This is a genomic window from Terasakiella sediminum, assembly GCF_033100395.1.
Classification (GTDB): domain Bacteria; phylum Pseudomonadota; class Alphaproteobacteria; order Rhodospirillales; family Terasakiellaceae; genus Terasakiella.
Genome location: NZ_JAWLVJ010000021.1, coordinates 1 through 52,918 on the forward strand (window position 1 = coordinate 1; position 52,918 = coordinate 52,918).

The following is a 52,918-nucleotide window of genomic DNA, read 5'->3' on the forward strand; positions in this document are numbered from 1 at the left end:
AACATTGACGCGGGGTGGAGCAGCCCGGTAGCTCGTCAGGCTCATAACCTGAAGGTCGTCAGTTCAAATCTGGCCCCCGCAACCATAAAAACAGGGTCCCCACCGGGGGCCCTTTTTTTATGTTTACGGAGGTACCAGATTCTGAACTGTGCGGAATGCCCGAATAGGGCGGATTGCCAGTTCGAGACATATAGCGCGGCGGCGATTTCTGGACTTTTTTGAACTACTTTCTGGACAGAAAAAGCGTTAAAAAACGCTTTCCCCGACATATCTTCTAACGCCTTAATTGGAAATAATCAGCTCCTTTGCCTTGTGGCTTTGGTTTCGGCTGATCGAATAATTGAGGCTCACTTCTTCGATATCGAACTGGTCAAAGATGGACCGGACTTCTGGCGTGTCATTGATGGACAGGATGAACCGACCTTTGATATTGGCCAACTGATCAGCAATCTTTTGGAAATCATCTCGGTAGAAGACATTCTTCCCATAGTCTGTTTCACAGCCCCAGTACGGGGGATCGAGATAGAACAGGGTACCTGGGCGATCTATGCGGGTGATGAAGTCCTGATAAGGCAGGCACTCAACACTAACATTTGTCATGCGATGATGAAGCCGTTTCAACATGGGCTGTAAGGTGGTCAGGTTGAAGCGCGCAGAACGCCCCGGAGAGACACCAAAGCTGTTGTGCTTCGGCTGGCCACCAAAGCAAGTCCGTTGCAAATAGAGAAAGCGCGCTGCGCGCTGTAGCTCGGTCAATACATCTGCGGGACATTTTGCCAAGCGCTCGAATTCGCGGCGGGACGAAATGAAGTATTTCATATAATCCACGAAATAGCTTTCGTGTTGCTGGACCTGACGGAAAAGATTGTAAATGTCATCGTTAATATCGTTGATATATTCAGCTTTCACCGGATTGGGACGGCGTAAAAACACGCCACCCATGCCCACAAAGGGTTCTGCATAGGTTATATGTTTGATTTGGTCGATACGCTCGATCAGGCGGTTTGCAAGGTTGCGCTTGCCCCCAAGGTAAGGGGCAAGGGGTAAGACAGGATTATTTGTGTTCTTTGTCATGTGTCACACTCTGTTGTGGATGCTCTTGGGCATTCAGGGTGTGAGGCTCAAGGGCCTTCTTGTGGTTAAGGGTACCGCATCGGGAACATTTGATTTGCACTTCGGCTGTTTCCCCGACTTTTCCTAAAAGTTTTTGGCATTTGCCACAGCGGAAATTCTCCATTTGTTAATAAATCTATCCGATATTAGCCCCGCTCGATCGGGCAGGCGGGGCGGCTTTAGTCGTGAGAGGTCCTTTCTCTCGGTTCAGGATGTTGGCGCATCCTGACCCCCGTCAATTATTCAGGCGGGGGAATTAAAATCCACGCAGTTTCTTCTTCATCCCATTTATGACCATTCCCATCATCGGGGTACGGTACAGGGGATTCCCACTGCGCTGTTTCTTCGTTTAAGACCCAGCTCTGATATGGCTTGGGAGGAATGAATGCATCCAGAATAAGATCGTAAGTGAAACCTTTTCCGGCAAAATTTTTGCGGATTGTCCCGTTAAATGACGTTTGCAACCACGTTCCACCACCAAAGAAATCTTCACACCACTGTGCGCCTTGTGCTTCATGTTCGTCGCTAACTTTAACAACACGAACGACCGTATAATCTTCATCAATTTCTGCAAAATGAGCCATCTATTTGAACCTGTATCGTAGAATAACAATGCCACTGCCGCCTTGGGCGGGTCCGTAAGAGGATAGGCAACCGCCACCACCGCCACCGCCAGTGTTGGTTTCGCCGGGGGTTGCGGCAGGACCACCATAAGCATATGCACCTGCCCCGGTACCGCCACCGCCTTGACCGCCTTGGGCTGGGTTATTGGGGTTTGTATAGTAGTGAGCACCACCGCCGCCGCCGCCTGCCCGATATACAGCGGCACCAGTGATTGTCGATTCAAGGCCATCACCGCCATCACCCGCCACGCCACGGCTGCTGGTCGAGCTTCCGCCAACTTGGCCAGCACCACCACCGCCGCCACCTTGACCATCGTCTCCCGCCGTGTCGTATCCATAGCCACCGTCCATACCTTGACCAGGAGTAGCCGAACCATGGTTACTTGGATACTGATAATGGGGTTGGCCACCACCGCCTGATCCACCGTCCCCGGTTGATGGATTAGCAGCATCAGGTACACCGGGTCCACCACCTGTTGAGACAATACCATTAAACGAACTATCAGAACCTTGTGACCCCGCAGCGCCCCCCGCACCAACAACAACTGGATAAGTCACTTTGTTAAGAGACATAACGCTCTCAGGGGCATTATTCCCCCCTGAAAGGTCACCAATACGGTTGGTCCGATACCCGCCAGCACCGCCAGCACCGCCGTAGCTGTTAGTGCCGCCACCACCGCCTGCAATGACCAAGTATTCGACGGTATCGTCCGTGCCCACATGCAGGACTTCAAAGGTGTCTGAAGCCAAGAAGGTATGGACTTTATAATCGCCATCTTCTGTGACGGTTCCGCCGATTGCTTCGGTGAATGTAATTCTGGGAACTGCACGAATTCCAAGGTTTAAGATCGCAAGGCTCATGATGTTAAATCCCCAACGACAGACCAGGTGTTTGCAGCAACTTTGGTAATTGACCAAATAGCATACTGCCCACCGCTGATTAAGCCTGCCCGGCTGTAAAAGGTAATTCCAGCACCGCCCATTGTCACCAACCCGGCACCAACTTGCTGAAAGGCGATGGTGGTCCCAATGGGAAAATCGGTTGTTGCGTCGACCGCAATGGACAAAGCCACCGGATCAGAGTTATCCAGAAGAACCAATGCTTCTGCATCAGCCAAAACAGGCGTATATGCCGTGCCGTTTTGAAGGTTGATTGTCGTAACCTTACCTGCCGCGATGAGTGTTTGGATGGCTTGAGCAAGCTGTGTGGTGTTGCCGTATTCAGCATCAATGCCTGCGGCGGTTTGCACATTGATAATTTCTTTCATGGGGTGAACCCATGCATCAGATAACACAGGCGTACCTTCTGTATTGGTATCAGCGTCGCCGTCGATGTAAATATCGTCAGTCCGACCCTTGCCTTTTACAAAATCCATTTTTTATGTTCCTTCATAGCTCATAGTGACTTTTTGGTCTGAATGGCAGGCTTTTTTAAGCACGCATTCCAAATCATCGGCTCTTCGAATTGTTAGTAGTTTTTCGCCCCCTGTAGATTGGCCTGACCGAAAATATGTGACACGAGGTCCTTTGACTTTAACCTTGCGCCAAAGGCGCATTTCATGTCCGCCGCCCACACGGTCACCTCCGCAGGAAATCCCACCAACAAAAGGCTTATGATTTACAATTTCAACGTCATAGCCCAGTTCAATGCACATCTGTTTCACTGCATGAATGTTCCAGCTGCCAACGCGATCTAGCTTTTCATTCAAAATTTTGAGACGTTCCTGTTTCGTCAAATTTCCTTGATGCGCACATTCAGGTAATCCGGCTTCTTTCTCCCACTCCGGCAACATCAGGTTTGCTTTTTTAGGGTTGGCTTCGGCCTTTAATGTATCAATCAGAATGTCTTCAGATGAGAGTTCCTTAGACATTGCTTCAATCATACCGTCACGATTAGGTGCGCCTTCAGGGGTAAATGCAGCCCCTTGAGGTAGTGAACCCTTGATCGCGTTTTTATAGTCATCAGGGGTACGTGACATCAGACTTGCTCCACCACAGTAACATTGCGAACAACCGCAATTTCATTGACGGCACATTGGATATTTGAGCTATCACCGATAAGTTTATGCTTATCCTCGCCAACAGTGTTGGAAACTGAAGAAGTGATCCAGCTCCAATCAATCAGTCCAGCAGGAACGGCACGTTTACGAAGTTCTTTTGCAACAGATTTTTTGACTGCCGCTAAAGTGTCAATATCATTTGGTTCCAGATATTCAAATTCTAAATCAATGTATTTAGCTGACATCAAAACAACAGGCACATCCGGGATCGGCGCGCCAGACCATTGCCCTGTGATCGGATTGATATGACCTTCCACATGAGATTTCACTTGATCGCGCAGCTCATCAGTTGGAAAAGGACCGTCCGGTTCATCATAGGCCATAATGCGTAAAGTACATGTACCAAGCCCCATGGCACGAGGATAAACCCACACATCTGAAACACCCGGAATCATCTTGGCCCAGACAACATAATCGGCATCGTTTCCGCCCATTGATGGGTTAGCTCGACGATAAAGCAAACGTGAGCGATGCGCTTCCTTATCTTCTGCTGGGCGACCACCTGTGATCTTCTTTGAAACAACAATCTCTGAAGAAACACCGACAGTGGTTTGGGCAAATGACAGCTTTTCATCCACAGCGAGATTGCTGTCAAAACCACCCTGAACAGCGGTAATCGCAACAATACCCACACCTCCATCGATGGTGACAGCGGCATCGGTTGTATAAATCATGCCGAGTTGATGTTGAAGCACTGTGCCTGCTTCAATCGTAATACCATCAGTGCCGGAAAAAGTGACTTCTCCCTGTCCTTTGGTTTCTGGGTGGCGAGGCAAACCCATCTCAATACCTTTTTCAATCAGATGGTCATCATCCATTGTAGCGATATTGATTTGGTCTTTTTCGTAATCCAGACGGCTATGCAGATCATCTATTTCGGCGGCTACTTCAGCCGAAACCGCGCCTACATTACTTAAACGCCCAGGAACACTTTTGAGTTTTAAGCCGGTTGCCATATTGGTGCGCAACCGAGCTTCTCTTTCTTTGAGAGATGTCTTAGGCCAAGGCATTAATCTAACTCCTTAATGAAGTATTTGTTGTTTTGAAGATCGAACAGAATTGAGAAGCGGCGCTGTTCGTCACTTTCTTTCAAATACAAGATGAGTTCAGCATCCAGTCTTCCCCGACGAGAAGCTTTTTCACAGGCAGCGCGCACCTTGGAAACCGAAGCGGCTACACCATCCTCATCGTTCACCATCCACGCACAACAATTTTCCAGCATTTCAGAAACTTCATAGGGAAGTTGTGCCGTGATCTTGCGTTGTCTCAGTGTCCAAATCAGAGAACCGTCGGCTGGTTTTTCTTCGTCGGTCAGCGCCGATGACCAGTGGCCTTTACGATCTTCGCCTGTCGGCAAAAGACCTTCTGGGGCAAGGCCATCGCGTCCAATGGAGTTGATAACTGCTTCCAAGAGACCTTCACTGATAACAAGATCGGTGCCATCTGTTTCAAAATCAAAAGCACCGCTGGAGGTATTGATCATGGCAAAGTCCATTCTTCATCCCTCCCTAAATATGTTGTCGGAAGAATGTTATATGTGGTGCCTGAGATTTGACCGATGGTCCAGCTGTCCACATAGTTTGTGTGCCAAGTTTGACCATGGCCATTCACATCCCATGCAAAGCTGGTCTTGGCATAGACCTCTACCTCATCACCTTCCAAGCGCAGTTTTTTATTTGCCTTAACTATGATGTCATCTGACAAAATATTGATGTATTTAGGCGCTGTGATATCCATCCCTCCGTCTTTTTTTAGATGGATGCGCTGACCATAAGGCGACCACAGGATAACTTCCCCGGCCTCACAATCAGGTTGCTTACGTGGATCGCATACCAAAGCAAAAAGGTGGCTTCTTTGACCCAGCAGAGAGACAAGAAAACTCTTGGCGCTACTCAGAGGGTAACTGGTTAGACCGAACTGTTCAAAGAGTTCAATTTTGTCGGAGCCATCACCATACAAACCGGAAACTTGGATGCGCCGGATTTGGTCAGCATCTTTTTTATAGACGTGAGTGACCTCCCCTCTGGAAATCAGGGCGCGAATACGGTTTTTGATGTCATCAAGGGGTTCTCTGATCCATTCAGGAAGCATTCCATCCTCCCTCATCTTTTTCAGGTTCAGCGCGCAGCGTGAAAGCTTTCGGGTCTGTGACCGTTAGTAATGTTTCTGCTGCCTGTTTTTCACTAACGCTGAATACACATTTCTTGATCAAGCGAATTTGGTTGGTACCCTCCAGATCATCTTGAACAGGCACTTCCATATTGATATCCCAAAGTGGAGCTTCTTTACCTTGTGACCAGTCGGCGACGGGGTAATCAATAGTTTGACCGCGTCCTGCATTAACAGCTGCCATGGTTATAGCCAATTCAGTTAAGCCGTCTTCATCTTCAGGTTCGTCTGCGATGATGACTTTTGGGCTATAGAGTTTTACACCATGATCTTTTGCTCTACCTGTGACTTTTGTGTGTCCTTCAGAAGCCCAATCCTGTCCGTTGTTCTGGCTCATCACAATATATTCGCTGTTGCGATTATCTAATGAGTCGTCCAGATCACATCCCAAAACATTGCCACCCTTTCCATGGAGTAATCGGGCAGATGAACGACTTGCTGATAAGGCAGTTGCCAAAACCAGATTGCCCAGGCGGTTGGCAAAGTACAAAAGCCCACGATGACGGCATACTCGTTCAATCGCGCGGTTGGCTGTTTCACCCGGCGTGAGGGTGAATTTTTTGAAAGGCTTGTTAATTTCAGGTGCGAGATTGATGACGGAAATACCAAATGGTCTGCAAATATCCGAGATGATTTGCTCGGGCGTTTGATTAACCCATTCAGCCGGATCGCGAAGCACACCGCTCTTGAACAATAAAGCTGTGCGATCCTTTCCTGAGACGTTTAAGGTAAAGCCATCTTCATCGGTTCTCAAACGACGGCGACTGATAAAGCCGGTTACAACCGTCTCATTATTGAGTTTCAGGACACATTCATCATTCTTGCGTACTTTCGGCAAGCCCACACCGTATACTTGATCTGGCCAGTCCTGAGTGAGTTGCAACGTGAACTCGGAGAAACACGCATCCATGGACAAAGTGGCTTTCGCATCTTGCCAGCCTCTGTACTTCATGCCGTTCACATGCAAAGTGATATCGCTCATCTGGATACTCCTTTCTGATAAAGGAGTGGTGTTTCAGAGGGAACAAAGGATGGATGTTTTACACCGTTGCGCTTACCGATCTTGGCGGTATGATCAAGGGTCCCGTTAAGACGATAGGCCAGAACTCGCGCTGTTTCACTGGCGCGGGTGGTGTAGACTTCTAGTGTTGGCAGTTGAGTGCGACGTTCATTGATGTCTCTAAAAACAGCAGTTCGAAGGTTGCGTAATGCAGATTGGCGCGCAGATTGTTTTTGTGGATCGGAGCTGGCGTTGAAATAGACCGATTCAGCAACCGCACCAGAGATTGCATCACGAAATGCCATAGCTTGGTTCAGGTTTTCAAAATCGACTTCAGCAATAATTTTGGCTGTCTCGATCGTTGTCGCATCAAAGAAAATCTGAGCGAATGTTTCATCCAGTTCTTTTGTTGAATTGGTAACTGTGCCGCCATGAAACTGGCCTGAGACGGGATCTCGTCTAGGCAACAAAATCAGGCTGGAAAATGACTGTTCATCATCCTTGAAAGATGACCACAGACTTTGAGTGTTCGGCACCAAATAAGCAGTAAGAGCCCGCAAAATACTTTGTGGATTTTGAGTGTAACTGGTAATCCGTCGAACTGTTGTAAATGCTGTCTGAACAAACTCGGTGGCACTTCCTACCATTTGGTCGGCAGAACGAATGACCGATACGTCAACAGAAGATAGGGATTGAGTGAAATCACCACGCAAAAGGCCGCTGCCTTGTTGGAAGGTTTTGCTGATCCGGTTAAAGCTTTCGACAAGCTCATCCTGCGGGACGGTTTCTCCATCTTCCAAAGGAAGTTCATAAGCTTCCAGAACGGCTTCTTCAGCAGCGAGACTGGCAGTAATAACCGCAGCTTGTGTATCCACACTGGCAGTTAGACCTCGTTGAGGTCCAGCCAAAACAAAGGTTACAACAAAGTCAGCAACATTCAGTTCAGTGAAATCTTCGTCATCACGGACAGAGAGAATTTGAACAGTTAATTGACCGCGTGTCGGATGGGTCAGACGGCGAGGGCCGATCCGGTCAAACACTTCTTCCAGTTCACGACGGCGTTTTAATGCATCCTCACCCAGAACAAAGATTTTCATTTCAAACTGGGGGTTCTTCAGTCCCATGTCAGTGACTTGGCTTTCACTACCAAAAGGAAAGGCCTTCTCATCTACACGGTGATCGCTTCGGCGCTGCGAGGATGCGGTGTGAAACGGTACGCCATCAATATCACCTTGACGGTATTGTCCCATATCGATCATGGCGCACCACCTTCCAATCCACCATATTCGCTATGCGAAACCGCAAAACGACGGCTGGATTTTTGAGCAAGGGCGCGTGTATTCTCGTTCAGAGCTTTAGTATGGTCTGACATAGCGCTCTTGAGTTCGGCGTTGTCTGTGGTGGATTTATCGCCCTTGTCTCCGAAGAAAGACGAATAGAGTGATTCAATTGCTTCACCGCCAAAATAAGACCCGGCAATTCCACCAACGGCACTTCCCACTGCCGCACCAATGGGGCCTGCGAGCATACCCGCCATTGCCCCCAGTTTGGCTCCAGCCAGTCCACCTGCAATCATACCGCCTGATGAAACCAGACCTTTGGTGTCGCCATCCAAAGCCGCACTTCCTAGCTGATAGGCACCGAGAGCTACAGTGGCTCCCGGAATAATTCGACCTGCGCGACCTGCTAGGCGGCCCAAGGAGGCGAAACGGCCACCGCGTGAATTCAGTTTGCGTTTTGAGTTGCGCGCGCCTTCAGAGGTCATTGATCCTCCGAAACCAGCAGGCCAGTTTGTGACCAAAACGGGTTGGGCGGCTGCCGCATTCAAGGCCTTAGATGCGCTGCCGATCGACGTAGACTTACCGCGCAAGCTCGAAAGCATCCTAACACCTGCTGCCGTCGTGCGAACGGCTTTGTTCACCGCCCAAATGCCCGCAGCGGCAGTGACGCCAGTAGCGGCTGCATTGAACAGTATATTGAGCTGATCGGCATCCAGATCGTTGATTGCATCCGATAGAGATTGAATCGGCCCAGCCATCTTACTATTGGCCAAACGTGTTCCGGCAGCGGTTAGTGTATCAATGCTGCCAGAGAGGGTTTGTGTTTTAGACGCTGCGTCTTCAACAATCTTGGTGCCGGTTACCTGTACATCCATGAATTGCTTCAGGAGATCAAGCTGACCGTTATCCTGATAATCGGCACCGAGGGTTTTTAACGCCTTTTTGGCTTCGTCACCGAACAGCGTTCCCCATCTGGTCATACGACCTTCAGACCGTTCCATGATGGACTGAATGATTGTGTCCAAGCTCAGGAAGACTTCACGGCCTTCAGCAGCGGCCCTGGGATCAAAGACGGTGATACCTTTTTTCTCAAGAGATTTCCCCTTAGCGGCGATCTCATTGATTAGTGCCTGAATAGCCGTGGAGCTTTCAGCGGCGCTATCGGTTGCCATTTGAGTTGTCTGAGCCATCGCCCCCAGAACTCTGACAGCTCCCATCCCTTTTTGACCCATGGCAGCAAGAGAGGCCATGAGTGGACCTGATTCTGCGGCAAGGTTTTGAAATGTGAAAGCACCGTCTTTACCCTGTTCAATCAGCAGCTCCAGAGCCTTGCGTACTTCATCAGGTTCGGTGACGTTCAGCTTTTTAAGACCAGCAATTACTGCACCGATATGACGGCCTTCTGCTCGAACGGCGCGAATGGCAAGACCCATGTTTTGGATATTGCCTTGGGCAAGTTTCAGATCGCCTGTTTTTTCTATAATAGCATCCACACCAGCCATCAACTGGGCAGGATCAATGCGGATGTTGCTATCTTGAGACGTGTCGAAAATGGTCTTGCGAAGCACGTTAACCTGATCTTTGGTCAGGCCAGCTTGAACTTCAATGTCTTTAAGCTGATCTTCAAAGGTCATGACACCGCGCGCAGCCCATGTGGTGGCTGCGGCAGTTACCAGACCCGTATATCGGTTGCCGAGGTTATCAATACCATTCGACAAGCCAATAGATGCCCGTTTAAGGGATGCAAAGCTTCTGGCACCTTGGGAGGTGAAATCCTTGATGGCACGACCAAATCGTTTGGATTGTCCAACGACATTTCCAAATAAATCTAACTGTACCTGTGTGTCAAAATCACCCATTGTTCTTTAGCTTTGCAAGTTTATTGGCGTATCGAACCAGCTTGTGAATTGGCAGTTCTCTGAGATCGGTTAAAGACGTATTAGTTGCTCCAGCAATAGCCAAAATCATTGTTTCGGTTTCAAGTATGTCCCGGCGGTAGACCCAACCAGCTACCCAACCGGGACACAACCGTTCAAGAAGAATTAGGGCGCGCACCGTCTTCGGCGGTAGCGCCTTCTTCTCGCCCCCCGGCTTCTTTCTCCCGGCTGGCATAAAGACCATCAATGATGGTGGCCTGATCTACAATTTTTCGATAATCGCCTTCCGAACAGCTACGAAGATTATTGTAGGGGACAGGGCCTTGGAACTCTTGTCCGTCATCTGCAATCAGTTTTTTGATCTGACGGCGAACGCGGTGTGCCGTAATGCGTTGTTCAGACGTAATGACAATCGGTTCGTTCTTTTCCGTTAGCCGGATTTCTTCAGCTTCGTCCACCGCGTCCATACACTGGCCTGCATTGATGACATCCATGACCAAGGTTTTATAGACGGTTTCACCAATTTTAATTCCGTCAAGAAGTGTCACTTCATGCATCACGCTTTCTCCGCTTTGCTGCCGACAAACTTAACGCCTGAATACAAGGCTTCATCGCCATCGGTGAGTTCACCTTCATCTTCCATGGTTGCTTTTGAGATGACCCAGCCTTGACCGGAATCTTGATCTTCAAAAACAATGCTTACGATTTTTCCGTCTGCAAAGGCTTCCAAATCGGTACCGTTGGTTGGAACGATGTCGAGTGTAACTTCGCTCATATTGACGACAGCGCTTGAACCAACAAAACCTCGCCAGCTTTTGCGCGCTTTACCAGTCTTAAGGCCACGTTTGAGTTTTGCTGATCCGGGAACGGATTCAAACTCTTCACCTTCAGCAGTGATGGTTGCGGTGCCAAAAATATCGGACATGTTTCTTCCTTTCTTAAATCAGGCGGAAGGCAGAGCGAACTGCCAACTGGTGAAGCTGATCCATTGGGCGCGGTTGATCGAATACATCCAAACGACCGCGTTTCTGAGTGTTCTTGTTGGAAAGGATGTCAGCCTTGTAGCCTTCAAAATCATCCATAATTCCGGCATCGTCATACATAAGGTCATAATGGATGAGGAAATGCCGGATCGCAGCTTCAGGTGACATGATGCGCGCTGCTCGACTGCGGCGCTTACCACCTTCTTTCTGAAGTTTGTGTCCAGGGAATTTAGTTTGAAAATAATTGATGACCGAGCGACGGTAGTAGCTCATTTGCATGACAGTGTTGAGGCTTTTGTAAGCTTCATCTTCTGCACCGGAAGCCGTCATGCCATAGGAGGTTACGGCACGCTGAATACGGACTTTTTTATCGCCGCCAACTTTCAGTGTGGAGACACCGTTCCCCAGTAGGCTTTCATTTTCGTCACCACTTGTGCGTAAACCCAAAGGCGCACCATAGATGCCAATCAGTTCCATATCATCAAAAGGAACAGCAGGGTCTGTGGCACCAGAATACATGATGTCAGCCGCAAAACTTGCTGCAATCGCCCAAGTGGGAGAACGTGAATGCAAGCCAGCGTTGATCGGAACAATGTTTTGGGAGTTTCGAGTCAAGGCCCATGTGTTAAGGGCAGCGACACCAGATTTCAAGGCACAGAAAGCACGTCCATCATTTGCAGACAGAACCCCCCAGCGTTCATCCAGCTCTGCGCGAAGCACTGTCATGTTTGCTTCGTCAGTATATGGGTTCACGAATCCTTGATACTGAGTGAGGTCATCCAGTGTATCAATGGCATCTGTCAGATCGGGGTTTCCAGTACCGCCATTAAAACCAACAATAGTTGTTGTGATGCCGGGAACGTCCTGATCGTCGCTGTGATAGCGAGTGAAAACATTCAGATCATTGCCTGTTTCTCCCTTCCATTTGCAAGTCAACGTCAGGACCTCGCCAACAACGGATGCAGTCACTTGTGAGGAAGGATCGTTATTGATGATAGTCGCCAGACGCCCTGCAATACTGCTTGCGGTTTCGGCTGCTGTGACACCCAACTGATAGCGTTTTTCACCAATATAAAGCAGGAAGGTGTTTCCACGACTTGCAGCACCCGCCAATGTAACAGTCGCACTGGCTTGGTTACCGGCTACATTTTCAGCCAACGGAATGATCAACAGTTCCTGATGTTTGTTTTTCTTGCGAAAAGCCTTGACCATATCGGTCAGCATTGCATCCGCTCCAAAGAGCGTTTTCGCCTCATTGCCGATAACATGATAAATCTGATTGACTGAAGCTTCAGCCCCAGTGCCCAATTGCCCCCACATGACGGTACGCTGTTTGAATACCGGCAGGCCGTTCAATGCCAGAGAGGGGTCGATCTCCATATAGATACCCGGCGTCCAGATATCGATCGGCATTTCTGTAAAGCTAATTGCCTCACTCATGGTCTATTCCTCTTCCTTGGCTGATAGTTTGTCGGTTGCTTCAGCTTCGGCCTTTACCTTTTCCCAAGCGTCATCACGCTCAGTGCCGGAAAGCTTCAGACCGAGATCATTTTCAATGTCTTTCAGGGTCGGTGCCTTTGCTGAATTTTCTGCAAAGGCATTGCGCAGGTAAGACTGCAGTTGATCTTCTGCCGACTCTTCCGAAATTTCTTCAACTTTCGGAGGGTCGGTTTCTTTGGCCTCACCATTGCGAATGAAACGACGATAGAAACGGTTGTTGGGAACCCATGCCCCTTCCTTGCCGATCGGTTGCTTTGTATCGGGGTGGTCAATCGTCATGCCCTCTTCAGGCATGATGTACATCATTCCATCCATTTAAACGGACTCCTCTTGTTCTTTATCTTGAACAATTTCGCTGTTCAGTGATTGGGTATCGGTATTGTCAGCATCACCGAGTTTCGGTTTGGTTGAGTGATAGAGCGTCAGGAAGTCATCCAGATCACCATCAACGGCACGATCCCAGATGAACCGACAAGTGAAAGCGACGCTGTAGATCGCCAGATGTTCGTCATTGGCTTTGGCGTTAAACAGGTTTGCTACCCGACCCGGCGCTAACGCTCTGGACACACCTTCTGGCTCCAACCCTTCAAGGGCAGAGATTGAAAACATGATCAATTCGTATGCGCCAAGAACCTTGCCTCCACGCGCTCCTTTGCGGGCGGCTTCCTGATGCATGCTTTTAGCACAAGAGATCACGACAAAACTGGCTTCATAATCAATTGAACCATGACGCATTTTTTTCTTGGGCGTCATCCCGGCAAAAACAATCCAGATCGCAGGAGCTTTCTGAGCAGCATCCTTCAGGAATTCATCTGTTAACTCGCCGCCATAACTTTCTGCCTTAACTTTGAAGGCGTTGGTTTTAGCCAGTTCGTTCAGCTTATCTGTCATGGCTGTTTCAATAGGACCGATCATGCGAACGCTCCCGTTCTGGCTGCGCGTACAAAATCAGCGATTTCGCCACGGATCATTTTGGTGGTTCCGTCATCAATGCCGAGGATTGGGCGTGCCGGAATAGTGACCTTGCGTGCAAAGACCATTTTGCCGTCGATTTCAAAGGCAAGAACCTTGGCATTCTTCGGTTTGATGACAGCGCCAAACTGATGCGTTTTTACATGCTGCTGGTTGGAACCATGTTTGACAGTGCTGCCTTCAACTTGAGAGTTAAAGCTGTCGCGTGTGATGCCGCTATCAACAAGAATTTGACCACCACGGTTTGTCTTTTCCCATGGAACGCCTTCTGGGCCTTTACCTTCACGAAAGCGGGTGTTGGTTTCGGTCGTAAAACCCATGCCGATCGCCTCCAGCAAAAGGTCGGTCTCAGATACGTTTGACAGAAACCTTTGTACCTGTGCGCCCATGCGCCCCAGTTTGGAGAAATCGACTTCAATGCTGGCACTCATTTAAACAGCTCCCCGGAATTGAACTTTAAGGGGGCTGCCTGAAAGACAGGACCACTGGCAGATTGCAATCTCTTAGCCGAAAGCATGATTTCATCCTTGGCGATCTTTTCCAGAAGTTTGACAGCGTTGTTGTAGCGGTCTTTCACTTCTTCAGTCGCTTTACCCGCGTGAAGCTTGAAACGGGCAATATCACAGCAAACTGGAATAAGTGCGGGTTGCGCAACCGTCAAAGGAAGTACGTAAATGCTACCAACATGCAGATCAATCTCTGTGGAGGCATCATCAAGGGCAGTTTGTAAAACAGCATCATTGATAACTTCAGCATGCGGATCGTCGGCATTGGTCAGTTCAACCAAGTCCAAATCCTTGAAGCGTTGTTCCATTGCTGATTTATCGGCATATGCCATTTTACAAATTGTCCTTTAATAAGCGCAGTGCGCCCCTCACATTTATTCTCGGTAAATGGAGGGGCGACTTCCTTGTGGTCTCATGTCTGGCAGAGCCGGATGACAGACACTCAAAGACCGGTTTCAGGGTGGTTTATTCAGTTGAGGCCTCTGCCTTTACTTTTTCCCAAGCAGCATCACGTTCAGAACCGGACAGTTCCAGACCAAGGTCTGCTTTGATGTCTTTCAAGTTCGGCGAGTTGTTCGGCGTTTTGGCATAGGCATCACGCAGATAGGCCATCAGGCGTTCTTCATCGCTTTCCTGACCTTCCATTTCGGAAAGGACACCGAGCTTGATCAGCTCGGCGGCGTCATCAGGTGTCATTTCAACGATGTTGTCATCACCCGGCTTTTTACCTTTGGCGGCAGGTTTGTATTTTTTGCCGTCATGTTTCAGGTTACCCAGAACTTCATATTTCTTCAGTTCAGACATTTATTCACCCCTTAAGTTTGTGATGCTTGAGCATTTTGCAGAAGGAAACCAGCAGCGGAGGCGACACCAATTTCATTAACATATTCGCCAGCGCGAACCAGCACGCCACCTTCAACGCCCATATCGACATTGACAGTGCCTGCGATCCGTTGTCCATGGCGGGCAGTGAAGCCAAATGTGACACCGCCAATTTGAGGCGTTGCCGTGCGATCAATGAAGTGACCAGCAACAATATTGTCCCAGACGAAATGATAAGTCGCATTCTGACCAGGGCGATTGATATTGATCCGGCCTTCACCGACAATCACCTTTTTGACTTTGAAGAGTTTAGCCAAATCTTCTTCTGTCAGGACACCGTCGGCGTTGATTGAGCGCCCGACTTTTTTCAACAACTGCGGATGCACCGTTAGGGTGTCAAAAATATTGGACCCGAACACCAACTGATTAGGGCGCATCAAGCAAGATCGCATCATGTCCTTGATTGCTTCGTAAGGTTTCGATGCGGGATCGCTGAACATATCCGACCCGGAAAGTGCCTCGACCAAATTTGGGCTATAGTTTGCCGGATCGCTCACAAAGGCATGGCAACGAACTTCACGATCCAATTTGATGATGTTGGTTGAAACACCGACAGCTTGAGCTTTGGGGTCCCAGCCACGTTTTTCAGCAGCCTTGATGGTGCGGTTGTCCAAGGGCACGTCAATTGCGTAATCAAAGGTCCGACCCGTTTCTTCCTTGCCTTCCAGTTCTACGCGGTTAGGTGCAGAACGACGTCCGACACGGGTATCAGGAACGGAAAAGTTTTGGGCTTCCGGGTAAGTCATATAAGTGAACTTTTCATCATCCACTTGTTGCTCAGGCAACACTTCATCGGCAACGAGCGTGTATTCTTCGTTTTTATATTCACGCGAGATTGCGGTTAGTTCGACATTTTCAGTAAATTGTTCGGGCATTTTTCAATTCCTTAACCTTGCATGATGAACGGGACAATGTGGGCGTCACCAATGTCGCCGACAACACCGGATACTTCAGCAAAGCCGATACAACGGACATTTGTACCTGCTACAGGCGCAGCCTTGATGGCCCGACCTGTGGCGTCTGATGTGAGTGGGTCGCCAGCGGCAACGGTACCGCCATATTCAAGTGGACGAATGCCGTCTTTGTAGATGTCGATGCGATCACCTTGAGCATCGGCACCACGAATACCGCTAACGCCGTCAAATGAGTCCGTAGCGGTTGTTGCTAAGGCTACATTGCCATCTGCACTGCCATGTTTGACAATACGATTTTGCGGAATTGCACCGTCGGCGGTGCGACCTTTGATTAGTCCAAAATCAGACATTTATTTACCTTTCAGGTGTTGGACGGCTTCAGCCGACGTTACGGTAAAACCCTTTTCTTTTTGTTCTGCGATATAGGTGCGAACAGCCGCTGATAGCGCGTCGGCGTCAGAGAAGTCGATGGTGTCGCCGTTGTCACCTGTGACTTCGGAGAAGTTCACACGAGACGGCAGAGCTTCGACGAAGTCTTGGAAGATAGCCCGTTGGCTTTTTTCCTTTTCTTCATCGCCATCAGCGAAAGAAACGGTTTCGTTTTCAGAAAGCCCAGCCATGAAGCTAACCATTTGAGCTTCTTCAGCAGGTAGGATTTTGCCAGCGGCAACCAATGGTGCGATAAAGGCGGCAGCCGTCGCCGTTGCCTGCTGGTCTGCAAAAGAAGCCTTGTCTTTTTCGACAGCTTCTTTTTCTTTTTCAAATTCTTCACGCTCTTTAGCGAGGGCAGCCTTTTGGGCTTCCAATTCTTTCGTGCTCATATCTTCCTCTTCAGGGTTATCGGGGTCGGAGAAACTGGATGAATTTTCGGAAATAGTTTCACCCGCTTCTTTGCCAGCCTGATAAGCACCTTCTTCAATCAAACCTTCAGCCGGGAAGTCGGCGATTGCCGCATTCACTTCTTCTGGGTCGAATTTGCTTAACAGGAATTTTTTCAGGTTCAGGAAGCCACGACCAATATCGGCAATGGTCCAGCCGGAGATGTTTGCGAAATCCACCGTCAGAATATCTTCTTCGTTGTCGGAAAACTGAACGGCATCCAATCCCTTGATCGCCGGGACCGCAGCGCCCAACGCACCGATATGGCGCAAGTAAAATTTACCCGGTACCGGATTGTTCGGAGCTTTAGGCAAAAAGAAGCTGGCTGAAACGGTTCGATATTCGCCTTTTTCAAAAGCTTCTGAAAAGGATGCGCTGACTTGAGATGCTTCGGCAAATAACCCCTTGTCAGAGAATTCAATAGCATCAACCCAGCCATGTGATTTGTCTTCTGTTTTGGGATGACCAAAGACAAGCGGCGCAGGTTGAAGTTTGGGATCGTAACAATCAGCGATGTCTTGCATAAGCGCATCGTTAAAATCGATTGTCACACCTTCCATGGATGTAACTTTGGTATTTTTGCAAAAATGAATGCGGGCCATTCGCTCTCTCCGAAATATCGAGAGGGCAGAATGCCGTGCTTATAGATAACCGTTCAGAGGAACAGTTCCGCATATTCATCAAATGGGGGAATTTGCCCCATCATGGGCCATGTGGTGAAACCTGTCCAGCCCCTATTATAAATTGGGGTAAATTTGCCCCGCTAACGCACCCCTAACGCTTCACTGAGATGAAATACGACCACATCCAGTCAATAATCACCCAAACGCGCTACAGGGGCTTAAATGGCGAACTTGATAATTGTGATGTTTTTTCATATAATGGAAGTAAGCAATGACCTAGCGGGTTCACATGTCGCGTCAAATGGCTTGCTTCAAGTCGGGAAGGAACCTCCCGGCTTTTATTTTTTGCGATAAACCAGTTTGCCCTTGCGTTGTTTCTCTAGATATTTGTCCTGTGCATCAGCCTTTTTACCTGTGCGGGGAACGAAGGTTGTGACCTCACGCCAGCCATCGCGCATAACTTCAAAAACACTCAGGCCACTGAGTTGCTTACCTTCCATATCAAAGCGGGTGATATAGCGGCGACGCAAGCGCCACTGGCCTGTGGCAAGATGTTCCCAGTCAAACCAAATTTCATCGGGGTCCATGATGTTTTCAGCCAGATACTTGAGATAAGGTTCACGCCCCGCCTTGGTGATCTTCCAGCTTCCGTCCATTTGCTTGAACAATTCTTCAGACAAAGGCAAACCTTCGCCAACCTTGTCTTTGAACAAAGCAGGTTTCCCGATGTCGGCACCGAACTCTTTCAAGAAAGCTTTGGCGTAGTCTTCCTCGCTCATACCCTTTTCAGGAAGGAGCCGCTCAGAAGTCACAAAACGAGGCTTTGGCATGGGTTTTGTGGCGCTTGGACCGTTCCCGCCCTTTGGTTTCCCTTTCGGGGCCGGAGGGGGCGTTACCCCTGTTAATCGGTTTTTACCCACATTAAACGCAAATCCGGGATCAATACCGGCAGGCGTTTGAACTTCCATCATGCCATGTGGTGTCTGAATGCTGTGGTAGACCATAGGGTCAGGTGGCATTGCTGAAGATACGCTCAACCCCATTTGTTTGACATCTCGCGCAGAAAGAGAGCGAACGGTACATCGACAGAAGAACCCGTTTGATGGAAAGTGAATAACCCAAAACTGGTGATCGACCGGATAAACTAATCCATCCCATTCCCTATGCTTTGGACGGGTCTTTCCATCATTTACGGCATCATAGATCAAATAAGGGCGAAGGGCTTTGACCCGCTCAATTTGTGCCCATTTTCCCGCCATATAGGAACTGCGCAGATTGGTGTGATAAATCACCCTTGTGCGCCAACCGCGTTTGCCCTTGTAGCTCCAGCCATGATCGTCAACAATCTTGTCAAAATCTTTGCGGAATTCCTCAAGAGATGTGCCGTCACTGACCGCCTTGAAGATAGCGCTTCTAAAGTCTTCAACAATTGCAGCCTTGTTCGCGCCAGCCACCACAAACGCTTTTGTGTGAGTTTCTTCCCAAACGTCCGTCCAGGCATCCGTTGGCAAATTCACCTTTTGGCGGAAGTAATCAATGGCTTCCTTAAAGGCGACAGGTTCAGCCGTGACGCTCATAGCTCGTCTGCCCGTCCAGTCAGATCGGCAACGCTCATCCCGCCTGCCAGCATTTGTGCAAGTTCTTCATTTTCACTATCGGCTGCGAGCTGAAGCAAACGTGTTTCTATTTCGGCAAAGCTTGTGCTGGTAAAGACGATGTTGCGGACTTCTCCGATTAACTTTTCCGTCATGGGCTGCGTTAGATCATCCAGTTGATTTACCAGACTATCGACATCGTCTAACGCCGGATCAGGATCAGCAAAGGAAGCTTTTTCATCAGACTGAAGGGCCGAAACCGTTTGCGGTCTTTCTTCCCATTCACCGCCATAGCGATCTTTCACGTCTTCCAGTGTGCGACGATATCCTGTAGCATTGGCAACTCTTTCGTCGCGCTCTGCCATATCATTCAGGCTTTCTTCTTGAGAAATCCTACGCCAGACTTGTGGAGGATTTGCGCCGGGGAAGTTCCATTCCGTTAACCATTTGATCGGGCCACGGTTGAAACTGTCGCAGATCAAATCAGCATCCGATTGGATGATTGAATCGGCAACCCTTTCATGGACATTGGCTTGGCTTTGTGAGCTGCCGTCATCGGTTGTCATGGTTTGAGACAGAATGACCTTTGATACAGCTTTGTCCCAATAGCTCTGAAATGCTTCATATTCTCCGCCACTGGACTTCATGCTTTGCAAAAGTTCTGCGGTAAAGCCTTCAGGAAAGGCTACGGCACTTTGACTGTGAATGGACATCAAAGCCTGCACGAGATTGTCGATTTCCTTTTGGTCAGCCATGCCGGGGTGGTGACCAATCGCTGTAGGCATACCGTATTTCTCAACGTAGACCGCCCAGAAGGTTGCGCCGTTTTCTTTAAGGAAGACAGGCCAATATAGCCGCCATCCAAGTGTAGGGCCGTGGGGAACATCATCACTGTCGCCGGGAATGGCATAGAACCACATTTTAACTTCTGGCAAAGGGTCGCCTTGCGGATTGCCGCCTCCTGTAAAAAGAAGTTCTCCACCTTTCCACTTAAAGCGTTCAGCCGCGCGTACCTTGATCGTATCAAATACGATTTTGCTGTCTTCTTTGACCCAAAGACATTCGGCAACAGCATAACCATAGAACTGGGCGAAATGCATCTTGCGGGTCAGTAAATCAAAACCGATTTTTTCAATCTGATCTTTGATGAATTCAGCAGCTGCAACATCGCGCGCTTCTTCACTGGCTGGGTACACTTCCCAATCCACACCTGTGACACCGCTTTGGCGTTGTTCCCACACACTGCCAACTTGTGCATCTCTTAAGAAACGCCGCCAAGTTTTGATATTCTCGACCGTGGCCTCCATGTCTTTGTCGCTGAAAGCTTTGGACATAGTGGATGAGCCAGCCGCCGTAACTTCGTTAAAATTGGCCTTGGCCTGCTTTTGTTTTTTCTTCTTCTTGCTCATCTCATGTTCCTCAATTTGGTCAATATGCCAGAGCGACCAACGCCCATTGAACCTGCCATGCCTTTGGTCATCGTTCTATCTCCGGCAGAGGTGAATGTTCCGCCTTTGGCTCCCAGTTCAACAGCACCTGTCCAGAGCATTTCCAAGCCATCGGGACCGTCATCATGACCTTCAGGGAATGTTTCCAATTGCTGGATCAAGGTTCTAAGACTGTGGTGCAACCTGATTTGCCCTTCATCTATGAAAGGTTCCAAACCCTCAATCCTGAGCATCTTGTCAGTTGTTTGATCCACAGCGCGAGTAGGAAGGACAACACCTTGCTTGGTGGCCTTTTTCATCATTTCTGTGCGCAGAAACTCTTGGAATTGGACGGTTTCGCAATACCACATGACGCATCGGTATATCTTTTGGAATTCGATAACTTTCTTGATGATCATTGATGGCTTTCGTCGTCTGATTGATGCTTCATAAACATCCAACCGTCCGTCGTTGCGATCATACCCACCGACCAGAATGGCGGAAGGGTCACCAGATTTACCGTGTTTTCCCAGTGATGGATCAATAGAACCAAAAAAAACCAAGTTGGGCGCGCGTTCTACCCAATAGACAATGTTCTGGAAAAGTTGATTCTCTGTATCGATCGGTTCGTTTTGGTATTCAGACTTAAATGCTTTGTTGCCAATGCGTACCTTCAAATCCATCAGGCGTTTTAAAGGCTGGACTGCAGGCCATAGAACGACAGCCCCTTGTTCCATCTTGGCTTTGTTGCGTTCATAGAACTCTTCGGCTTCAGCAATATCCTTTTCGCCCAGATCATTGCGCGGCGCATTGCGTAATAGTTCTTCCCATTGATCCCATAGGTCCATCCGATCCGGCCACTTGATGATCGCCTGAAATTTAACAGAGCGATACATTGGCGAATTCATTTTGCGAGCAAGGACACTGTCAAAGTGAAGCAAGGTACCCACAAAAAACAGGTCCATTGAACCATCTGGCGGCCCTAACGGTTCGACAGCCTGATCGACCCAGTCCTCACCTTTTTGTCGTTGTTCGCTTTTTTTGACGTTTTCATCGTTTTCAACGTCATCCAGCATGATCAAGTCAGGACGTTTGGCCCCATAGCGCGCTCCCCGGATTTTCTTGCCGGAACCACCACAGATAAACTTTGCGCCATTTCGAGTGATAAATGAACCGATCTGCCAAGTCGGGCCACGCCCGCATGCTTCAGGAAAGTCGTGTGCAAGTCGCGGGTTATCTTCCAGCTCAATCTTAATGCCTTCCAGAAGCATTGCAGCAACGTCAACTGCATCAGATAGAATAACCGGAAAAGACTTTCTGCCAGTGACCACACACCACAGAGAACCTAATTGAGTGACATAGGTAGATTTCGCATTACCACGCGGGGCAGCCCAAGACCCGCGATATCCATGTTGGTTATCGATCGCGTCCTGAAACTCTTTAAAAACCCATTCCTGAAATTCAGAATAGTCAGCGGTACCATAGTGCGGGAAATAAGTTTTGCAGAAGAACTTGAAGCTATTTTGAGAATTCTCGCGGCGGTCTTTTGTCGCTTGCTTTGAACGGTCAAAATCACCAAATTCAGCAGCTTCTTCAATTTGTTGACGTAGAGAGAAACCAAGTTTTTCAACTTCGGCCAAAAACTCTTCATCTTCTAGTTCAGAATAACTATCTTTGCCGAAACTCTTTTTTCGCTTAGAGGCCATGGCAACCTACCCATTGTACTTTTCAGCCACAAAAGTGCCGAATGGTTCAAGGATTTCCAGAAAGACTTCTTGGTGTTGTGGGAAATCTGTCTGAATGAAGCCGGACAGATCGCGCAGGATTTCAATGGCAACAGAATATTGCCCCAGTTCTGGTGAAGCCTTGGCGGATGCTGTAATTGTCTTGGAATAGCTGTCCGTCATTCGGGACAGGGCATTGGCGCGTTCAACAGCAGACAGGCCGCTTTTTTCGTCCTTCAGCTCTTTCATGGTCAACTGGAAGGCTTGCAGAAAGTCAGAGAGAACCAACTCGGTCAGAACGCGCGTGTTTGACGTGGACATAGAAGCTGCTGTACGCGCCTTGTCCCAATCTTCCGGCGTGTTAGCGGCACTGGCTTTCCAGCGGCTTACCGTTGCTCTGCTAACGCCATGCTTGTCGGCTGCAGCCGCGAGATCAAGCTTGTCGAACACATAAGCATCGCGCACCGCCTGTTTGGTTTCCAGATCGTGTGCCATTACAGGGAGCCTTTGATCATATCGGTGGCTGTACGCATGATCGTGCCGGGGCTTGGGACACGGACACCTTCGACTTGTTCTTTGCCTTCAGCGACTTCGCGGCCTTTGTCCGTCAGAATATAGGTTTCCTCAAAGACACAAATGGCGATCAGTTTCATTTCTTTCAGATCGTCAAAGCAATCTTCCAGTTCCTGATCCGAGGTTGGAATGCTGAATTTGAAAAGTGTTTTCTTGATGGAGGAAGTGCTTATCGGCAGGGCAACACCCGGATATTCCAGTTGACCCGCAGAAACATTCAAACCTTGGTCTGTCAGCATGCCCCCATGCACATCGTCTGTCACTTGATGACGAACAAGTCCTTGTTGATCCAGCCATGCCAGATCGCCATGGATCAGATCGCGTGTGACTGCTTGCCCTAGATCGGAAAGTGTTTCCTGAATCAGGGCGGCATTTGCCAGATAGGAACGGGACTTGGACAGAACTCGCAAGATAAGCAGGCGGCGATCATCTAATGCCGGACGGGCATTCAGGTGCAGCAATACGGAAAGGCGGCGATGTTCTTGCTGTTTTTTTTCAAGATAGTCGCTCATGGCTTTTGCCCCAGCTCGTTATTGACCAAGGAAGTCACTGTTGAGGACAGGCCATCCAATTGACGTTCTAACCCACTGATCCCCGTATTCACGGATTTGATCTCACCGGAAAGAGAGGTCATGGAATTGGATAGATTATGGATTTGATCCTTGGTTGGCATATTGTCCATGCGCGTGTTGATTTTGGTGAACTCTTGTGCACCGTCATCAAGGCGACGCTTGATTTTTTCGAATTCAAGAGTTTCAGCCCTAACATGCTCATCCATCGTTTTCTTACTGACATAGCGATTATTCATGATCAGGAAGAACAGCGTCGAAACCCCAGTCACGATCAGAGAAGCCAGCATGGCAGCCTTGTAGACGGCGTCAATTTGCTCAAAGAAATCCACAGCTATTTCCTTCTGACAGCTTTGATGATTGAAGAAATGGCACCGCCTGCGGCTTCAACGGATGCTGCAGCACTCTCAAGAGGACGGCCAGCGATCATTTCGTCACGGCGTGCCTTATCGCGTTCACGACAGCCCATGTATTTCAGGATCACCTGCATACAGACACCGAACGAGGTAATGAGTGGCCCCCAGATCATTTCAGTAACAGGCTGGGCTTCGGCAACCATTCCCCAGATACTGACTTCGGGGTAATCCCATTTGTCATTCAGGGCAAAAATGAAGCGCAGAACAAATTCAACCATGGTGAAAATCATTAACCACCAAAAGACCTTTGCAAAGGTTTCAATTACTGCCATTGCACGTTTGGCAATTTCAGGGCGAGCTGACGCCCTGATTTTTTCTGCATCTCCATCGTTCATAGCAAGAAAACGTTGGGTATCCAGTTCTTGCAGTTTGGTTTTGAGTTGAGCTTCGATTTCTGCACGTTGGTCTGGCGGGAGCTTTTCCAATTCAGCCTGAAAACCTTCTGGCGTTGAAGCTTGTGATGGTTCACCCGTTACAGCTTGATAGATGGATTTTCCCGCATTGAAGAGGGAAGGCAGCGCGCTTAAAGCAGCAAGAAACATTTCTTAATCCCCCAGACCTGTCATGAAGTTCTTGCCGTCAAAGCGCAGGGCAGCGCGGCGGTTCACACTTTTGTCGACAAAGGAGCAATGAATCCAGCCGGAGTTCGGATCGACACCGTCGTAGAATTCAAGGATGAGTTGGTCGAAGTTCAGGTTGTCAACGATCCACTGAGCAACTTCCAGATTGGGAATACCTGGAACTTCAAAGTCTACAGCCTCACCTTTGGCGTGTTGGGACTTGGAGCTGCTGCCGATCTGATGGTTCAACTGCGGACAGCGAAACCATGAGGATGGGCTGAACGGAATACCGAAGTGATTGCGTACCGGCTGCAAGATATTCTGCGCAACCCGCACAATCTGGACGGTTTGTTCTGCCGTGGGCAGGTTGGAAATGCCAAGGCGTAGGGCGGTTTGGGACTGGATAGCTTCGCGCAAAGTGAAATTGTCGGAAAGCTGGGTATTCAGATCAACATCAGACATAGAAAAACCTCATTACTTACGAGCAATGAGGTTAACGAACATCCGATGTTACACTTAGGGGAACTGTTCCGTCCAAAATCAGTTTGTAGACGTGAGGTAATCTTCCAAATCAATCTGGCGCGCGTCAACTACTTTTTTACGAGGCACCCCTTTGAGCAGCTTGCGCAGGTATCGTTCAGTGATTTCAAGTTTGATGGCGATCTGAGCATTCCCAAGACCTTCCTGACGAAGAGAAATCGCAATATTGCGAAGGCTTTCCGTATCGTCATAAATGGTCTTGGGAACCTCAATATACTCACCGGCAAAGTGGGTGCAGATGGCTTCTTTAACTTTGGGGTCCAATTGGTCAACAGCAGCGTTAGCACCGGACTTTGGAATATAGATTTTAACGCCGGGAAAAGCCCGAACGAGATCGCGCGCGACATTGAAGCCGCACAAATCGACAATCTCTTGAAGGCTTTTACGGATTTTTTCCATTGCTTAACGAGCCACCCAATCTTTTAAAGCACGAATGACAGGATCAGCTTCCTTGTAGGTCAACCAGTTCAATTGATCCGGCAAAGTATAGGTTTTCTTTGCTTTATCATTCACAAAGGCGACCAGAGCAGCACGTCTTTCGTCTTTCGTTTCAGCGCGCAGTTTGCCCTGTGTTGCCAATTCCCCCCACAAAGCCCAGATATAGCGCACATGCTTTTTGGATGAGGGTTTGAACGGTTTGGCTTCAGTCGTGTTTTCGTTCAATGAAACCAACACTTGGCGCAATTCGTCAGAGGTACAGTCCTTGGAGGAGGTCTTGCCTGTGACGCTTTCCATTGTGAGCTTGCGTTCGTCTTCACTGATGCCGCGTTTGTTACAGGCCGCACGGATCGCGCGGTTGTATCGGTTCCAGTCGCGTGTGGCTGTCATAGCACTTCCTCACAATCAAGTGCCTGTGGGACTGGCAGGTGATGGTCCGCTGCATATTCTTCAGCGCATTCCTTATGGGCGAGATACAGAACCTCGTTGGATTGGATCACAACAGGGACTTCCTCATATTTCAGTGAAATTGATTCTTCACAGAGAGGGCAGGTTGCAGAATGACGATGGTGGAAAGTCTCTCTCCAGTTTGCGACAGTGACTTTGCTCATGATTGACCTCCCAGCGGACGCAGCTTGGTAAAATCAATCTCAGGGGTGAAGAAACCTTGCTTGCCTTTGCAGGGGATGAATTCCAACGGGGTTGGATTTGCGAGTGTCCAGCCATAAGGACCACGGAACCAAGGGCTGTCGTGTTCTTCAACACAGTCAACGATTTCGACCATGCCGACAATTCCACCACAGGGAACGTTATGTTCTTCGACATATTCCTTGTCTTCTACGGTCAAGCCAGCGTGGATCAAAATGAAACCGCGATAGTTAGTGCGGCGGTTGCGGTTCTCAACAGGCTTGTCGTTGTAAAGGATGTGATGTGCCCAAGGTTGGCGAATGCTGATTGCAGTATAAGGATAGCGAAACGGTGCAGATGTGCGCGGCAAGAAGAAATCTTGCAATTCGCCAGTCTGCCGATCGAGATGGTTACGGATGCCGAGGATGTCGTGAGCAAAGGTAAAATCGTCACAATCACGCAAGGCTGTTAGATGAAATGGTGCGCCGTTGCAATGCGTGGCTGTTACATCCATATCAACGTTCTTTTGATCAAACCACGCCTCGTCACCAAACATATCGCTGGCACGTTGCACGATCTGATCAATATAGGCTCTTTCCGGTTTTGTGGTTTTAAAGCTGGGTAACATTTTTCAATCCTTTCTATCTGGATAAAACGTCAGGGGTTTAAGTTGCTAACAGGTGGTTGACGAAGTTGATGCGCTTGCCGATCCAGTTCATCACTGGCACAGCCATTGAATTGCCGATCTCGTGATAGCGTGGTCCGTCTGGAGATAAGGCCAGCACTTCGGCTTCTTCGCGTGACCAGCCAGCCGCCATGATGTAGGGGATCATTTCTTCCAGATCGCCACGTCTTGGTGCTTTCCAAGGGATCAGGGTGTAATCGTCTGGGAAACCCTGAAGGCGTTCGCATTCTCTGGGTGTCAGTTTTCTGGCGCGCAGATTGAACGGCACAACCATGTTTCCAGCGGCTTGATCGACGGATATGCCGCGATCTCCGCAGGTCAAGACAGCCAGTTGCCCCCCCGCATTTTGGTTGGCGTTAACGGAGTTCATAGCGCGCAGCGTAGGCGTTATGTCGAACTGGATGTCTTGGAGGTTATCCTTGCAGGAAAAGGCCACAGGAACCGCGTTAAAGGTTTCTGCGCGGCTGTAATCACCTGCATTGGTATCTAGGCAGTGCGCGATAAGTGGATCGCTTCCATCTCCACGGTCAAACGTAGAGCTAGTTCCAAGGGTGGGTATAGTTTGCGACCCCGCTTCCCGGATCGGTGGAGTAAGCCCTTGCATGCTTTGGCGCTCAAGAAGAACCGCGACGGCAGGTCGCCAGTCTCCAAGATATCCGACAATGAAGAGACGGCGGCGTCGCTGGGGAATTCCGAAGTATTGAGCGTCCAAAATCCGTCCGAAGAACCCATAACCGAGTTCTTGAAGCGCTTGAGTGAAACATGCGAGGTCACTTGTTTCTTCCCATTCTTTAACCGCTTCATCATCCGGCGTACCTGAGTAGGACGAAAGGACACCGGGGACGTTTTCCCACAACAACCAGCGGGGCCGCTTTCTTTGAGCAAGTCTGAGAAATTCGAGGGCCAAGTTACCACGGTCGTCATCCAGTCCACCTCTAAGTCCTGATAGACTGAAGGATTGACAGGGGGTTCCGCCGACAAGCAGATCAATTGGTCCATATTCTTCTTCCTCGATCGTGGTGAAATCGCCATGCAAAGGTACATGGGGATAGTGTTTGGTTAAAACGGCGCGGGGATGTTTTGCGATCTCGGAAAAGAACGCAGCTTTCCAGCCCAACGGCTGCCACGCAACCGTTGCCGCCTCAATTCCACTGCATACACTTCCGTAGATCATGATGGCCTCTTACTCTTCGTCCAAAAGATCAACGGCATCTGGTGCAAGGTATTCGACAAGCTCATCAGAGAACGGCAATTCCAGAATTTGATGTGCCTTCACAATCGGCCCTGCACCATCACACCCGGCTTCAAGTTCTTGCCAGTCACTTTCCATGATGGCTTCCAGAAGGTCAGAGAGAGCGTCTTTGTAGTGGTGAGCCTCTTCGTAAAGTACCCTTTTGCGATCACAGTGATTTTCGATCTCTTTCAAAAGAAAGGTTTCACGCGCATCAGGCTGGATTGCCATTAACTGCATCAAGGGGCGTTCGTTAGCCCATGCGATCAAATCTTGATGATTCATGCCGCCGATCCAATCGGGTTTACGCATCCAGTTATAAACTTTATCCCACTCAGTACCTTTGGCTGGAGGAACCGTTGCGCCTTCAGCAGTTGGGGCTTGATCATCTTCATCGTTTACGCAGCGCACAGTAATTTGCCCCGTTTCAATGAGATCAAGTTCCACAGGCAACAAATGTTTGAGAAGGCATTTACCTTGTTCTTCTTGGCTTAAAGCTGATCCGGTATCGTAGAAATGAACGTCAATCACGCATTCGATACGAGCCGCTTTATCTCTATCCATAGTGTCCATGAAGGTTCTCCTTAATCTGCGCAGTTGACGCATTTTTGAACGCCGGGAATGATTTTGCGGCGACCATCTGGGATGGCTTCACCACAATCGGCAAAGTGGGTGGCAGACGGGCGAGAGGAGCTGCTACCGTTCAGAGTGGAAAGAGAACGTTGCAGGTATTCTTGTTCGAGTTTTTGCGCTAGATCGACTTGATCCATTATTCGTGGTCCTTTGTTTAGTTTAGTGTTGGCGTGTATCGGATGATGTCTGTAGGCTCCAAACCAAGGCTGGCAGGAGTGAGATCGGGGAAAGCCCAGCCTCGGCGAATATGTTCCTTGCAGAAGTCTTCAGCCGTTATTTCCATTCCGTGTTCCATGAGAATGATTTTCATACGGGCTTGATGGACAAGTGGGTTTGTTTCGATTTTCATGCAGCCTCTCCCAAGAGTTTGTCGACTTCGTTGCCAAAGAATGACCAGCCTTTGCGTTTTGCCAGCTCAGGATCGGGACGGGCGAACAGGTCAAGGTAGGGGCCGTTGAACATTGTCTCGGCGCGTTCATATTGATCCGGTGGCTTTTGGCTGTGTTCTCTGCGTTTTGAGCGGATGCAATCTGCTGGGTACCATTCAATGAAATCGCGCACCGAGCGGACACCTTCTGGGACTTCAACCTCACCAAAGAAATTGAAAGTTTTTTTCAGTTTAGGTTTACCGCGTGTCAGCAAAAGGCAAGGTTCAAGGTTTTTGCGAGTGCCATATCCACCGCCAAAGGCATACTTATCGGTCTCAGGGTTGTACTTGATCCACTCCCAGCCCAGACCGCTATATTCAAAGCCAAGCTCTGTAATGACCTTGTGCCATTCCATCATCAAAGGCCATGTAACCCACATGAGATGGACGCAATCCGTGGCGAAGATGCCGTCGATCTCTTTTCCAAACGCGATGATTTCATCAATGGTCATGCAGTCATAATGAGAAACAGCGTTCTTCCCAGAATAGTTTTTGAACAACCAAGGAAAATCAGAAATCACCACGCGCCAGCCGCCGTGGGGACGGATCGCGTAGAGCTGATCAACTGTCTTTGCGAGATTGGGGTGCATAGTGAATTCCATAGGTGTTTGTATTTCTTGTGACGGCTGAAACGATGTCCGACCATTTGCCGCCTTGTTCGAGATAGTTGGGAATGTAGGTCTCAGGGTCGGGAACGATATTGGTTTCATCCCCGGCCTTCAGAGCTGCATTCGCCTGCTTTATTTCATCCATAAGCGCTCTACGTTGGGCGGTGCTGCCTCGTCCCCGGACAAAACACGCCGCTTTAAGAGCGAGGCTTTCCAGCCTGTTTCTTAAATCTGCGGGGGTGATTTTATCCGGGGTGCTCATGGCTTTAAGCGTTCACGGTTTCGCTTTCCGCAATGGCGCGCACCACATCAATAACGCGTTTGCGGATAACGGGGTCTTGAAGACGGCTAAAGGTCCGCACCAGTTCCAACGTCTGGCGGCGGTGAAGGGTTAAGTGTTCTTCGGGGATATCGCTTTCTGCAGTTTCGCCTTCATAGCCGGAGAAGCTTTCCTGCACGCTTTCCGGCATATCTTCAAAGAAGAATGAGATAGGCACATCTAAAACGTTACCCAACTGCCATAGCTTACTGGCGCTGACGCGGTTGGCGCCTCGTTCATATTTTTGGATTTGCTGGAACGTCAAGCCAATGCTTTCGCCCAACTTACCTTGGGTCATACCCATAAGGGTACGGCGTAATTTGATGCGCTGCCCAACATGCACATCGACAGGGTGAGGGGTATCGCTGCCGCGTGTGCCGGGTAGAGGCTTGTGGTGATTGTCTAAAGGCATTATGTTGCTCCTATTGTCTAAAGGAAATCGGTTCGTGTGGGGTCCAGCCAACGAGCCGATTTTTTGTTAATCCGCTTTGTTTTCGTTTAGCGGATGCATGATTTCCATCAGCGCCATGTCCCATGCTTTGGAATAACGGACACAGGCTTCCGGGTAGTTTCGGGTTCCGCCTTCATGACTTTCACGAAGACAGTCTTTTGTTGCTTCTTGCAGCTCGTTTATTGTGCTTTCGCTAACGGCAGAGCGGTGCAGAACGCAGAGGTGGTTGTCGTCCCAGTAGCTGCCACCATCAGTGACTTCACGCTTACAGTCTGGGACGTCGCAAATGTGTTTGTATGTCTTGACGGTGGTCATGGTTTAAGCGGCCTCGAAATTGAGAGCCTGAGTTTTGTAGTCGTCAGGCACTTCGGAAATGATCGGTTTGCGGGGTAAGGTGATGCCGCACTGTTTGGCAACGGTGCAGGCACCCTTGGGATGACGGGCGATCACATAGACAGGCTGAACATTTTCGCCCTCTACACGAAAGACCTTTGAAGCTTTTTTCTTAGCCATCACTTTCCCCTTTTTTTGGGTCGAGTTTCAGTACGGCAGAGGCCAGATCGATCGTGATCGATTTCCATTTACCTTCGGGCGTATCGCGGCGGTAAAAGCGGAAATAGGTTTTGGAGCCTTCGGTCTTGATGCTGTCGTTAATGGCATCAATGGCTGCGCGCCATTTGTCGTGGTCGATCTCAATACGGCGAAGCTGGAAGAGAGCTGCGCGATTGACCTGACCCGGCTTGTCCACATTGAAGGCGTGGTTCACAAGGGCGCGGATTTCGTCGCGGCTTCCCTCAGACCATTCTTCAATACATTCTTCGATCAGTTCTTTTGCGATCTGAAGTTCAGAGCCAAAGTCGATGTAATCCTGTACAGCCACAACAACTTTCATTTTGCCATCAAAGCTAGTCAGGGTGACATTGCCTTTCTTGCCGCCTTTTTCTACGCCGTATTTGTCGCGCAGAATGTCCTGAAATGCGGCAACGTCTGAGAAGGTGTGACCTTTGAAGCGCGCGATCTGAGCGTTCAGTTCATCGGCAAAGCCAAGAATTTTACGAACTGTCTGATCTTGTAGCTTGTCTGTGTCCTTGACCTTATCAATAGGCCAGAAGGCACCCTTGGAATCTTCCATGAAACCATCGGGAACTTGCGTTTCGGTACTCATTTTAAAAAGCCTTTCGGTTTGGGTTTGAAAACGACTTGGATGAAATAGCGCCATTGCTGGCGGATGAATTTGAACGGGTTCATGCGGCACCTCCATCTGGGGGACCTGTTTTGTTTTTGGACTTTTTGAAATCCATCAGAGACACAACGACCTGACATGGATCGTCAGCAATGACATGTTGTTCCATTTCAATTGCTGTCACTCTTGCTGCGGAAAGGTTTTCTAGGAGAATGCCAACCTGCGCCGCTGTTAAATGAAGCTCACCAAAATCATTACGTGTCTGGCGGATTAAGCTGTGAATATTACCTAAATCCTGACTAAGCATTATCCCCTCCCTTTAGCTTGTGAGGGCAGCCCTGACAGGCTTTCCATTGGCGGATGGCGTGTTTGCCACTCATGGGCATGTCGCGGCTGGACAGGTCGGCGCAATCGTCTTGTGCGATGTCGGTGCCTTGGTGGGGGCAGTTTACACGCCCGACCAAGGCTCGAAGAATTTTGTCTTCGATGTTGTCTGTCTTCCCCGGATAAGACCCGTTTAGAAAGGCAGATAAAGAGGAACGTGGGACACCGATCTTGTCGGCTACAACCTTCACCCCCCCCCTGCCGTCGTTAGCGGCATTGTAGGCATCCACCTCTTTCTTTGCGATGTCTAACGCTTGCATGGAAAGACCTCCTGTGTGTTGGGGTCGTAAACTTCAGTGCGGTGATTGCGGATCATGGGGGCTTCAGGACCAAGATCACGGATCAGTGAGAAACGTTTCTCACGACCTGATTTCCTTAATGGTCTGAGGTAACCGGCTAGCTCCAGAACCTTGAGATAACGTTGAACGCCGTCTCTTGGTGCCTTCTCATCACGCGCGACCAGTTTGGTCAGATCAGCAATGGTGAACTTTTGCTTCAGCCGCATGGCATGCCAAATACGCATTCGCATGCTGTTCGTGTGCTTGCGGCAATTTGTGAAAGGTGCTTGCGGGGCAGACGTTAACTCGGTCCCGCTTGCAAAGACCATCTTGCCTTCTTCAGTCAGTTGGAAACAGCCTGTGTCCACACGATCCACCATGCCGCGCGCAACTAATTTGCCGCAGGCTTGGATAATGGCTTTGCGCTTGATATCCAAAGCCTTGTCCAGAGCGTCTATGGTCAAACAGGCATCCGGCCCGATCTGCCGTAGAACGACGTTTTGGTGTGTGGCTTCCCCGCTCATGGTTAAGCCCTCACCTTAATTTCTTGACCCGTTGTACGGTTGTTAATCAAAACCTCACCGTCCATTGAGGCCAGCGTTACAACGCCTTCATTTTTCTTGCCGAAACGTTCAATCGACATGAAGGCTTCCATGATCTCGCGGGTATAGCCCTGCGTTTGCTTTTGGACAAACTCAAGTAAGTCCTCAGCGATCTCAACCTCAACAAGGCCTTTGGCAAGGTTCTTTACATCATCCACATCAGCTTTTTGGAATTCTACATACTGGGCGACACGGCTGGCGACCTGTGGGAACTTTTGTAGCTTATCTTTGATGCGATCCATGCCGACCAAGATGAAGGGAATTTCTGTAATGTCCGAAAAGTCACGCAGGGTTTCCAGCAGGTCAGAATCACTGGCAACGTGGTCAGCTTCATCAACAACCACACCGAATGTTTGCCCTCGGTTCTGCGCATCCATATCCATTGTTTGCAGGTGGGTTAGAGCGCTTCGAAAATTCGGTTCAAAGAAGCGTCCATAGTCCTTGACCCCCATGGCTGTGAGAAGCTCTCTCAACATCCAGCCCGGTGTCCACTCACGTTTGGCACGCAGGTAAACGGCGTTATTCTGTGTGGTCCACCATTCAAGGATTTCCGTTTTGCCAAGACCGGGTTCGCCCTTGACTACCATCAGGCAGGCTTCTTCAGCTCCGCGTTCCTGAAGCTTGGACAGCCCCGCCAGAAACTTCATGACGTTTTTGGTCTGTACAAATTGTGCTCTCATTAGTACACTTCCTTCTCTACGTTATACCGCTGCACGTTTCGCAGCGATTTCTCTGAGGGTGTCCAGCACGACACCCTCAAATTCCATCTGCATCCTGAAAATGTCGTTCTTGAGCTTGCGTTGTAGCTCTTCAACATCTGTGTCGGTTGCATGTGTCGGGTTCTCAGAAAGCCATTTCCCCCAGCTCACATCGTCGCTGAAGATTGGACGGCCAGTGGATGAAACCATCTTCACTGGTTCGTTGGTTTTCTGCATTTTGGCGAGTTCCGCTTCGGCGCGTTCCTGTGCATCCAGCGTTAGGATCGGAGCTTGTTCCGTCTCCTGATATTCTATTTCTAACGGGCGCTGAGACTCTGCGATCACTTCGGCGCGCTTGTCGTCCAGACGTTTCAGGCGGCCTTTGGTGCGTTGTTCTTCCTTTTTCTGCTGGAAGCTCAAAGCCTCATGCATAGTGCCCTGATCGAAGTAGGCGCGCTTGTTGCCATCAAGTTCGGCTACAGCCAGCAGGCGCATATCAAAGTCACGCACCCAGACCTTGGTGGCGTCATGAACGTCAAAGCCAACTAAAGCCCAATCGCCGTGGTAATGTTCCAGATCGAAACTGAAATAGACGTTGTTCAGCAGGCGGACCTCGCCGCGAGAAATCTTGCGCTTCAGGTATGGACGCTTCAGATCGGCGGCTTCATCCTTGGCGATCAGGATCGGTTGATTGCCTTCAGCCAGCCAGTTATCCCAGACCTCTTTCGGGCTAAGATAGCGGTTGCGACGGGTTTCAGGGCAACGAACCCGCTTCAGGCTGCTGTGCGGTTTGGCGTTGTAGCTGTCGATCTGATCCTGAACACATTGTTTGAATTCATCCCATGTCATTTCAAATGGAGCCTTGCGTTTGGCGCGCAGTTCCTTGTCTGTGATGCGTTTGATTTCGCGGATGGCTTCCTTGTCGGCATCCTTGCCAACATAGGTGGTGTAGGACTTGGCAAGCGGCACCCAGAGCGTTTTGTTCAGGCGTTCAATCACACCACGCGCTTGGGAGTTATAGGCCAGTGACTTCTTAGGCGTGATGCCCCAGCGGTCATAAAAACCAACGGCGGGTGCCTCAAACAATTCAGCGCGGAAACCCGGCCCGTTATCTGTGTACCAGATGCAGCACATGCCGCGATGTCGCCCATCATCACCTTCAATGATTGAAACTGACAGAGCTTCCAGAACGCCAAGGCTGTCTTCTGCCAGACCAACTGACCAACCAACCACATAGCGGGTGTAGATGTCGATGACGACAGTGATTTCAGGTCTGAAAGGTTGACCGTGGAAAGGATGTTCAACCGTTGCCTTGAAGGTGTGACCGTCAGAGCTATAAACGGCTGTAGGCCAGAGTTCAGATACATCACGGCGCGTAAATGCTTTCATGGCTTTTAACGCCTGTGGCCCCATCCGGCCTTTATTTTGTGTGATAGGCGACAGCTTTTTGATAAACAGGCGCGCCTGATCGTAAGTCGGAACCTGAATGTTTGCAGGAAGGTATTTCGGTAAATCTTCCATACAGCTCAATAGGGACGGTTTGTTCGGCTGCCGATAAAGTTCCAGCAGTTGCCATGCCCAGTCGGGAATGGTGAAATCGGTTTCTTTTGATAGTGCGGGTGCCAGTCCTGCGACACCATTCTTTTCTTTTGCTTTGAACCACTCGTAAATCGTGGCACGGCTTAGTTTGAGCTTAGTTTTCCCAGATTGTTTACCCGATTTCGCATTGGCCTGAATGATCAGATCGCGCAGGTATGAGGGTAAACGGTTTGTCAGTATAAGATCACGTAATCTTTCAATCGCATTAGTGCGACCACCGCGCATGCTTTGCTCATCAATCCAACGAAGGATGCCGCAGCGCGCTTCCATGACGTCGACCTGCCATTGGTTAAGCTGATCCAGTTGGTCCGGCTTTTCCTTAAAGGCAACATCGACTTCTTCCACAAGAGCGCCGCCTTCGACATCTTCCTGCAGGTGGTTATCAATGAAATGATTAAATGCTACGGGAGGCAGAAGCACATAGTGATATTCCCAACCTCCACCTTTGCCAGATCGCTTCTGAGCCAAAGGGATACCATTTTTATCAAGGCTTGGCTGCCAGCGATTCCAGCGATCTTTAATGATCCATCCTTCTCTTTGCGCATGCCGAATTACCCCACGTTTATTGTTATAAAAATCGGGTAAATCCATTGCGGCATATTCGTCAGCAGAGAAGAAAGGTGCAGCCATTACGCAACCTCCTTACTTGCTTCTGGCAGGGTAATACCCTGATCCGCCAGCCATTGCAGGAACTCACCCTGTTCCGGCTGGAGAGCTTGTTTCCAAGCGTTCTTCAATTTGTTGAGGCGGCGTTCCTCAGGCGTTTCCGGCTTATCAACTTTACCTGCAAGGTGCGCCTTGCATTTAGCGACACTGAGAAGAGGGTTTTCTTCGCGTAACATCAGATCAAGATATTTTGCCTGTGTTTCGGGGTCGCAGCGCGCAAGATTAAGGAGTTCTCCATGCTTATTGGAAATCCAGCTTCCGTCGATCCGCTCGTGACTCTCTGGAGAAAGACCCTTGGCGATTTTCAGTTGTTTCTGGATTTTTGACTCTGAGCATCGCATCAAATTGGCAGCCTCAGAACAAAACGGAATATTTCCGTTTTGATTTTTAGCGTCTTCCGACTTGCGATCACCACCCGGTTTTGTTTCCGGGTATTTCTCCCAGTAAATCTCCTGCTTTTCAGCCAAAAATTTAGCTTCATCAAAGGCATTCAATTCATGACGGCGCAAGTTCTCATCAATTTCGATCATCCGCGCATCAAGCGGTGTCTCAGGTTCAACGACGATTGCAGGGATATCATCCCACTGTAAAATCCATGCGGCAGATAGGCGGTGCATGCCGCAAACCACCATGTAGCCGTCAAGCTTTTCGGCAGCCCATTTAGTGTGGTCTTTCGGGTCAACCTCACGCGCAGGGCGGACAATGATCGGATACAGCAAGCCAATTTCTTGGATGGAGGAAATCAAGTCCTCAACCTTATCGCTGTTCTTAGAGCGTAAACGGTTTTGGTGTGATATGTCGGCTAGAGGAATGCGAAGTTCGTTGCTCATGCCTCACCTCCTGCTTGCATCAAAGGCAGATCAGCGATGTCTTTCAAAATCTGTTTGGCGGCTGTTTGTTGCATGACCACCATCTGCCCGATACGGGCATAATAAAGGTGGCTGGTACCCGCGACCCGGCAGCCAGCTTGTTGTGCAAACCAGTCAAGGAAGTTTGATCCGAGAATAACGGTCAGAGGGGCAACATAGTGGGCAGGCAGGTCGCTGGGGTGGCTGTCCTTGGTCCACATATCAATGTTGTGTTTTGAAACTTCTGTGCCCGTCCAGGCACTGAGAAGGGCGGCAACTTCTTCACGAGATTTATCGCTAAGCTTGAGGGCCGTTGCCAGCCATTGGCGTGTTGCCATTTTACAATCTAACCCACCGTTATCAGGGTTAGGCGCTGCGGGGGCTTCAATTAGTTCGATACCAGTTTGTTGTGCAAACATATCGAATTGGTCTGGGTGAGGTTGTGTACGGCTGCTTTTTTTTCTAGCCATGTCATTGCTCCTTTCGGAAAAAGGACCGGACGACACTTTTGTGCACTGTGCCGTCCGGCCAGTTAGCTCTCCTCGTCTTGGGATAACTAGGGAGAGGAGAGAGGCAAAGTAGGTGGCAGACTGACGATCAGGCGTTATCGAGGGGACGTTATCGCCAGCCTGCCGATCTGTCGTTTGGGAGGAAACGCGCAAAGCACCAAACGGCAGAATTCTGTTGTTCGCGGCGCATGCATAAAATGAACATTCAGTCATTGTTCACGCCGCCTTCGTAAATTGGTCGTTGTGCCGGGCTTTTTTTTTGATATTCTGTTTCCCGACATGCTGATCTTTCAAAGGGTTGCCGTCTTGGTCGTAACGATCAGGCCAAATTTCTTGAGGCTCCATTTTTATGAGTTTTGCAATTTTGGCTTCGACTGTAGGCCAAGGATTCCGTAGGCAAGTATTAATTGCTGTCCAATGGAAACCCCAGTGACGAGACAGACCAACCATGGTCCAACCCGTCATACGGATTTTGGCTTTAATCTCTTCTTTGTGGAGACCTTTTGCAGGTTCGCGTGTCATGAGTTCTCCTTAAGGTGCCGATGGTCAGATCGGCTTTTTTCGGGGTGTCCATTTTCTAGTTCTAGAATGAACATATACGACAAAAATGGCGTAATCAATACTAAAAATGTCGTGTCACAGTTATGATTTTGCCAAAAAGGCGACAAATGTGGCGCATATTGTTGATTTTGTTACCTTTTTGTCGTTCTGTGACGCTTTGTACAAAAATGTGCACGTTGTCACAGAAAGGGAGTTTTTCTGTGACATGCAAAATATTGCTGATCGCTTAAAAGAAATTCGAAAAGACCTAGGCATAGCTCAAGAAGAGATGGCGAAGGTAGTTGGGACAAAGTTTCGCACTTGGCAAAGGTATGAAGCGGGTTCGTCTCTGCCTAAATTGCAGTATTTAGTGACGCTGGCTGAGAAAGGCTATGATGTTAACTGGTTGCTAACGGGTGAAGGTAGTATAAAAAAAGTACAGAAAGACAATGCTTTAGAACCGGATTCTCTCTTGATAGATGCGGCGGCATGGTTCCTTCAATGGTCACAGGAGAATAAATTCAGTATTGACACGGATAAGTATCCTGATGCCTTAAGATGGTGCTATGACGCTGTTTTAAAAGAGAAAAAAGTAAATCCTGATATTACTTCTACTGAGCTAAGAGACTACTTAAGGAAGTCTTTATCTTTTCAATTACTTTTAAATAGATAGATTTGCGCTATAAATGTGGGGTGAGGTGAGTGCCATCACCTCACGTTCGGATGCATAGGGTCCTTATCGTGAAACCACGCCCACTCCCCGCGCGGGGGTCCGGCAAAATCGCAAGGTATCAAATGTCCGACTTCAATACTTCAGTCCTTAAGGAGAAACCTTTTTCTTGGAAATTGAGCTTTTATAGTTTCTGCCTTTTAATCAGCATAGGCTATGCCAGTTTTTATTTTTGGCAAGGTACTCGTCCGATTGATGTGAATCAATCCAATGTTCTAAAAGCCGTAGTTGACGATGTGGCAAAAGCGGAAAGCCGCACTGTTCAAGGCGTTTGGGCTGAAATACATAGAACCTATGGGGTGCGTACTCTTCACGATTTGAAGAAAAACGACTACAACGATCTAATGGATCGGTTAGCTCGGCGGCTCCAAAAATAAAGAGAGAGGGTGATAAGCCCTCTCTCATATTTACAATTGACTTGCATAATGAGATTAACATGAAATTTGTTTTAGTAGCCTTAAGTCTCTTCCTTGTGGGATGTGGTGAAACACCAGAAGAAAACCGTAAAAAATCTGCTCAAGAGTTGTCAAAAAAAGTGATTATAGCGGAAGAAGCAAGTGATAAAGAAAGACAATTGATTATCAAGACATTAGCTTATCTCTTTTCGACACATTGCAAAGGTTTAGTCCAATACAGGTCATCCATAGAGAGCATTGAAGTATCATATGCAGACGATGAAAAAATTAAAAATGCTTATGAATGGGCACGAAAGCGTTACGGATGGTCATATTTTGTTGAACTTAAACCGAAAATCAAAGGTAAACCACAACTCGGAATATCAGACGCTGCAGGACATACGCTCTATTTCTATGCTGGTGTCGGTATGCTTAGCGGTATTTATGGACGAAAAGATGAGGGTAAAGAGATTTGTAGCCTTCCTGAAAGTCGCTTTCTCCCTGATGAAATGCTACGTTGAGCATAGATTACGACGCATTTTTGATCACTTCCGTTTTATATTGTCCAGAAACAAACTCAAAAAAATCTCATTATTTCTCATTCCTGTCCAGAAACCGCTTTTGGGTGCGTTAACCCTCTATCCCTTATAAACAGCCGTTCTAACGGTGAAATCACCTTGGAACCGTCTGTCCAGAATGAAACACCCCCCTACAGACAAGGGCCCAAGCCCGCAGACTCTACGGAGCATGGCAAAGCCCCGCGCACGATAAATCTGGACCCCAAAACCAACAGGAAACCACTTGACCTGAGATGCGTTCGGAAAAGGATAGTCCTGAGACGGTTCGAAGATTGCGTAAGGCAATCAGCCATGCTTATATTTTAATAAGTGGGGAGACGGAGGCAAAATTACCGATGGCCATAAGTGCAGTCATTCTTTGCGCGGGAGAAGCCACACGCTGGCATCAAAGTCCGCACATGCCAAAACAACTGGTTATGCTGGGGGGAGAAGCCCTCCTTCATCGCAGTGTTCGTTTGTTGAAAGAAAACGGCGTTTCTCAGATAACGGTTGTGGCACTTGACGAGCGGTTACGTGTTGAGGGGTGTGACTTTTTTTCTCCCGCAGACCACCTCTGGATTGTGGAAACTTTAAAATCCAGTGAAAGCCTGTGGGCGGAGCGAACCATCATTTTGCTGGGTGATGTCTATTATTCAGAAGCTGCCATGGCGCAGATTGTTGGGAATTCAGAAGAAGTCACTTTCTTTGGCAGGGAAGGGCCGAGCCCGATTACGTTAAGTTCGTCCGGGGAGCTGTTTGCGCTTTCATTTCAATCTTCGTTTCAGCGGCGATTAAAAGTGATCCTGAGCGAGGTGATTGAAAAGGCAAAACAGGGAAAATGGGGGAAGTTGTGGGATGTCTATGGTCGTATCGCAGGGCCTGAAGATGTGAATTTCAAAACTGCGGTAAAAGAGATTGAGAGGGTTTATTTCCATCGTATCTATGATTTAACCGAAGATGTGGATACGGTTGAAGAATTCAAGACCTTGCAGGCCGTGCACGGGTTCTGGCAGAAATGGCAGGTACGTTCATTGAATGAGGTGGTGCAAAATCCAGTCTGTTTAGCAGCTTATTTTGATTTTGGGAAATCTCTGTTCAATCGTCCTTCCTATGAGCAGGCCCTCGGCGTGTTCGATACTATCCTGAGAGTGCAGCCGGATCATACTGAGTGTAAATCCTTATTGGGACTGGACGAGCAAAGCACTCTTGACTTTTCGGCCTTTAAATCAGATGCAGAGGAAGAAAACCTGATCGTATCTGCGGCGGCTAATTATATACGTGAAATTGGACCGCGCACGCTCATGCTGTAGCTCAGGTTTTTCAAGCTGCGCAGCGATTATGGCGATATGATCGCAGGAAGGTGCGGGTATCTGTTGCAGGCCCTGATTGAGGGGGAAACCATCAGCGATAGTGATTTATTGTCTCTCGTTCTTGTTTTGCGTACCGAGAAAATAGATTTCACTGCCTGTGTTCGGCCAAATCCGAACGCGGACGGGTAACGCGACACGCTCCAAAATTCTGGATGACTTGCTGGTGTTGTTTCAATTGCCGGGTTTCGGTTATCAGGTCCGTAGGGATAAAGAGGATGGCAATTATCTGGATTTAGGCCGAGGCCTCTAACTGGCGCGCCAGATTTTCACGGGCTTGCTGGAGGCGCAGCATTTTGTTGATGAGCTCGGGCGTGTTGCCTTCTTTTTCCATCCGGCGTTTCAGCTTCTTGGCTTTTTTGCGCAGACCCTTGGCGCGTTCTTCCAGTTCTTTGTGATCGGCTTTCTTGACCTGTTTCAGCGCTTTCTCGTAGCCTTCCTTGTCGGTTGGACGGGCACTGCCGACGCTGTCTGCGGACAGCAAGATCGTGATGGAAGCGATCTGGCCGTTGCCTTTCACGTCCAGAATGCAAACGGAAAACCGTTCCCCATCCAGCACGCCGATCATGCAGGGGTAGGCCTTGGCATCCGGCAAATCAATGATGGCATCGATCATGGTCAGGCTCTGGCCCTGGCTTGAAAGACGTTTAAACATCTTGTGGGTGCGGTTCATGATCTGTTGTTTGCCGATGATGGTCGGTTGGGTTTGGCGGGCAAATACGACTTCCTGCGCATCCAGCATGCCTGCCAGTCCCATCAGGTCACGCGCATTAAAGCGTTTTACATATTCTTTTGTGGTTTCAACCGCTTTTACGAGATTTGCCATGCTGGTCCTACGTATAATTACTTGCTTATGTGAAGTGCCGTTCTTTGAATGATAAGTCAAGTTTCGATCGTGGTGATTGTATCTATCTATCTATCTGTTAAATCTTATAGGCAATCCGCAGGTTGCCCCAGTGGCGTTCCCGGATGAAGATCGGGGCATCGACTTCTTTGAGCAAAATCCGGTCATTCCCCACAACCCGATCATAGGTCTGGATCAGGCATGATGTGGTGTTACGCGACGCGCGCAGGCCTGCCGGGTCATCAAAGATACGGCGGTTGCGTGAATTTGCATCATTCCAGACCGGATCATCGCCTTGCGGTTTGGAATATTCTTCATTGTGGGTGGGCAGGAAACCCGATCGGGCCACAGCTGCGGCAAAGACAATATCCGGCAGACGTTTACGCAGGGCTTCCTGAATTTCCGGCAGATATTCATCGGTGATATTCAGATATTTGGTTGTGAATTGTTCCGGGTTGGAATTGGGGATGGTCTGGAAATCGATATCAAAGAAGTCTTCAATATCAATTTTCTTTTTGGCAATTGCATCTTCAAAGGCACTGGAAATGCGCACAGCCCCTTCAACCGCCAGATCAGAATAGGCCGCATCATGCTGACGGACCTTTTCAAGAATATCGACCACCTGGCCCGTCTGATTTTCGCTGATATTGACAAAGGCTACGTTGATCATGCGATCATTGATGTCGCGGATATCGGCTGTGATGGTGCCCAAGTCCGCATTGCTGATCTCGCACGGTCCTTTTTGCAAGGTGGGTTCTGGCTGGTGCAGGCGTAAGGAGGTCCCACCGATACCCAGGTCCGCCATACTGGCCTGATAGGTTTTGCCGCTGCTTTTGATCTGGATCAGCATGCCCATTGGGGTGCGGTCATATTCACGACGGTTGCCCGCCATGGATGATCTGAGCAGGACGCGCATGGCGTTGCTGAGGCCTTCTACATCGCGCACCACATTGCTGGAAATATTGGTGACTTTTCGCGCCATTTCCTGAGAGGCCACATTGCTTTCTGTCACTGTTTCCATGGTTTCGGTTACCTGGTGGGTATTGTCAGAAGCAACCGTTGCACTGCCGCTGATTTCCGATGTGGCGGCATATTGTTGTTCGGTGGCTTCGGTGATGCTGGACACATTGGACCCGATTTCCTGGATCAGGTTATTGACGGCTTCAATCTCGCGCGCGGCATGGTCGGTTGCGGTTTGAATTTCCGTTGCCTGCCGATTTACTTGTTCGATGGCTTTTTCGGTTTCTGCAGCCAGACTTTTGACTTCATTTGCCACAACGGCAAATCCTTTGCCGGCTTCACCAGCACGGGCGGCTTCGATGGTGGCGTTTAGCGCGAGCATACGGGTTTGGGAGGCCACGTTCTGTATTAGGGCGACAACGCTTGAAATTTCCATCGCTTTTTCTTCCAGGCTTTTGACCTTTTCCTGGCTGAGGCGGGACTGTTCAATGGCACGTTGCGCCAGGTCATCTGAAGATTGGACCTGACCTGCGATATTTTTGCTGGAGGCATCTAACTCTTCTGTCGCGGCAGCAACGGTTTGGATGGACTGGAAAGTCTGATTGATGGACTCGTTTGCGCTTTCGACCTGGGTTTCAAGGTTTTGTTGGGCGGTGTTTAGATATTCAACGCTTTCCTGCATCAGGCTGGTTTGGTCGGATACGCTCTGGATTGTGCCGTCGGCTTCACGCAAAATCTGGTTGGACATATTCAACAACTGATCACGCAGTTTTCTGTTTTCGCCGCGCTGAATATAAGTGGTCAGGGCCAGGTCAATATCCAGACAGACTGTTTTCAGCATGGATGAGATTTTCTTTGAAACCTTGGGTGCTTTAACCCGGTTTTTTTTGAGCGACGCTTCGATCAGTCTTTCGATCAGAAAGAAATAGCCGCCCAGATACCATCTTGGTTCCAGCCCGATGACCTCATGCACATTCCCGATCTGAATGGCGCGCGAGACATAGGCTTCTGAATATTCCCCGCTGAACAGATTTTCCCAATGGCCCAACTGTGCCTGGGTCAAGGTGGTGGTATCTGAATTGGCCGAGATGATCCCTTCGGTGGCTTCATATTGGCCCAGATGATTGTAAAAGGCGCCGATAATGTCCGGCAGGTCATCTTTAATCTCCTTAAAGAAGGCGTTCATCTCGCTTTTTGCTTCATCATCGATGCGCAAAAAATCCAGTCGGTTGTGAATGTCGGTATCGTCGCTCATGGGTCAGCCAGCCTCACTATTTATGTTCGGGGTTTATGTATGATGTTTTTGTTACCCGGTTATTTCAATTTGTAATGTCTTAAAGAAATCGCATTGAAGTGTGTTGTATTGTGGCGACAAAAGCAACAGAGATAAATAGGGAGGACCCCTTACTACAGAAGGGGTATATGGCTGAGATAAAACACAATTTTTTGTGTTTAGCTGTCGGTTTTTTGTTGGAATTCATCTGTAAATCCTTCCACCCATTTTCCATCAGGTGTAAAGGTGGCGATGACATAATCGTTTTCAAAGGCTGTGTTAAATCTCGGGTCGGTCAGTGCGCCCCTTGCGATTTGGTAGCAGAGTTTCGCTTTCGAAAAATCCAGCCCCTGCCCCGACGCTTTGCCATAGGCTTCATTCAATGTCCAGAATTTGTAGGCGCACAAGAGGCCGCCACTAAAATCTGGATAGAAGTTTGAAACCAGTTTTAGAATGTCACGGTCAGGATCGCAAAATTCGGTATCAATGCCAATCGGTCCGTCGTCACTCAGGGCGATACAAACCAGGTTTTGCGAGTGGCTGATGGATGCCCACAGGTGAATTTCTGCAGTTTGGAGGTGAAGAAGGATTTCACCGTTTTCTCCGGTGCTAATTTTCAGGTCCTGTGATCTGGTTTGCCAGTATTTTTGAAAGACAAACCGAATAAGGTAACGGGCTGTAAGGCTTTGCTGCTTTCGGTGGTTTTTTTTAAATCTCCGGGCGTATAGAATATCTTCTTCCTCACACCACTGCGCAATCCGTTCAGTGGTCTTCGGGTCTGTCAGATATGTCCTTGCGATCTTAAGCATGTGGCTTTCTTATCACGCTCTTGTCTTAGACTGAATGATTAATAATATCACCCTTGACCAAAGGGGTATTAATCGGTTTATTGGACGACCTATGATTGGTTTTCGGGAAGAATAATAATATGAACAAGTTTTTTAAACGTGGTCTGTTATCTGTATTTGTTTGCTTGTTGCTGACAGGTTGCTTTGGGCGCATCCAGCCACTTTATTCGGTTTATAATCACCCTGTTCCGTCGTCTGCTGATTTTATGTCTTTGCGTGAAATCAGCGAAGTGATTGAACTGTCGGCGGTCAACCGTAAATGGTTGGTGGAAGAGCAATATCCCGGCCTTTTGACCCTGACGTTCCGTAAGAAAACGCATATGGCAGTTGTGGAAGTGTCATTTGATCAGTCCAATTATTCCATCAAATATGTGAACAGCACGCATCTGCTTTATAACGGTACGACAATTCACCGTAACTATAACCGCTGGGTTGCCAATCTGGAACGTGACATCGAAATGAACCTCCAGAAAGCAGCGATCAGCCGCTAAAGCGCATGTCTCTGTCATTTAGCGTAACAAACTGGGCTGCATGGGGCGCGGGTCTCGAAACACGGGACGACTGGCTTTCATCGCAGCCTTTAGTTTTATCTGATGATGTTAATGCGTCTCCAAACATTAAAGACCTGCCGATGATGTTACGACGTCGCCTCAGTCACCTGGGGCGTATGGTTATGCGGGTGACCCATGATCTGGAGATGGAAGACAGCCTGCCGCTTGTCTTTTCTTCGCGCTATGGAGAAAGTGATCAGACGGTAAAGTTGCTGGAATCCCTCTCGGTCAAAGAGCCCTTGTCCCCGACCATTTTCAGCATGTCGGTTCACAACGGTCTGGCAGGCCTGTTTTCCATCACGACAAGAAACAAACAGCCCCATACCGCGATTTCAGCAGGTGCCGCCAGTTTTTGTAACGGTTTGCTGGAGGCTTGCGCGATGTTGCAGGTCAATCCTGAACAACCTGTTTTGCTGGTTCATTATGATGGTCCCCTATCGGATTTTTATGAGAACTTTGGTGATGAACGGGTGAAACCGATGGCTTTGGCACTGCGGCTGGAAAAGACAGGTAGAGACCCTCTGTCTTTTGCTGCTGTCAAGAATGTCGAAGCTGATTCTAAAGAAGATGCCGCTTTAAGCTTCATGGATTATCTTCTGAAAAATAAAAAAAGCTGGTCATGGAATGACGGGCGCACACAATGGAATAGTAGTTATGCTGGATAAATTAAATTATCTGCAGCGATTGATTTTTACGGGTCTTGCCTTCGCCTCTTTCAGTCTGGGGGGGCTGTTGCTGACCCTGACTGTTTTTCCGGTCATTGCGATCTGTTCAGGTGCGGAAGAAAAACGCATCAATCGCACACGCCGGATGATCCATCTGTGTTTTCGTCTGTTTGTTTTTATGCTGCGCATCACAGGCATTCTGGATTGTGAAGTTTATGAACGCGAACGTCTGAAAACAGCCAATGGCCGCCTGGTGGTGGCAAACCACCCCACCTTGCTGGATGTGGTGTTTTTGATCTCCATGATGCCGAAAGCCCAATGTATCGTGAAACATGAGCTTTGGGACAGCAAGTATCTGGGCGGTGTGATGCGTGCGGCGGGTTATATCCGCAACGATGGCGATCCGGAAGCTTTGTTTGAACAGTGCAAACGCGCGATTGAACTGGGCCATGATATCGTGGTCTTCCCCGAAGGCACACGTACCGTGCCGGGCAAGGACCTGAAATTTCAGCGTGGCTTTGCCAATATCGCAGCCCTGGTGCCTTGTGATATTCAGCCAGTGACCATATCATGTGTGCCGCCCAGTCTGGCAAAGGGGCAGAAGTGGTATGAAATTCCGCCGAAAAAGATGCAGTTCAATTTCTGGGTGGAAGAACAACTGGACATTCAGGCATATTTAGGCCATCAACCTCGATCAAAAGCCGTCAGACAGCTGACAAGAGAATTAGAACAACATTACTGTGGAAAAATGTCTCATGGATGAATTAGAATTGGAACTCAAGAAGCTGATCATTGAAGCCTTGAACCTTGAAGATATTGAACCGACAGAGATTGACAGTGAAGAACGCCTCTTTGTTGAAGGTTTAGGTCTGGATTCTATTGATGCATTGGAACTGGGTATGGAAATTCAGAAGAAATATGGCATTAAGATCAATTCTGAGACGGAAAATATCAAAACCCACTTTGCCTCTGTTGCAAATCTGGCAAAATTCATCACTGCGGAAAAGGAGGGCTAAGTTATGCTGAGCCGCGAAGAAATTTCCGATAAGCTGAATGAATATCTGCAAGACCTGTTTGAAGTCCCCGAAGAAGACATCACACCGGATGCGTTGCTGTTTGAAGACCTGGATCTGGACAGCATTGATGCTGTTGACCTGGTGGTAAAACTGCAGGAACTGACAGGCAAGAAAATTCCACCGGAAGAATTCAAGACGGTGCGGACCGTTAATGACATCGTGGAACGTGTACACGCGCTGGTGTCTGAATAACGTCCGATGAAACCGGGTGTTAAAGTTAAGCCACTGGTGGTGTTGCTGACCCTGTTGGGTCTTGCCTATCCGTTTGCGGTTTATTTTGGCCTGCAGGTTTTCTCTCCGCTTACCATTGCCTTTTGCCTGTTGGGTTTCCTTGCCATCCGCCTGTTTGTGCAGTGGCGGGAAAAAAAGCAGATGATTGAAATGGTCGCTTTGGTGCTGACCCTCATCTGTGTTGCCGTTCTGATGGTGGTGGATCAGATGCTGGCGGTGAAATCCTATCCGGTGGCGTTGAGCCTCAGTCTGGCGGCGGTCTTTTCTTATTCTGTGCTGCATCCGCCGACTTTCATTGAACGGTTTGCCCGCCTGTTAGAGCCGAACCTGAACGAAAAGGGTGTGCGCTATACGCGGAAAGTCACCGTGGTCTGGATTGGGTTCTTTATCGTAAATGCCAGTATTTCAGCGGGCACGGCTCTCTATGGGGACCTGGATGTCTGGACCTTTTATAACGGATTTCTCTCTTATATTTTCATCGGTGTTGTGATGGGGATTGAATTGCTGGTGCGTCAATTTGTGAAAAAGCAACATGTGGGAACTGCCCATGATTGATCTGTCCCGTCTGCTGCAAAGTGATCGCATGGCACCTGTTACGCCTGACATTGATTTTGCCCAGTTTAAAAAAGACGTCGCCCATAATGCAGCATGCGTTAACTCAGATGATGTGGTTCTGTTTGAAACCAGCAGCTATAAATTTCTGGTCGGGGTTATGGCGGTGTTGCAGGCAGGTGCGCGTCTGTCCTTGCCACCCAATGATGCGGAAAAGACATTGGCATCAATGTCCGGCACGCGACTGCATGTGGAACTGGGCGGTGAAGGTGAGTTTGAATTTCGCCCTCTTGACCCAGAGACAAGCATACTGGATTTTTACACCTCGGGTTCAACGGGTGAATCAAAATGTGTGCGAAAGACTCTGCGTCAAATCGAAAATGAAATTACGGTTTTGCAGGAGACCTGGGGCGATGTGATAGACGGTCATTTGGTGCTGGCAACAGTGTCGCATCAGCATATCTATGGCATGTTGTTCAAGGTGCTGTGGCCGATCTGCGCGGGCCGTCCATTTTATGATGAAATGTTTGAATATTGGGAACATCTGGTACCCCATGTCACGGCTGAAACTGTTATTGTGTCTTCACCTGCGCATTTAACCCGCTACCCTGAACTAGGGGAAGTGAACACGCCGAAGATGATCTTTTCATCCGGTGGACCTTTGCCGTTGGACGCTGCGCTTGAGACACAGCAGATTTTCAACCAAACCCCGATGGAAGTCTTTGGCAGCACTGAAACCGGTGGGGTAGCCTATCGCCAGCAAACCGGGCCGTCCATCCCCTGGCGCCCGTTTGACGGGGTGGAAACCACATCGGATGAAGACGGCGTTCTGTCCATTCGATCATCCTATCTGGCTGATGAGAACTGGTATGAAATGAGTGACCGGATCGAGTTTCTGGATGACAATCGTTTCATGATGAAAGGGCGCATTGACCGCATTGTGAAGGTGGAAGGAAAACGTGTTTCCCTACCCGAAGTCGAAGCGGTTTTGTGTGACCTTGATCTGGTGGAAGCCGCTGCTGCCTTGATTACGCCAGATGCGCGCCAGTCTTTATCTGCGGTGGTGGTGTTAAGTGCGGCCGGGCAAGAAAAACTGGGTGAGGTCGGGGAGTTCCGCATGGGGCGTTTCCTGCGATCTGTCATGAAAGGGTCACTTGATCAGGCAGCCCTTCCAAGACGTTGGCGCTTTGTGGATGAAATACCCGTTAATTCCCAAGGGAAACGCTTGATGGCAGATTTACTTCGGTTATATTAGCGACCATGAAAACGTGGAAAGATAGCAAAATAGAGCCTGAAATAAAGGCCACGCGTGTGGCGGGATCAATCGTGGAATTGGACCTGATCCCAACGGCTGACTTGTTTCAATTTCAGGGCCATTTCCCTGATCACCCCATAATGCCCGGGGTGGGGCAGTTGGATTGGGCAGTTAAATTTGCACGCAAGCATTTTTCACTCTCTCAAAGCATTACTGAAATCAGCCAGTTGAAGTTTCGCGATCTGATGCTGCCGGATACAGAAGTTGTTTTAACGCTGGAACATGATGCGGATAAAAGCCGGGTGAAATTTTCTTATTCCAGTGGGGAACAGGTTTTTTCCTCTGGCATTTTGAAGCTGGCAAGCACATGACGGTAAAGCTTTGTGCGGTTGTGCCCAGCCATAACCATTATCTGGTTATTGAAGAGGTGGTAAAGGGCCTGCGCGCCTCCAGCCTGCCTGTGTTTATTCTGGATGACGGCAGCTCAGAACCCACTAAATCCACCCTTGCGCAATTGCATGATCCAAACAATAAAATTTTTGTCACCCGCTTTGATCAGAACCGGGGCAAAGGTTGCGCAGTGATCGAAGCCTTCCGGATTGCAAAGGCTGCGGGATATACCCATGCGGTACAGGTGGATGCAGACGGGCAGCATGACGTCGAAGCTTTACCGCGTCTGTTAGGTTTGGCGAAAGATCACCCCGAAGCGCTGGTATCTGGTCAGCCCATTTATGATGAAACCATACCGAAATCGCGTAAAATTGCGCGCTGGATTACGCATTTCTGGGTTTGGATTGAGACATTGTCCTTTCAGATTTCAGACAGTATGTGCGGCTATCGGGTTTATCCATTGGCAGAAAGCCTGAACGTGGCCGATGAAGAAACCGTCGGTCAGCGCATGGATTTTGATACCGAAATTATGGTCCGTTTGTTCTGGCGGGGCACCCCCACCATTATGACGCCAGTGAAGGTGACTTACCCGGAAAACAACACATCGAACTTTGATGTGGTAGCCGATAATGTGCGCATCACCAAGATGCATACACGTCTTGTGTTTAATATGCTGTTTCGCTTGCCCAGCGTTTTGAAGAACCGTCCGAAAAAGCCGAAAATTGCGTCTAAATGGGCGACTATTGATGAACGCGGCATGGCCTGGGGGCTGAAGTTTCTGGCAACGACTTACAAGCTGTTGGGGTATCGCGTTTGTTGGGTGGTGATGCAGCCGATCCTGTTTTATTTCTTTGTCACCGGAAGCGTGCAAAGAAAGGCTTCGCGCCAATATTGGGAAAAGATTTATGCCGCAGAAGGTCGGGTTGAAAAGCCAGGCCTGTTGCAGCTGTGGTCCCATACACGATCCTTTGGGCGCATGGCGCTGGATAAATTTTCCGCCTGGATGGGCGACGTGACGGAAAGTGACCTGATTATCCCCAACGAAGAAGAACTGGAAGCGGTCATCGCACAGGACAAAGGTGTTTTGGTCTTTGCTTCGCATTTGGGGAATATCGAGATTTGCCGTGCGCTGTCCAAATCACGCAATGACGTAAAAATCACTGTTTTTGCCCATACCAAACATGCGGTCAAATTTAATGAATTGTTATCAGCCTATAATCCGGATGCAGCCATGGATGTGGTGGAAGTCACCGACATGGGGCCATCAACCGCGATTGATCTTCAGGAACGATTGGATGCCGGGGAATGGGTGGTGATTGCAGGGGACAGAACGCCCGTGGATGGGGATAAACGTTTGTCCTATGTACCGTTCCTTGGCAAAGATGCGCCGTTTTCGCAGGGGCCAATGATCCTTGCCGCCCTGTTGAAGTGTCAGGTCTATTCCATGATCTGCATGAAGGAAGACGACAAATACCGCGTGTTTTTTGAAAAGCTGTCTGATCAGGTCACATTGCCACGTAAAACCCGCAAAGAAGCGCTGGATCAGGAAATCGGGCAATATGCCCGATTGCTGGAGCGTCATTGCAAAAAATACCCTCATCAATGGTACAACTTTTTTGACTTTTGGGCCGAAGGTCAATAAACCTAAACTACAAATTTTTTTGAAAGAATAAGATGCTGCACATGCCTGTCATTACCTTTGGTGAAAAGCCACTTACAATTGAAGATATCCATGCGATTGCCATGGGCAAAGCGCAGGCCCAGGTCTCTGATGATCCGGCTTTTGTGCAGAAGATTTCGGCGGGCGCGGACTACCTTAGCGGCGTGCTGGAAAAGACAGGTGTTCTTTACGGCATCACGACAGGGTATGGTGATAGCTGCACACGCGGTGTGCCGGAAAAACTGGTTCATGAACTGCCGATCCATCTGTCACGTTTTCATGGCGTAGGGATGGGTAAGCTCTTGACCCCACAACAATCACTTGGTGTGGTCGCTGTGCGTTTGGCGTCCCTGACCAAAGGTATGTCCGGTGTCAGTATGGACCTGATGCGCCAGCTTGAACTGCTGTTGGAACATCAGATCGCCCCTGTTATCCCCGAAGAAGGATCCGTTGGGGCCAGTGGGGATTTGACGCCGCTTTCCTATGTGGCGGCTGTCCTGATCGGGGAACGTGATGTGTTCTATAAAGGGGAGCGTCGAGCGGTCAAAGATGTCTATGCAGAACTCGACATCAAGCCCTTGGTCATGCGTCCTAAAGAAGCTTTGGCGATCATGAACGGCACCGCTGTCATGACAGCCATGGCGGTGACGGCCTTTAAAAAAGCGGACTACCTCGCCCGTCTTTGTTCCCGCCTGACCACCTTGACCTCCATCGGCCTGTTAGGCAACCCTGAACATTTTGATGAAGTTCTCTTTTCCGCCAAGCCACACCCGGGGCAGGCAGAGATTGCAAAACGTGTGCGTGATGATTTGAACGGCGGGGTGAGCGATGAGCCGTTGCACCGTCTGCAGGATCGTTATTCTGTTCGTTGTGCACCCCATGTGATCGGTGTGTTGCAGGATATGCTGCCCACCTTCCGCCAAATCATCGAGACAGAGATCAACAGCGCAAATGATAACCCGATCATTGATTTTGAAAATGAACGTGTGCTGCACGGTGGACACTTCTACGGTGGGCATATCGGTTTTGTGATGGATAGTCTGAAAAATCTGGTCGCCAATCTGGCTGACCTGGTGGATCGTCAGATGGCTTCGCTTGTGGATGTGAAATTCAACAACGGTCTGCCAAGCAATCTGTCTGGTGCAGAAGGTGAACGCGCGCCGATCAACCATGGCCTGAAAGCCCTGCAAATCGGGGTTTCTGCCTGGACGGCGGAAGCTTTGAAAAACACCATGCCGGCCAGTGTTTTTTCGCGTTCAACGGAATGTCATAACCAGGATAAAGTCAGCATGGGAACAATCGCCGCACGTGATTGCCTGCGCGTTCTGGAACTGACGGAACAAGCCATCGTCGGCCATATGCTGGCCTGCTGTCAGGCTGTGCGTCTGCGCATTCGTCAGGGGGAACTGTCATATGATCGCCTGTCTGCAGATGTGGCTGAATTCCAGAAAATGCTGGAAGCCGACATCCCCTTTGTGGATGAGGATGAACCGTTGGAAGGTGTGTTGAACCTGTTGATGACACGCATCGCCAACCAGCATTGGTCTTTGTACGAGTAAGTATTGATGATTTCGGCCTCGGTTCAAATACAAGCGCAATTTTACCATCTGGACCCGATGGAAGTGGTCTGGCATGGCAATTATGTGCGCTTCTTTGAACAGGCCCGCTGTGCCTTGCTGGATAAGATCGATTACAATTATCCGCAGATGCGTGACAGTGGCTATGTCTGGCCGATTGTTGATATGCGGGTAAAGTTCGTGCGTCCCGTTACTTTTGGGCAGAACATCAATGTGGAAGCCACGATTGCGGAATATGAAAACCGCCTGAAGATCAATTATCTGATCACGGATGTCGAAACAGGTGAAAAGATCACCAAAGGTTTCACCATTCAGGTGGCGGTCGATGCTGAAACCCAGGAAATGGAATTTGAAAGCCCGGTCATTTTGTTTGACAAGATAAAAGAGGCCACATGCGCATCCTGATCGTTCTGTCATGCTTGCTGTTCAGTTTTGACCTTGCTGCCCAGGACCGCCCGGTCGTCTTGGCAGAAGGG

At 49.0% G+C, this 52,918-nt stretch carries 72 protein-coding genes and 1 tRNA gene (1 of these 73 cut by a window edge); 17 read left to right on the forward strand and 56 right to left on the reverse strand.

Annotated elements, in window-relative coordinates:
• Window positions 1-8: 8 nt before the first annotated feature.
• A tRNA-Met gene (locus RYZ26_RS15235) sits at window positions 9-85 on the forward strand.
• A gap of 197 nt (window positions 86-282) precedes the next feature.
• Here the strand turns inward: RYZ26_RS15235 and RYZ26_RS15240 are convergent.
• The 53 genes from RYZ26_RS15240 to RYZ26_RS15495 all read right to left on the reverse strand — a co-directional run bounded on the left by RYZ26_RS15240 (window position 283) and on the right by RYZ26_RS15495 (window position 37,493).
• Window positions 283-1,074, reverse strand: coding sequence for a DNA adenine methylase (locus RYZ26_RS15240; protein WP_317684095.1), 792 nt, complete (start codon window positions 1,072-1,074; stop codon window positions 283-285).
• Complete coding sequence (locus RYZ26_RS19965) at window positions 1,055-1,237, reverse strand: Com family DNA-binding transcriptional regulator (protein WP_411576876.1); 183 nt, start codon at window positions 1,235-1,237, stop codon at window positions 1,055-1,057. Before RYZ26_RS19965 ends, RYZ26_RS15240 begins: the two co-directional genes overlap by 20 nt.
• Before the next feature lie 115 nt (window positions 1,238-1,352).
• The gene (locus RYZ26_RS15245; RefSeq protein WP_317684096.1) at window positions 1,353-1,697 is read right to left on the reverse strand and encodes a hypothetical protein; all 345 of its coding nucleotides are present in this window, start codon (window positions 1,695-1,697) and stop codon (window positions 1,353-1,355) included.
• On the reverse strand, window positions 1,698-2,597 hold the full coding sequence (locus RYZ26_RS15250; protein ID WP_317684097.1) for a glycine-rich domain-containing protein: 900 nt from the start codon (window positions 2,595-2,597) through the stop codon (window positions 1,698-1,700).
• Window positions 2,594-3,112, reverse strand: coding sequence for a hypothetical protein (locus tag RYZ26_RS15255; protein ID WP_317684098.1), 519 nt, complete (start codon window positions 3,110-3,112; stop codon window positions 2,594-2,596). Before RYZ26_RS15255 ends, RYZ26_RS15250 begins: the two co-directional genes overlap by 4 nt.
• A gap of 3 nt (window positions 3,113-3,115) precedes the next feature.
• The gene (locus tag RYZ26_RS15260; protein WP_317684099.1) at window positions 3,116-3,715 is read right to left on the reverse strand and encodes a putative phage tail protein; all 600 of its coding nucleotides are present in this window, start codon (window positions 3,713-3,715) and stop codon (window positions 3,116-3,118) included.
• The gene (locus RYZ26_RS15265) at window positions 3,715-4,806 is read right to left on the reverse strand and encodes a baseplate J/gp47 family protein (protein WP_317684100.1); all 1,092 of its coding nucleotides are present in this window, start codon (window positions 4,804-4,806) and stop codon (window positions 3,715-3,717) included. The genes RYZ26_RS15260 and RYZ26_RS15265 overlap by 1 nt, the downstream gene beginning before the upstream one ends.
• Window positions 4,806-5,291 carry a phage GP46 family protein gene (locus RYZ26_RS15270; RefSeq protein ID WP_317684101.1) on the reverse strand — a complete coding sequence of 162 codons (486 nt, stop codon included), beginning with the start codon at window positions 5,289-5,291 and terminating at the stop codon, window positions 4,806-4,808. Before RYZ26_RS15270 ends, RYZ26_RS15265 begins: the two co-directional genes overlap by 1 nt.
• A complete protein-coding gene (locus RYZ26_RS15275) occupies window positions 5,276-5,887 on the reverse strand; it encodes a phage baseplate assembly protein domain-containing protein (RefSeq protein ID WP_317684102.1) in 612 nt (203 codons plus the stop codon). The genes RYZ26_RS15270 and RYZ26_RS15275 overlap by 16 nt, the downstream gene beginning before the upstream one ends.
• A complete protein-coding gene (locus RYZ26_RS15280; RefSeq protein ID WP_317684103.1) occupies window positions 5,877-6,947 on the reverse strand; it encodes a phage baseplate assembly protein in 1,071 nt (356 codons plus the stop codon). Before RYZ26_RS15280 ends, RYZ26_RS15275 begins: the two co-directional genes overlap by 11 nt.
• Window positions 6,944-8,224 carry a DNA circularization N-terminal domain-containing protein gene (locus RYZ26_RS15285; protein WP_317684104.1) on the reverse strand — a complete coding sequence of 427 codons (1,281 nt, stop codon included), beginning with the start codon at window positions 8,222-8,224 and terminating at the stop codon, window positions 6,944-6,946. The genes RYZ26_RS15280 and RYZ26_RS15285 overlap by 4 nt, the downstream gene beginning before the upstream one ends.
• The gene (locus RYZ26_RS15290) at window positions 8,221-10,104 is read right to left on the reverse strand and encodes a phage tail tape measure protein (protein WP_317684105.1); all 1,884 of its coding nucleotides are present in this window, start codon (window positions 10,102-10,104) and stop codon (window positions 8,221-8,223) included. Before RYZ26_RS15290 ends, RYZ26_RS15285 begins: the two co-directional genes overlap by 4 nt.
• A 173-nt stretch (window positions 10,105-10,277) precedes the next feature.
• Window positions 10,278-10,679, reverse strand: a complete 402-nt coding sequence (locus tag RYZ26_RS15295) for a hypothetical protein (RefSeq protein WP_317684106.1) — start codon at window positions 10,677-10,679, stop codon at window positions 10,278-10,280.
• Entirely contained in the window at window positions 10,679-11,047 is a 369-nt protein-coding gene (locus tag RYZ26_RS15300) for a phage tail tube protein (RefSeq protein ID WP_317684107.1), read from the reverse strand. The genes RYZ26_RS15295 and RYZ26_RS15300 overlap by 1 nt, the downstream gene beginning before the upstream one ends.
• A gap of 13 nt (window positions 11,048-11,060) precedes the next feature.
• Entirely contained in the window at window positions 11,061-12,545 is a 1,485-nt protein-coding gene (locus tag RYZ26_RS15305) for a phage tail sheath subtilisin-like domain-containing protein (protein ID WP_317684108.1), read from the reverse strand.
• A 3-nt stretch (window positions 12,546-12,548) separates the two neighbouring features.
• Entirely contained in the window at window positions 12,549-12,920 is a 372-nt protein-coding gene (locus tag RYZ26_RS15310) for a DUF2635 domain-containing protein (protein WP_317684109.1), read from the reverse strand.
• Window positions 12,921-13,520 (reverse strand): phage protein Gp37, encoded by a 600-nt coding sequence (locus RYZ26_RS15315; RefSeq protein ID WP_317684110.1) that lies wholly within the window; start codon window positions 13,518-13,520, stop codon window positions 12,921-12,923.
• Window positions 13,517-14,008, reverse strand: a complete 492-nt coding sequence (locus tag RYZ26_RS15320; RefSeq protein WP_317684111.1) for a phage virion morphogenesis family protein — start codon at window positions 14,006-14,008, stop codon at window positions 13,517-13,519. Before RYZ26_RS15320 ends, RYZ26_RS15315 begins: the two co-directional genes overlap by 4 nt.
• Window positions 14,005-14,415 (reverse strand): gp436 family protein, encoded by a 411-nt coding sequence (locus RYZ26_RS15325; protein ID WP_317684112.1) that lies wholly within the window; start codon window positions 14,413-14,415, stop codon window positions 14,005-14,007. Before RYZ26_RS15325 ends, RYZ26_RS15320 begins: the two co-directional genes overlap by 4 nt.
• Window positions 14,416-14,548: 133 nt before the next feature.
• Window positions 14,549-14,887: a hypothetical protein gene (locus RYZ26_RS15330; protein WP_317684113.1), complete on the reverse strand. Its 339-nt coding sequence runs from the start codon at window positions 14,885-14,887 to the stop codon at window positions 14,549-14,551.
• An 11-nt stretch (window positions 14,888-14,898) separates the two neighbouring features.
• Window positions 14,899-15,840, reverse strand: a complete 942-nt coding sequence (locus RYZ26_RS15335; RefSeq protein ID WP_317684114.1) for a hypothetical protein — start codon at window positions 15,838-15,840, stop codon at window positions 14,899-14,901.
• Between the two features lie 11 nt (window positions 15,841-15,851).
• On the reverse strand, window positions 15,852-16,229 hold the full coding sequence (locus tag RYZ26_RS15340) for a capsid cement protein (protein WP_317684115.1): 378 nt from the start codon (window positions 16,227-16,229) through the stop codon (window positions 15,852-15,854).
• Window positions 16,230-17,360, reverse strand: a complete 1,131-nt coding sequence (locus RYZ26_RS15345) for a hypothetical protein (protein ID WP_317684116.1) — start codon at window positions 17,358-17,360, stop codon at window positions 16,230-16,232.
• Between the two features lie 359 nt (window positions 17,361-17,719).
• Window positions 17,720-18,958 (reverse strand): PBECR2 nuclease fold domain-containing protein, encoded by a 1,239-nt coding sequence (locus RYZ26_RS15350; RefSeq protein ID WP_317684117.1) that lies wholly within the window; start codon window positions 18,956-18,958, stop codon window positions 17,720-17,722.
• Entirely contained in the window at window positions 18,955-20,385 is a 1,431-nt protein-coding gene (locus tag RYZ26_RS15355) for a DUF935 domain-containing protein (protein WP_317684118.1), read from the reverse strand. Before RYZ26_RS15355 ends, RYZ26_RS15350 begins: the two co-directional genes overlap by 4 nt.
• Window positions 20,382-22,043: a phage terminase large subunit gene (gene terL, locus RYZ26_RS15360; RefSeq protein ID WP_317684119.1), complete on the reverse strand. Its 1,662-nt coding sequence runs from the start codon at window positions 22,041-22,043 to the stop codon at window positions 20,382-20,384. Before terL ends, RYZ26_RS15355 begins: the two co-directional genes overlap by 4 nt.
• A 72-nt stretch (window positions 22,044-22,115) precedes the next feature.
• Entirely contained in the window at window positions 22,116-22,622 is a 507-nt protein-coding gene (locus RYZ26_RS15365) for a DUF1804 family protein (RefSeq protein WP_317684120.1), read from the reverse strand.
• The gene (locus RYZ26_RS15370) at window positions 22,622-23,212 is read right to left on the reverse strand and encodes a VpaChn25_0724 family phage protein (RefSeq protein WP_317684121.1); all 591 of its coding nucleotides are present in this window, start codon (window positions 23,210-23,212) and stop codon (window positions 22,622-22,624) included. The genes RYZ26_RS15365 and RYZ26_RS15370 overlap by 1 nt, the downstream gene beginning before the upstream one ends.
• Entirely contained in the window at window positions 23,209-23,601 is a 393-nt protein-coding gene (locus tag RYZ26_RS15375) for a DUF2730 family protein (protein WP_317684122.1), read from the reverse strand. The genes RYZ26_RS15370 and RYZ26_RS15375 overlap by 4 nt, the downstream gene beginning before the upstream one ends.
• Before the next feature lie 2 nt (window positions 23,602-23,603).
• Window positions 23,604-24,227, reverse strand: a complete 624-nt coding sequence (locus RYZ26_RS15380) for a hypothetical protein (RefSeq protein ID WP_317684123.1) — start codon at window positions 24,225-24,227, stop codon at window positions 23,604-23,606.
• A gap of 3 nt (window positions 24,228-24,230) precedes the next feature.
• A complete protein-coding gene (locus RYZ26_RS15385; protein ID WP_317684124.1) occupies window positions 24,231-24,707 on the reverse strand; it encodes a D-Ala-D-Ala carboxypeptidase family metallohydrolase in 477 nt (158 codons plus the stop codon).
• A 78-nt stretch (window positions 24,708-24,785) separates the two neighbouring features.
• Window positions 24,786-25,184 (reverse strand): hypothetical protein, encoded by a 399-nt coding sequence (locus RYZ26_RS15390; protein WP_317684125.1) that lies wholly within the window; start codon window positions 25,182-25,184, stop codon window positions 24,786-24,788.
• A gap of 3 nt (window positions 25,185-25,187) precedes the next feature.
• Entirely contained in the window at window positions 25,188-25,613 is a 426-nt protein-coding gene (locus RYZ26_RS15395; RefSeq protein WP_317684126.1) for a regulatory protein GemA, read from the reverse strand.
• Window positions 25,610-25,834: a hypothetical protein gene (locus RYZ26_RS15400; protein ID WP_317684127.1), complete on the reverse strand. Its 225-nt coding sequence runs from the start codon at window positions 25,832-25,834 to the stop codon at window positions 25,610-25,612. The genes RYZ26_RS15395 and RYZ26_RS15400 overlap by 4 nt, the downstream gene beginning before the upstream one ends.
• Window positions 25,831-26,478, reverse strand: coding sequence for an ASCH domain-containing protein (locus RYZ26_RS15405; RefSeq protein ID WP_317684128.1), 648 nt, complete (start codon window positions 26,476-26,478; stop codon window positions 25,831-25,833). The genes RYZ26_RS15400 and RYZ26_RS15405 overlap by 4 nt, the downstream gene beginning before the upstream one ends.
• A gap of 37 nt (window positions 26,479-26,515) precedes the next feature.
• On the reverse strand, window positions 26,516-27,709 hold the full coding sequence (locus RYZ26_RS15410) for a DNA cytosine methyltransferase (RefSeq protein ID WP_317684129.1): 1,194 nt from the start codon (window positions 27,707-27,709) through the stop codon (window positions 26,516-26,518).
• Between the two features lie 9 nt (window positions 27,710-27,718).
• On the reverse strand, window positions 27,719-28,339 hold the full coding sequence (locus RYZ26_RS15415) for a hypothetical protein (RefSeq protein ID WP_317684130.1): 621 nt from the start codon (window positions 28,337-28,339) through the stop codon (window positions 27,719-27,721).
• A gap of 11 nt (window positions 28,340-28,350) precedes the next feature.
• Window positions 28,351-28,536: a TraR/DksA C4-type zinc finger protein gene (locus RYZ26_RS15420; protein WP_317684131.1), complete on the reverse strand. Its 186-nt coding sequence runs from the start codon at window positions 28,534-28,536 to the stop codon at window positions 28,351-28,353.
• Between the two features lie 17 nt (window positions 28,537-28,553).
• Window positions 28,554-28,748 (reverse strand): hypothetical protein, encoded by a 195-nt coding sequence (locus tag RYZ26_RS15425; RefSeq protein ID WP_317684132.1) that lies wholly within the window; start codon window positions 28,746-28,748, stop codon window positions 28,554-28,556.
• Complete coding sequence (locus tag RYZ26_RS15430; RefSeq protein ID WP_317684133.1) at window positions 28,745-29,416, reverse strand: MT-A70 family methyltransferase; 672 nt, start codon at window positions 29,414-29,416, stop codon at window positions 28,745-28,747. Before RYZ26_RS15430 ends, RYZ26_RS15425 begins: the two co-directional genes overlap by 4 nt.
• A complete protein-coding gene (locus RYZ26_RS15435) occupies window positions 29,388-29,696 on the reverse strand; it encodes a hypothetical protein (RefSeq protein ID WP_317684134.1) in 309 nt (102 codons plus the stop codon). Before RYZ26_RS15435 ends, RYZ26_RS15430 begins: the two co-directional genes overlap by 29 nt.
• 4 nt (window positions 29,697-29,700) lie before the next feature.
• Complete coding sequence (locus tag RYZ26_RS15440) at window positions 29,701-30,165, reverse strand: helix-turn-helix domain-containing protein (RefSeq protein WP_317684135.1); 465 nt, start codon at window positions 30,163-30,165, stop codon at window positions 29,701-29,703.
• Window positions 30,166-30,231: 66 nt separating this feature from the next.
• Window positions 30,232-30,519 carry a hypothetical protein gene (locus tag RYZ26_RS15445; protein WP_317684136.1) on the reverse strand — a complete coding sequence of 96 codons (288 nt, stop codon included), beginning with the start codon at window positions 30,517-30,519 and terminating at the stop codon, window positions 30,232-30,234.
• A 3-nt stretch (window positions 30,520-30,522) separates the two neighbouring features.
• Window positions 30,523-30,717, reverse strand: a complete 195-nt coding sequence (locus tag RYZ26_RS15450; RefSeq protein ID WP_317684137.1) for a hypothetical protein — start codon at window positions 30,715-30,717, stop codon at window positions 30,523-30,525.
• Entirely contained in the window at window positions 30,710-31,369 is a 660-nt protein-coding gene (locus RYZ26_RS15455; RefSeq protein WP_317684138.1) for a DUF3164 family protein, read from the reverse strand. The genes RYZ26_RS15450 and RYZ26_RS15455 overlap by 8 nt, the downstream gene beginning before the upstream one ends.
• Window positions 31,370-31,448: 79 nt before the next feature.
• Window positions 31,449-31,694 (reverse strand): hypothetical protein, encoded by a 246-nt coding sequence (locus RYZ26_RS15460; protein ID WP_317684139.1) that lies wholly within the window; start codon window positions 31,692-31,694, stop codon window positions 31,449-31,451.
• A complete protein-coding gene (locus RYZ26_RS15465) occupies window positions 31,687-32,031 on the reverse strand; it encodes a helix-turn-helix domain-containing protein (protein WP_317684140.1) in 345 nt (114 codons plus the stop codon). Before RYZ26_RS15465 ends, RYZ26_RS15460 begins: the two co-directional genes overlap by 8 nt.
• Entirely contained in the window at window positions 32,019-32,573 is a 555-nt protein-coding gene (locus tag RYZ26_RS15470; RefSeq protein WP_317684141.1) for a hypothetical protein, read from the reverse strand. Before RYZ26_RS15470 ends, RYZ26_RS15465 begins: the two co-directional genes overlap by 13 nt.
• A 2-nt stretch (window positions 32,574-32,575) precedes the next feature.
• Window positions 32,576-33,331, reverse strand: a complete 756-nt coding sequence (locus tag RYZ26_RS15475; RefSeq protein ID WP_317684142.1) for an AAA family ATPase — start codon at window positions 33,329-33,331, stop codon at window positions 32,576-32,578.
• Between the two features lie 21 nt (window positions 33,332-33,352).
• Window positions 33,353-35,578 carry a Mu transposase C-terminal domain-containing protein gene (locus RYZ26_RS15480; RefSeq protein WP_317684143.1) on the reverse strand — a complete coding sequence of 742 codons (2,226 nt, stop codon included), beginning with the start codon at window positions 35,576-35,578 and terminating at the stop codon, window positions 33,353-33,355.
• Complete coding sequence (locus tag RYZ26_RS15485) at window positions 35,578-36,444, reverse strand: ParB/RepB/Spo0J family partition protein (RefSeq protein ID WP_317684144.1); 867 nt, start codon at window positions 36,442-36,444, stop codon at window positions 35,578-35,580. Before RYZ26_RS15485 ends, RYZ26_RS15480 begins: the two co-directional genes overlap by 1 nt.
• On the reverse strand, window positions 36,441-36,932 hold the full coding sequence (locus tag RYZ26_RS15490) for a hypothetical protein (protein ID WP_317684145.1): 492 nt from the start codon (window positions 36,930-36,932) through the stop codon (window positions 36,441-36,443). Before RYZ26_RS15490 ends, RYZ26_RS15485 begins: the two co-directional genes overlap by 4 nt.
• A gap of 255 nt (window positions 36,933-37,187) precedes the next feature.
• Window positions 37,188-37,493 (reverse strand): helix-turn-helix domain-containing protein, encoded by a 306-nt coding sequence (locus tag RYZ26_RS15495; RefSeq protein WP_317684146.1) that lies wholly within the window; start codon window positions 37,491-37,493, stop codon window positions 37,188-37,190.
• Window positions 37,494-37,641: 148 nt separating this feature from the next.
• Here RYZ26_RS15495 and RYZ26_RS15500 point away from each other — a divergent pair, with 148 nt between their 5' ends.
• The 4 genes from RYZ26_RS15500 (at window position 37,642) to RYZ26_RS15515 (ending at window position 40,503) form a co-directional block, all read left to right on the forward strand.
• Window positions 37,642-38,184, forward strand: coding sequence for a helix-turn-helix domain-containing protein (locus tag RYZ26_RS15500; protein WP_317684147.1), 543 nt, complete (start codon window positions 37,642-37,644; stop codon window positions 38,182-38,184).
• A gap of 122 nt (window positions 38,185-38,306) precedes the next feature.
• Window positions 38,307-38,618, forward strand: coding sequence for a hypothetical protein (locus RYZ26_RS15505; RefSeq protein WP_317684148.1), 312 nt, complete (start codon window positions 38,307-38,309; stop codon window positions 38,616-38,618).
• 59 nt (window positions 38,619-38,677) lie between these two features.
• Window positions 38,678-39,157, forward strand: a complete 480-nt coding sequence (locus RYZ26_RS15510; protein WP_317684149.1) for a hypothetical protein — start codon at window positions 38,678-38,680, stop codon at window positions 39,155-39,157.
• 290 nt (window positions 39,158-39,447) lie between these two features.
• Window positions 39,448-40,503: an NTP transferase domain-containing protein gene (locus RYZ26_RS15515; RefSeq protein ID WP_317684150.1), complete on the forward strand. Its 1,056-nt coding sequence runs from the start codon at window positions 39,448-39,450 to the stop codon at window positions 40,501-40,503.
• Window positions 40,504-40,795: 292 nt separating this feature from the next.
• On the opposite strand, the gene RYZ26_RS15520 is transcribed toward RYZ26_RS15515, so the two are convergent.
• The 3 genes from RYZ26_RS15520 to RYZ26_RS15530 form a co-directional block, all read right to left on the reverse strand.
• Window positions 40,796-41,386, reverse strand: a complete 591-nt coding sequence (locus tag RYZ26_RS15520; protein WP_317684151.1) for a hypothetical protein — start codon at window positions 41,384-41,386, stop codon at window positions 40,796-40,798.
• Between the two features lie 97 nt (window positions 41,387-41,483).
• Entirely contained in the window at window positions 41,484-43,619 is a 2,136-nt protein-coding gene (locus RYZ26_RS15525; protein WP_317684152.1) for a protoglobin domain-containing protein, read from the reverse strand.
• 197 nt (window positions 43,620-43,816) lie between these two features.
• Window positions 43,817-44,446: a 4'-phosphopantetheinyl transferase family protein gene (locus RYZ26_RS15530; protein ID WP_317684153.1), complete on the reverse strand. Its 630-nt coding sequence runs from the start codon at window positions 44,444-44,446 to the stop codon at window positions 43,817-43,819.
• A gap of 119 nt (window positions 44,447-44,565) precedes the next feature.
• Between RYZ26_RS15530 and RYZ26_RS15535 the strand changes: the two genes are divergently transcribed.
• The 12 genes in view from RYZ26_RS15535 to RYZ26_RS15590 are tightly spaced (at most 56 nt apart) and all read left to right on the forward strand, a layout consistent with a single transcriptional unit that may run on beyond the window.
• Window positions 44,566-44,976, forward strand: a complete 411-nt coding sequence (locus RYZ26_RS15535; protein ID WP_317684154.1) for a hypothetical protein — start codon at window positions 44,566-44,568, stop codon at window positions 44,974-44,976.
• 5 nt (window positions 44,977-44,981) lie between these two features.
• Window positions 44,982-45,701 carry a beta-ketoacyl synthase chain length factor gene (locus RYZ26_RS15540; RefSeq protein WP_317684155.1) on the forward strand — a complete coding sequence of 240 codons (720 nt, stop codon included), beginning with the start codon at window positions 44,982-44,984 and terminating at the stop codon, window positions 45,699-45,701.
• Complete coding sequence (locus RYZ26_RS15545) at window positions 45,691-46,464, forward strand: lysophospholipid acyltransferase family protein (RefSeq protein WP_317684156.1); 774 nt, start codon at window positions 45,691-45,693, stop codon at window positions 46,462-46,464. Before RYZ26_RS15540 ends, RYZ26_RS15545 begins: the two co-directional genes overlap by 11 nt.
• Window positions 46,457-46,717 carry a phosphopantetheine-binding protein gene (locus RYZ26_RS15550; RefSeq protein WP_317684157.1) on the forward strand — a complete coding sequence of 87 codons (261 nt, stop codon included), beginning with the start codon at window positions 46,457-46,459 and terminating at the stop codon, window positions 46,715-46,717. Before RYZ26_RS15545 ends, RYZ26_RS15550 begins: the two co-directional genes overlap by 8 nt.
• 3 nt (window positions 46,718-46,720) lie before the next feature.
• Window positions 46,721-46,969 (forward strand): acyl carrier protein, encoded by a 249-nt coding sequence (locus RYZ26_RS15555; RefSeq protein WP_317684158.1) that lies wholly within the window; start codon window positions 46,721-46,723, stop codon window positions 46,967-46,969.
• A gap of 6 nt (window positions 46,970-46,975) precedes the next feature.
• Window positions 46,976-47,563 (forward strand): COG4648 family protein, encoded by a 588-nt coding sequence (locus RYZ26_RS15560; RefSeq protein WP_317684159.1) that lies wholly within the window; start codon window positions 46,976-46,978, stop codon window positions 47,561-47,563.
• Window positions 47,556-48,815, forward strand: a complete 1,260-nt coding sequence (locus RYZ26_RS15565; protein ID WP_317684160.1) for an AMP-binding protein — start codon at window positions 47,556-47,558, stop codon at window positions 48,813-48,815. The genes RYZ26_RS15560 and RYZ26_RS15565 overlap by 8 nt, the downstream gene beginning before the upstream one ends.
• Window positions 48,816-48,871: 56 nt before the next feature.
• Complete coding sequence (locus tag RYZ26_RS15570) at window positions 48,872-49,186, forward strand: ApeI family dehydratase (protein ID WP_317684161.1); 315 nt, start codon at window positions 48,872-48,874, stop codon at window positions 49,184-49,186.
• Window positions 49,183-50,847 (forward strand): glycosyltransferase family 2 protein, encoded by a 1,665-nt coding sequence (locus RYZ26_RS15575; RefSeq protein ID WP_317684162.1) that lies wholly within the window; start codon window positions 49,183-49,185, stop codon window positions 50,845-50,847. The genes RYZ26_RS15570 and RYZ26_RS15575 overlap by 4 nt, the downstream gene beginning before the upstream one ends.
• Window positions 50,848-50,888: 41 nt before the next feature.
• A complete protein-coding gene (locus RYZ26_RS15580; RefSeq protein ID WP_317684163.1) occupies window positions 50,889-52,424 on the forward strand; it encodes an HAL/PAL/TAL family ammonia-lyase in 1,536 nt (511 codons plus the stop codon).
• A 6-nt stretch (window positions 52,425-52,430) separates the two neighbouring features.
• Window positions 52,431-52,847: an acyl-CoA thioesterase gene (locus tag RYZ26_RS15585; RefSeq protein WP_317684194.1), complete on the forward strand. Its 417-nt coding sequence runs from the start codon at window positions 52,431-52,433 to the stop codon at window positions 52,845-52,847.
• Window positions 52,835-52,918, forward strand: the 5' portion of a protein-coding gene (locus RYZ26_RS15590; protein WP_317684164.1) for a LolA family protein. Its footprint extends 471 nt past the window's final position; 84 of the gene's 555 nt are visible here — the first part of the coding sequence; it begins with the start codon at window positions 52,835-52,837; its stop codon lies off the right edge, out of view. Before RYZ26_RS15585 ends, RYZ26_RS15590 begins: the two co-directional genes overlap by 13 nt.

What these genes read in the sequence shown, in the direction of transcription:
- RYZ26_RS15335 (WP_317684114.1), bottom strand. Translation starts at nt 15,840, where the DNA reads ATGCCCGAACAATTTACTGAAAATGTCGAACTAACCGCAATCTCGCGT.
- RYZ26_RS15470 (WP_317684141.1), bottom strand. Translation starts at nt 32,573, where the DNA reads ATGAGCGGGGAAGCCACACACCAAAACGTCGTTCTACGGCAGATCGGG.
- RYZ26_RS15255 (WP_317684098.1), bottom strand. Translation starts at nt 3,112, where the DNA reads ATGGATTTTGTAAAAGGCAAGGGTCGGACTGACGATATTTACATCGAC.
- RYZ26_RS15565 (WP_317684160.1), top strand. Translation starts at nt 47,556, where the DNA reads ATGATTGATCTGTCCCGTCTGCTGCAAAGTGATCGCATGGCACCTGTT.
- RYZ26_RS15545 (WP_317684156.1), top strand. Translation starts at nt 45,691, where the DNA reads ATGCTGGATAAATTAAATTATCTGCAGCGATTGATTTTTACGGGTCTT.
- RYZ26_RS15475 (WP_317684142.1), bottom strand. Translation starts at nt 33,331, where the DNA reads ATGAGAGCACAATTTGTACAGACCAAAAACGTCATGAAGTTTCTGGCG.
- RYZ26_RS15390 (WP_317684125.1), bottom strand. Translation starts at nt 25,184, where the DNA reads ATGGAAAAAATCCGTAAAAGCCTTCAAGAGATTGTCGATTTGTGCGGC.
- RYZ26_RS15515 (WP_317684150.1), top strand. Translation starts at nt 39,448, where the DNA reads ATGCGTTCGGAAAAGGATAGTCCTGAGACGGTTCGAAGATTGCGTAAG.
- RYZ26_RS15535 (WP_317684154.1), top strand. Translation starts at nt 44,566, where the DNA reads ATGAACAAGTTTTTTAAACGTGGTCTGTTATCTGTATTTGTTTGCTTG.
- RYZ26_RS15350 (WP_317684117.1), bottom strand. Translation starts at nt 18,958, where the DNA reads ATGAGCGTCACGGCTGAACCTGTCGCCTTTAAGGAAGCCATTGATTAC.
- RYZ26_RS15455 (WP_317684138.1), bottom strand. Translation starts at nt 31,369, where the DNA reads ATGAGTACCGAAACGCAAGTTCCCGATGGTTTCATGGAAGATTCCAAG.
- RYZ26_RS15440 (WP_317684135.1), bottom strand. Translation starts at nt 30,165, where the DNA reads ATGCCTTTAGACAATCACCACAAGCCTCTACCCGGCACACGCGGCAGC.
- RYZ26_RS15345 (WP_317684116.1), bottom strand. Translation starts at nt 17,360, where the DNA reads ATGGCCCGCATTCATTTTTGCAAAAATACCAAAGTTACATCCATGGAA.
- RYZ26_RS15300 (WP_317684107.1), bottom strand. Translation starts at nt 11,047, where the DNA reads ATGTCCGATATTTTTGGCACCGCAACCATCACTGCTGAAGGTGAAGAG.
- RYZ26_RS15420 (WP_317684131.1), bottom strand. Translation starts at nt 28,536, where the DNA reads ATGGATCAAGTCGATCTAGCGCAAAAACTCGAACAAGAATACCTGCAA.
- RYZ26_RS15245 (WP_317684096.1), bottom strand. Translation starts at nt 1,697, where the DNA reads ATGGCTCATTTTGCAGAAATTGATGAAGATTATACGGTCGTTCGTGTT.
- RYZ26_RS15525 (WP_317684152.1), bottom strand. Translation starts at nt 43,619, where the DNA reads ATGAGCGACGATACCGACATTCACAACCGACTGGATTTTTTGCGCATC.
- RYZ26_RS15370 (WP_317684121.1), bottom strand. Translation starts at nt 23,212, where the DNA reads ATGAGCGACTATCTTGAAAAAAAACAGCAAGAACATCGCCGCCTTTCC.
- RYZ26_RS15410 (WP_317684129.1), bottom strand. Translation starts at nt 27,709, where the DNA reads ATGATCTACGGAAGTGTATGCAGTGGAATTGAGGCGGCAACGGTTGCG.
- RYZ26_RS15405 (WP_317684128.1), bottom strand. Translation starts at nt 26,478, where the DNA reads ATGTTACCCAGCTTTAAAACCACAAAACCGGAAAGAGCCTATATTGAT.
- RYZ26_RS15490 (WP_317684145.1), bottom strand. Translation starts at nt 36,932, where the DNA reads ATGGCTAGAAAAAAAAGCAGCCGTACACAACCTCACCCAGACCAATTC.
- RYZ26_RS15365 (WP_317684120.1), bottom strand. Translation starts at nt 22,622, where the DNA reads ATGGCACACGATCTGGAAACCAAACAGGCGGTGCGCGATGCTTATGTG.
- RYZ26_RS15325 (WP_317684112.1), bottom strand. Translation starts at nt 14,415, where the DNA reads ATGGCATATGCCGATAAATCAGCAATGGAACAACGCTTCAAGGATTTG.
- RYZ26_RS15555 (WP_317684158.1), top strand. Translation starts at nt 46,721, where the DNA reads ATGCTGAGCCGCGAAGAAATTTCCGATAAGCTGAATGAATATCTGCAA.
- RYZ26_RS15385 (WP_317684124.1), bottom strand. Translation starts at nt 24,707, where the DNA reads ATGTCTGATGTTGATCTGAATACCCAGCTTTCCGACAATTTCACTTTG.
- RYZ26_RS15450 (WP_317684137.1), bottom strand. Translation starts at nt 30,717, where the DNA reads ATGGCTAAGAAAAAAGCTTCAAAGGTCTTTCGTGTAGAGGGCGAAAAT.
- RYZ26_RS15400 (WP_317684127.1), bottom strand. Translation starts at nt 25,834, where the DNA reads ATGAGCAAAGTCACTGTCGCAAACTGGAGAGAGACTTTCCACCATCGT.
- RYZ26_RS15530 (WP_317684153.1), bottom strand. Translation starts at nt 44,446, where the DNA reads ATGCTTAAGATCGCAAGGACATATCTGACAGACCCGAAGACCACTGAA.
- RYZ26_RS15240 (WP_317684095.1), bottom strand. Translation starts at nt 1,074, where the DNA reads ATGACAAAGAACACAAATAATCCTGTCTTACCCCTTGCCCCTTACCTT.
- RYZ26_RS15275 (WP_317684102.1), bottom strand. Translation starts at nt 5,887, where the DNA reads ATGCTTCCTGAATGGATCAGAGAACCCCTTGATGACATCAAAAACCGT.
- RYZ26_RS15460 (WP_317684139.1), bottom strand. Translation starts at nt 31,694, where the DNA reads ATGCTTAGTCAGGATTTAGGTAATATTCACAGCTTAATCCGCCAGACA.
- RYZ26_RS19965 (WP_411576876.1), bottom strand. Translation starts at nt 1,237, where the DNA reads ATGGAGAATTTCCGCTGTGGCAAATGCCAAAAACTTTTAGGAAAAGTC.
- RYZ26_RS15445 (WP_317684136.1), bottom strand. Translation starts at nt 30,519, where the DNA reads ATGACCACCGTCAAGACATACAAACACATTTGCGACGTCCCAGACTGT.
- RYZ26_RS15485 (WP_317684144.1), bottom strand. Translation starts at nt 36,444, where the DNA reads ATGAGCAACGAACTTCGCATTCCTCTAGCCGACATATCACACCAAAAC.
- RYZ26_RS15480 (WP_317684143.1), bottom strand. Translation starts at nt 35,578, where the DNA reads ATGGCTGCACCTTTCTTCTCTGCTGACGAATATGCCGCAATGGATTTA.
- RYZ26_RS15320 (WP_317684111.1), bottom strand. Translation starts at nt 14,008, where the DNA reads ATGAGTGCCAGCATTGAAGTCGATTTCTCCAAACTGGGGCGCATGGGC.
- RYZ26_RS15465 (WP_317684140.1), bottom strand. Translation starts at nt 32,031, where the DNA reads ATGCAAGCGTTAGACATCGCAAAGAAAGAGGTGGATGCCTACAATGCC.
- RYZ26_RS15430 (WP_317684133.1), bottom strand. Translation starts at nt 29,416, where the DNA reads ATGCACCCCAATCTCGCAAAGACAGTTGATCAGCTCTACGCGATCCGT.
- RYZ26_RS15510 (WP_317684149.1), top strand. Translation starts at nt 38,678, where the DNA reads ATGAAATTTGTTTTAGTAGCCTTAAGTCTCTTCCTTGTGGGATGTGGT.
- RYZ26_RS15505 (WP_317684148.1), top strand. Translation starts at nt 38,307, where the DNA reads ATGTCCGACTTCAATACTTCAGTCCTTAAGGAGAAACCTTTTTCTTGG.
- RYZ26_RS15395 (WP_317684126.1), bottom strand. Translation starts at nt 25,613, where the DNA reads ATGACAGCCACACGCGACTGGAACCGATACAACCGCGCGATCCGTGCG.
- RYZ26_RS15380 (WP_317684123.1), bottom strand. Translation starts at nt 24,227, where the DNA reads ATGTTTCTTGCTGCTTTAAGCGCGCTGCCTTCCCTCTTCAATGCGGGA.
- RYZ26_RS15495 (WP_317684146.1), bottom strand. Translation starts at nt 37,493, where the DNA reads ATGACACGCGAACCTGCAAAAGGTCTCCACAAAGAAGAGATTAAAGCC.
- RYZ26_RS15280 (WP_317684103.1), bottom strand. Translation starts at nt 6,947, where the DNA reads ATGAGCGATATCACTTTGCATGTGAACGGCATGAAGTACAGAGGCTGG.
- RYZ26_RS15540 (WP_317684155.1), top strand. Translation starts at nt 44,982, where the DNA reads ATGTCTCTGTCATTTAGCGTAACAAACTGGGCTGCATGGGGCGCGGGT.
- RYZ26_RS15355 (WP_317684118.1), bottom strand. Translation starts at nt 20,385, where the DNA reads ATGAGCAAGAAGAAGAAAAAACAAAAGCAGGCCAAGGCCAATTTTAAC.
- RYZ26_RS15520 (WP_317684151.1), bottom strand. Translation starts at nt 41,386, where the DNA reads ATGGCAAATCTCGTAAAAGCGGTTGAAACCACAAAAGAATATGTAAAA.
- RYZ26_RS15310 (WP_317684109.1), bottom strand. Translation starts at nt 12,920, where the DNA reads ATGGATGGAATGATGTACATCATGCCTGAAGAGGGCATGACGATTGAC.
- RYZ26_RS15295 (WP_317684106.1), bottom strand. Translation starts at nt 10,679, where the DNA reads ATGCATGAAGTGACACTTCTTGACGGAATTAAAATTGGTGAAACCGTC.
- RYZ26_RS15425 (WP_317684132.1), bottom strand. Translation starts at nt 28,748, where the DNA reads ATGAAAATCGAAACAAACCCACTTGTCCATCAAGCCCGTATGAAAATC.
- RYZ26_RS15285 (WP_317684104.1), bottom strand. Translation starts at nt 8,224, where the DNA reads ATGATCGATATGGGACAATACCGTCAAGGTGATATTGATGGCGTACCG.
- RYZ26_RS15575 (WP_317684162.1), top strand. Translation starts at nt 49,183, where the DNA reads ATGACGGTAAAGCTTTGTGCGGTTGTGCCCAGCCATAACCATTATCTG.
- RYZ26_RS15265 (WP_317684100.1), bottom strand. Translation starts at nt 4,806, where the DNA reads ATGCCTTGGCCTAAGACATCTCTCAAAGAAAGAGAAGCTCGGTTGCGC.
- RYZ26_RS15560 (WP_317684159.1), top strand. Translation starts at nt 46,976, where the DNA reads ATGAAACCGGGTGTTAAAGTTAAGCCACTGGTGGTGTTGCTGACCCTG.
- RYZ26_RS15305 (WP_317684108.1), bottom strand. Translation starts at nt 12,545, where the DNA reads ATGAGTGAGGCAATTAGCTTTACAGAAATGCCGATCGATATCTGGACG.
- RYZ26_RS15290 (WP_317684105.1), bottom strand. Translation starts at nt 10,104, where the DNA reads ATGGGTGATTTTGACACACAGGTACAGTTAGATTTATTTGGAAATGTC.
- RYZ26_RS15435 (WP_317684134.1), bottom strand. Translation starts at nt 29,696, where the DNA reads ATGAGCACCCCGGATAAAATCACCCCCGCAGATTTAAGAAACAGGCTG.
- RYZ26_RS15270 (WP_317684101.1), bottom strand. Translation starts at nt 5,291, where the DNA reads ATGGACTTTGCCATGATCAATACCTCCAGCGGTGCTTTTGATTTTGAA.
- RYZ26_RS15550 (WP_317684157.1), top strand. Translation starts at nt 46,457, where the DNA reads ATGGATGAATTAGAATTGGAACTCAAGAAGCTGATCATTGAAGCCTTG.
- RYZ26_RS15340 (WP_317684115.1), bottom strand. Translation starts at nt 16,229, where the DNA reads ATGTCTGATTTTGGACTAATCAAAGGTCGCACCGCCGACGGTGCAATT.
- RYZ26_RS15250 (WP_317684097.1), bottom strand. Translation starts at nt 2,597, where the DNA reads ATGAGCCTTGCGATCTTAAACCTTGGAATTCGTGCAGTTCCCAGAATT.
- RYZ26_RS15260 (WP_317684099.1), bottom strand. Translation starts at nt 3,715, where the DNA reads ATGTCACGTACCCCTGATGACTATAAAAACGCGATCAAGGGTTCACTA.
- RYZ26_RS15330 (WP_317684113.1), bottom strand. Translation starts at nt 14,887, where the DNA reads ATGTCTGAACTGAAGAAATATGAAGTTCTGGGTAACCTGAAACATGAC.
- RYZ26_RS15580 (WP_317684163.1), top strand. Translation starts at nt 50,889, where the DNA reads ATGCCTGTCATTACCTTTGGTGAAAAGCCACTTACAATTGAAGATATC.
- RYZ26_RS15315 (WP_317684110.1), bottom strand. Translation starts at nt 13,520, where the DNA reads ATGATCGGTCCTATTGAAACAGCCATGACAGATAAGCTGAACGAACTG.
- RYZ26_RS15415 (WP_317684130.1), bottom strand. Translation starts at nt 28,339, where the DNA reads ATGGACACTATGGATAGAGATAAAGCGGCTCGTATCGAATGCGTGATT.
- RYZ26_RS15585 (WP_317684194.1), top strand. Translation starts at nt 52,431, where the DNA reads ATGATTTCGGCCTCGGTTCAAATACAAGCGCAATTTTACCATCTGGAC.